General features: G+C 54.6%; 54 protein-coding genes (2 of these 54 only partly in view). 20 read left to right on the top strand and 34 right to left on the bottom strand.

Translation table 11 applies throughout. The features are described from left to right. The 5 genes from chbC to chbG form a co-directional block, all read left to right on the top strand. Nucleotides 1-1,033, top strand: partial view of a PTS N,N'-diacetylchitobiose transporter subunit IIC gene (gene chbC / locus EDF78_RS01720; protein ID WP_095925346.1) — the 3' portion only. It extends 326 nt beyond the left edge of the window; the window shows 1,033 of its 1,359 coding nt (coding positions 327-1,359); its start codon lies off the left edge, out of view; it ends in the stop codon at nucleotides 1,031-1,033. Nucleotides 1,034-1,098: 65 nt separating this feature from the next. Next, nucleotides 1,099-1,446, top strand: a complete 348-nt coding sequence (gene chbA / locus EDF78_RS01715; RefSeq protein ID WP_095925345.1) for a PTS N,N'-diacetylchitobiose transporter subunit IIA — start codon at nucleotides 1,099-1,101, stop codon at nucleotides 1,444-1,446. Nucleotides 1,447-1,457: 11 nt separating this feature from the next. Beyond that, entirely contained in the window at nucleotides 1,458-2,297 is an 840-nt protein-coding gene (chbR, locus tag EDF78_RS01710) for a transcriptional regulator ChbR (RefSeq protein ID WP_095925344.1), read from the top strand. 61 nt (nucleotides 2,298-2,358) lie between these two features. Further along, nucleotides 2,359-3,702, top strand: coding sequence for a 6-phospho-beta-glucosidase (locus tag EDF78_RS01705; protein WP_095925343.1), 1,344 nt, complete (start codon nucleotides 2,359-2,361; stop codon nucleotides 3,700-3,702). A 45-nt stretch (nucleotides 3,703-3,747) separates the two neighbouring features. Next, nucleotides 3,748-4,506, top strand: coding sequence for a chitin disaccharide deacetylase (chbG, locus tag EDF78_RS01700; protein WP_133822370.1), 759 nt, complete (start codon nucleotides 3,748-3,750; stop codon nucleotides 4,504-4,506). Nucleotides 4,507-4,596: 90 nt separating this feature from the next. Here chbG and EDF78_RS01695 read toward each other — a convergent pair whose 3' ends face one another. The 6 genes from EDF78_RS01695 to EDF78_RS01670 form a co-directional block, all read right to left on the bottom strand. Further along, nucleotides 4,597-6,261 (bottom strand): bifunctional aspartate transaminase/aspartate 4-decarboxylase, encoded by a 1,665-nt coding sequence (locus tag EDF78_RS01695; RefSeq protein WP_095925341.1) that lies wholly within the window; start codon nucleotides 6,259-6,261, stop codon nucleotides 4,597-4,599. Nucleotides 6,262-6,345: 84 nt separating this feature from the next. Further along, nucleotides 6,346-8,031, bottom strand: a complete 1,686-nt coding sequence (gene aspT, locus EDF78_RS01690) for an aspartate-alanine antiporter (protein WP_095925340.1) — start codon at nucleotides 8,029-8,031, stop codon at nucleotides 6,346-6,348. Nucleotides 8,032-8,068: 37 nt separating this feature from the next. After that, nucleotides 8,069-9,766, bottom strand: a complete 1,698-nt coding sequence (gene aspT, locus EDF78_RS01685) for an aspartate-alanine antiporter (protein WP_095925339.1) — start codon at nucleotides 9,764-9,766, stop codon at nucleotides 8,069-8,071. A 257-nt stretch (nucleotides 9,767-10,023) separates the two neighbouring features. Beyond that, entirely contained in the window at nucleotides 10,024-11,895 is a 1,872-nt protein-coding gene (locus EDF78_RS01680) for an amidohydrolase (protein ID WP_131693921.1), read from the bottom strand. 14 nt (nucleotides 11,896-11,909) lie between these two features. Continuing rightward, nucleotides 11,910-12,476 (bottom strand): antibiotic biosynthesis monooxygenase, encoded by a 567-nt coding sequence (locus EDF78_RS01675; RefSeq protein WP_095925337.1) that lies wholly within the window; start codon nucleotides 12,474-12,476, stop codon nucleotides 11,910-11,912. A gap of 117 nt (nucleotides 12,477-12,593) precedes the next feature. Next, entirely contained in the window at nucleotides 12,594-13,010 is a 417-nt protein-coding gene (locus tag EDF78_RS01670; RefSeq protein WP_095925336.1) for a helix-turn-helix domain-containing protein, read from the bottom strand. A gap of 136 nt (nucleotides 13,011-13,146) precedes the next feature. Between EDF78_RS01670 and EDF78_RS01665 the strand changes: the two genes are divergently transcribed. Continuing rightward, nucleotides 13,147-14,004 carry an SDR family oxidoreductase gene (locus EDF78_RS01665; RefSeq protein ID WP_133822369.1) on the top strand — a complete coding sequence of 286 codons (858 nt, stop codon included), beginning with the start codon at nucleotides 13,147-13,149 and terminating at the stop codon, nucleotides 14,002-14,004. Between the two features lie 58 nt (nucleotides 14,005-14,062). Here the strand turns inward: EDF78_RS01665 and EDF78_RS01660 are convergent, their stop codons facing one another. After that, on the bottom strand, nucleotides 14,063-14,320 hold the full coding sequence (locus EDF78_RS01660) for a biofilm/acid-resistance regulator YmgB/AriR (RefSeq protein WP_095925334.1): 258 nt from the start codon (nucleotides 14,318-14,320) through the stop codon (nucleotides 14,063-14,065). 494 nt (nucleotides 14,321-14,814) lie between these two features. On the opposite strand from EDF78_RS01660, the gene EDF78_RS01655 reads away from it, so the two are divergent. Next, nucleotides 14,815-15,351: an AAA family ATPase gene (locus EDF78_RS01655; RefSeq protein ID WP_095925333.1), complete on the top strand. Its 537-nt coding sequence runs from the start codon at nucleotides 14,815-14,817 to the stop codon at nucleotides 15,349-15,351. Here the strand turns inward: EDF78_RS01655 and idi are convergent. After that, nucleotides 15,304-15,837, bottom strand: coding sequence for an isopentenyl-diphosphate Delta-isomerase (gene idi / locus EDF78_RS01650; protein ID WP_131693924.1), 534 nt, complete (start codon nucleotides 15,835-15,837; stop codon nucleotides 15,304-15,306). The two genes, EDF78_RS01655 and idi, sit on opposite strands and share 48 nt — an antisense overlap. Before the next feature lie 11 nt (nucleotides 15,838-15,848). After that, complete coding sequence (locus EDF78_RS01645) at nucleotides 15,849-16,262, bottom strand: MarR family transcriptional regulator (RefSeq protein ID WP_095925829.1); 414 nt, start codon at nucleotides 16,260-16,262, stop codon at nucleotides 15,849-15,851. Nucleotides 16,263-16,413: 151 nt separating this feature from the next. Here EDF78_RS01645 and EDF78_RS01640 point away from each other — a divergent pair, with 151 nt between their 5' ends. The 6 genes from EDF78_RS01640 to msrA all read left to right on the top strand — a co-directional run bounded on the left by EDF78_RS01640 (nucleotide 16,414) and on the right by msrA (nucleotide 23,626). Then, on the top strand, nucleotides 16,414-17,844 hold the full coding sequence (locus EDF78_RS01640; protein ID WP_095925331.1) for a non-oxidative hydroxyarylic acid decarboxylases subunit C: 1,431 nt from the start codon (nucleotides 16,414-16,416) through the stop codon (nucleotides 17,842-17,844). A gap of 29 nt (nucleotides 17,845-17,873) precedes the next feature. Beyond that, nucleotides 17,874-18,104, top strand: a complete 231-nt coding sequence (locus tag EDF78_RS01635) for a non-oxidative hydroxyarylic acid decarboxylases subunit D (RefSeq protein WP_133822368.1) — start codon at nucleotides 17,874-17,876, stop codon at nucleotides 18,102-18,104. Between the two features lie 342 nt (nucleotides 18,105-18,446). Further along, entirely contained in the window at nucleotides 18,447-19,826 is a 1,380-nt protein-coding gene (locus EDF78_RS01630) for a glycoside-pentoside-hexuronide (GPH):cation symporter (protein WP_133822367.1), read from the top strand. Further along, entirely contained in the window at nucleotides 19,823-21,862 is a 2,040-nt protein-coding gene (locus EDF78_RS01625) for a glycoside hydrolase family 31 protein (RefSeq protein ID WP_095925328.1), read from the top strand. Before EDF78_RS01630 ends, EDF78_RS01625 begins: the two co-directional genes overlap by 4 nt. A gap of 510 nt (nucleotides 21,863-22,372) precedes the next feature. Further along, nucleotides 22,373-22,879, top strand: coding sequence for a peptide-methionine (R)-S-oxide reductase MsrB (gene msrB, locus EDF78_RS01620; RefSeq protein WP_133822366.1), 507 nt, complete (start codon nucleotides 22,373-22,375; stop codon nucleotides 22,877-22,879). An 18-nt stretch (nucleotides 22,880-22,897) separates the two neighbouring features. Continuing rightward, complete coding sequence (gene msrA / locus EDF78_RS01615) at nucleotides 22,898-23,626, top strand: peptide-methionine (S)-S-oxide reductase MsrA (protein ID WP_133822365.1); 729 nt, start codon at nucleotides 22,898-22,900, stop codon at nucleotides 23,624-23,626. A gap of 5 nt (nucleotides 23,627-23,631) precedes the next feature. Here msrA and EDF78_RS25515 read toward each other — a convergent pair whose 3' ends face one another. The 4 genes from EDF78_RS25515 to EDF78_RS01600 form a co-directional block, all read right to left on the bottom strand. Beyond that, the gene (locus EDF78_RS25515; protein ID WP_165497969.1) at nucleotides 23,632-23,808 is read right to left on the bottom strand and encodes a hypothetical protein; all 177 of its coding nucleotides are present in this window, start codon (nucleotides 23,806-23,808) and stop codon (nucleotides 23,632-23,634) included. 83 nt (nucleotides 23,809-23,891) lie between these two features. After that, complete coding sequence (locus tag EDF78_RS01610) at nucleotides 23,892-24,458, bottom strand: YfaZ family outer membrane protein (RefSeq protein ID WP_133822364.1); 567 nt, start codon at nucleotides 24,456-24,458, stop codon at nucleotides 23,892-23,894. A gap of 200 nt (nucleotides 24,459-24,658) precedes the next feature. Beyond that, nucleotides 24,659-25,144 (bottom strand): FidL-like protein, encoded by a 486-nt coding sequence (locus EDF78_RS01605; protein ID WP_131693929.1) that lies wholly within the window; start codon nucleotides 25,142-25,144, stop codon nucleotides 24,659-24,661. After that, nucleotides 25,141-25,911, bottom strand: coding sequence for a helix-turn-helix domain-containing protein (locus EDF78_RS01600; protein WP_131693930.1), 771 nt, complete (start codon nucleotides 25,909-25,911; stop codon nucleotides 25,141-25,143). Before EDF78_RS01600 ends, EDF78_RS01605 begins: the two co-directional genes overlap by 4 nt. A 276-nt stretch (nucleotides 25,912-26,187) precedes the next feature. On the opposite strand from EDF78_RS01600, the gene EDF78_RS01595 reads away from it, so the two are divergent. Then, nucleotides 26,188-27,318 carry an HD domain-containing phosphohydrolase gene (locus tag EDF78_RS01595; RefSeq protein WP_133822363.1) on the top strand — a complete coding sequence of 377 codons (1,131 nt, stop codon included), beginning with the start codon at nucleotides 26,188-26,190 and terminating at the stop codon, nucleotides 27,316-27,318. A gap of 212 nt (nucleotides 27,319-27,530) precedes the next feature. Here EDF78_RS01595 and EDF78_RS01590 read toward each other — a convergent pair whose 3' ends face one another. Both EDF78_RS01590 and EDF78_RS01585 read right to left on the bottom strand, forming a co-directional pair. Further along, entirely contained in the window at nucleotides 27,531-28,562 is a 1,032-nt protein-coding gene (locus tag EDF78_RS01590; RefSeq protein ID WP_133822362.1) for a methionine synthase, read from the bottom strand. Between the two features lie 31 nt (nucleotides 28,563-28,593). Then, nucleotides 28,594-29,577, bottom strand: coding sequence for a DUF1852 domain-containing protein (locus EDF78_RS01585; protein WP_133822361.1), 984 nt, complete (start codon nucleotides 29,575-29,577; stop codon nucleotides 28,594-28,596). Between the two features lie 241 nt (nucleotides 29,578-29,818). On the opposite strand from EDF78_RS01585, the gene EDF78_RS01580 reads away from it, so the two are divergent. Genes EDF78_RS01580 through EDF78_RS01570 form a run of 3 tightly spaced genes read left to right on the top strand, consistent with a single transcriptional unit; the run spans nucleotide 29,819 to nucleotide 31,246 of the window. Further along, nucleotides 29,819-30,154, top strand: a complete 336-nt coding sequence (locus tag EDF78_RS01580; RefSeq protein ID WP_095925319.1) for an antibiotic biosynthesis monooxygenase — start codon at nucleotides 29,819-29,821, stop codon at nucleotides 30,152-30,154. Beyond that, complete coding sequence (locus EDF78_RS01575; RefSeq protein ID WP_133822360.1) at nucleotides 30,147-30,539, top strand: amino acid-binding protein; 393 nt, start codon at nucleotides 30,147-30,149, stop codon at nucleotides 30,537-30,539. The genes EDF78_RS01580 and EDF78_RS01575 overlap by 8 nt, the downstream gene beginning before the upstream one ends. Then, complete coding sequence (locus EDF78_RS01570; RefSeq protein ID WP_133822359.1) at nucleotides 30,536-31,246, top strand: helix-turn-helix transcriptional regulator; 711 nt, start codon at nucleotides 30,536-30,538, stop codon at nucleotides 31,244-31,246. Before EDF78_RS01575 ends, EDF78_RS01570 begins: the two co-directional genes overlap by 4 nt. 55 nt (nucleotides 31,247-31,301) lie before the next feature. On the opposite strand, the gene fucP is transcribed toward EDF78_RS01570, so the two are convergent. From fucP to EDF78_RS01535, 7 genes are all read right to left on the bottom strand, one after another. Beyond that, nucleotides 31,302-32,540 (bottom strand): L-fucose:H+ symporter permease, encoded by a 1,239-nt coding sequence (fucP, locus tag EDF78_RS01565; RefSeq protein WP_095925316.1) that lies wholly within the window; start codon nucleotides 32,538-32,540, stop codon nucleotides 31,302-31,304. A gap of 311 nt (nucleotides 32,541-32,851) precedes the next feature. Beyond that, on the bottom strand, nucleotides 32,852-33,220 hold the full coding sequence (locus EDF78_RS01560; RefSeq protein ID WP_133822358.1) for an L-rhamnose mutarotase: 369 nt from the start codon (nucleotides 33,218-33,220) through the stop codon (nucleotides 32,852-32,854). Continuing rightward, the gene (locus EDF78_RS01555) at nucleotides 33,217-33,993 is read right to left on the bottom strand and encodes an SDR family oxidoreductase (protein ID WP_133822556.1); all 777 of its coding nucleotides are present in this window, start codon (nucleotides 33,991-33,993) and stop codon (nucleotides 33,217-33,219) included. The genes EDF78_RS01560 and EDF78_RS01555 overlap by 4 nt, the downstream gene beginning before the upstream one ends. Nucleotides 33,994-34,012: 19 nt before the next feature. Then, a complete protein-coding gene (locus EDF78_RS01550; RefSeq protein WP_095925313.1) occupies nucleotides 34,013-34,846 on the bottom strand; it encodes an amidohydrolase family protein in 834 nt (277 codons plus the stop codon). A gap of 25 nt (nucleotides 34,847-34,871) precedes the next feature. Next, nucleotides 34,872-36,155: an L-fuconate dehydratase gene (locus EDF78_RS01545; RefSeq protein WP_095925312.1), complete on the bottom strand. Its 1,284-nt coding sequence runs from the start codon at nucleotides 36,153-36,155 to the stop codon at nucleotides 34,872-34,874. 27 nt (nucleotides 36,156-36,182) lie between these two features. Continuing rightward, complete coding sequence (locus tag EDF78_RS01540) at nucleotides 36,183-37,025, bottom strand: fumarylacetoacetate hydrolase family protein (protein ID WP_133822357.1); 843 nt, start codon at nucleotides 37,023-37,025, stop codon at nucleotides 36,183-36,185. Nucleotides 37,026-37,088: 63 nt separating this feature from the next. Continuing rightward, on the bottom strand, nucleotides 37,089-37,829 hold the full coding sequence (locus tag EDF78_RS01535) for an SDR family oxidoreductase (protein ID WP_095925310.1): 741 nt from the start codon (nucleotides 37,827-37,829) through the stop codon (nucleotides 37,089-37,091). 223 nt (nucleotides 37,830-38,052) lie between these two features. Here EDF78_RS01535 and EDF78_RS01530 point away from each other — a divergent pair, with 223 nt between their 5' ends. Continuing rightward, entirely contained in the window at nucleotides 38,053-38,814 is a 762-nt protein-coding gene (locus tag EDF78_RS01530) for a FadR/GntR family transcriptional regulator (protein ID WP_133822356.1), read from the top strand. A gap of 52 nt (nucleotides 38,815-38,866) precedes the next feature. On the opposite strand, the gene EDF78_RS01525 is transcribed toward EDF78_RS01530, so the two are convergent. From EDF78_RS01525 to EDF78_RS01505, 5 genes are read right to left on the bottom strand one after another with little or no spacing between them, the layout of a single operon-like run. Further along, on the bottom strand, nucleotides 38,867-39,862 hold the full coding sequence (locus EDF78_RS01525; RefSeq protein ID WP_133822355.1) for a membrane dipeptidase: 996 nt from the start codon (nucleotides 39,860-39,862) through the stop codon (nucleotides 38,867-38,869). Next, nucleotides 39,859-41,484, bottom strand: a complete 1,626-nt coding sequence (locus tag EDF78_RS01520; RefSeq protein WP_133822354.1) for an ABC transporter ATP-binding protein — start codon at nucleotides 41,482-41,484, stop codon at nucleotides 39,859-39,861. Before EDF78_RS01520 ends, EDF78_RS01525 begins: the two co-directional genes overlap by 4 nt. Next, nucleotides 41,484-42,299, bottom strand: a complete 816-nt coding sequence (locus EDF78_RS01515; protein ID WP_133822353.1) for an ABC transporter permease — start codon at nucleotides 42,297-42,299, stop codon at nucleotides 41,484-41,486. Before EDF78_RS01515 ends, EDF78_RS01520 begins: the two co-directional genes overlap by 1 nt. Beyond that, nucleotides 42,296-43,294, bottom strand: a complete 999-nt coding sequence (locus EDF78_RS01510; RefSeq protein WP_133822352.1) for an ABC transporter permease — start codon at nucleotides 43,292-43,294, stop codon at nucleotides 42,296-42,298. Before EDF78_RS01510 ends, EDF78_RS01515 begins: the two co-directional genes overlap by 4 nt. Continuing rightward, on the bottom strand, nucleotides 43,294-44,841 hold the full coding sequence (locus tag EDF78_RS01505; RefSeq protein ID WP_133822351.1) for an ABC transporter substrate-binding protein: 1,548 nt from the start codon (nucleotides 44,839-44,841) through the stop codon (nucleotides 43,294-43,296). Before EDF78_RS01505 ends, EDF78_RS01510 begins: the two co-directional genes overlap by 1 nt. A 229-nt stretch (nucleotides 44,842-45,070) precedes the next feature. On the opposite strand from EDF78_RS01505, the gene EDF78_RS01500 reads away from it, so the two are divergent. Beyond that, nucleotides 45,071-47,395, top strand: a complete 2,325-nt coding sequence (locus EDF78_RS01500; protein WP_133822350.1) for a molybdopterin-dependent oxidoreductase — start codon at nucleotides 45,071-45,073, stop codon at nucleotides 47,393-47,395. Nucleotides 47,396-47,413: 18 nt separating this feature from the next. Here EDF78_RS01500 and EDF78_RS01495 read toward each other — a convergent pair whose 3' ends face one another. The 7 genes from EDF78_RS01495 to EDF78_RS01465 form a co-directional block, all read right to left on the bottom strand. Beyond that, nucleotides 47,414-48,250, bottom strand: coding sequence for a transcription antiterminator (locus EDF78_RS01495; RefSeq protein ID WP_095925827.1), 837 nt, complete (start codon nucleotides 48,248-48,250; stop codon nucleotides 47,414-47,416). A gap of 28 nt (nucleotides 48,251-48,278) precedes the next feature. After that, nucleotides 48,279-49,742, bottom strand: a complete 1,464-nt coding sequence (locus EDF78_RS01490) for a family 1 glycosylhydrolase (protein WP_133822349.1) — start codon at nucleotides 49,740-49,742, stop codon at nucleotides 48,279-48,281. Beyond that, entirely contained in the window at nucleotides 49,742-51,574 is a 1,833-nt protein-coding gene (locus tag EDF78_RS01485) for a beta-glucoside-specific PTS transporter subunit IIABC (RefSeq protein ID WP_133822348.1), read from the bottom strand. The genes EDF78_RS01490 and EDF78_RS01485 overlap by 1 nt, the downstream gene beginning before the upstream one ends. A 287-nt stretch (nucleotides 51,575-51,861) precedes the next feature. Further along, complete coding sequence (locus tag EDF78_RS01480) at nucleotides 51,862-53,265, bottom strand: heavy metal sensor histidine kinase (protein ID WP_133822347.1); 1,404 nt, start codon at nucleotides 53,263-53,265, stop codon at nucleotides 51,862-51,864. Beyond that, nucleotides 53,262-53,933, bottom strand: a complete 672-nt coding sequence (locus EDF78_RS01475) for a heavy metal response regulator transcription factor (protein ID WP_095925300.1) — start codon at nucleotides 53,931-53,933, stop codon at nucleotides 53,262-53,264. Before EDF78_RS01475 ends, EDF78_RS01480 begins: the two co-directional genes overlap by 4 nt. A gap of 78 nt (nucleotides 53,934-54,011) precedes the next feature. Beyond that, nucleotides 54,012-54,797, bottom strand: coding sequence for an alpha/beta hydrolase (locus tag EDF78_RS01470; protein ID WP_095925825.1), 786 nt, complete (start codon nucleotides 54,795-54,797; stop codon nucleotides 54,012-54,014). 153 nt (nucleotides 54,798-54,950) lie between these two features. Then, entirely contained in the window at nucleotides 54,951-55,520 is a 570-nt protein-coding gene (locus EDF78_RS01465) for a TetR/AcrR family transcriptional regulator (protein WP_133822346.1), read from the bottom strand. Between the two features lie 452 nt (nucleotides 55,521-55,972). Between EDF78_RS01465 and EDF78_RS01460 the strand changes: the two genes are divergently transcribed. Next, nucleotides 55,973-56,922: the 5' portion of an NADH:flavin oxidoreductase gene (locus EDF78_RS01460; protein WP_133822345.1), read on the top strand. The gene runs 157 nt beyond the window's last position; the window shows 950 of its 1,107 coding nt (coding positions 1-950); the start codon lies at nucleotides 55,973-55,975; its stop codon lies off the right edge, out of view.

Raw genomic sequence — 56,922 nt, 5'->3', positions numbered from 1 at the left:
ACGTAAAGTCGATTCGCTTTCCGCCGGTTTATTAGCCGTGGCGGCCTTTATGACCGTGACACCCTACAGCGTCGGTGAAGCTTATGCGGTTGGCGCAAACTGGCTGGGCGGAGCGAATATTATTTCCGGTATGGTCATCGGTCTGGTGGTCGCGGAGATGTTCACCTTTGTTATCCGCCGGAACTGGGTAATTACCTTGCCCGCCAGCGTGCCTTCTTCTGTTTCCCGTTCCTTCTCGGCATTAATTCCCGGCTTTATTATTCTGTTTATCTTCGGGGTTATTTCCTGGTTACTCGGATTATATGGCCACAACTTCCACCAGATTATTATGGATTCTATTTCCAAACCTCTGGCGGCCATGGGCAGCGTCGTCGGCTGGGCGTATGTGATTTTCAACTCCCTGCTGTGGTTCTTCGGTGTGCACGGTTCTCTGGCGCTGACGGCGCTCGATAACGGCATCATGACGCCGTGGGCGCTGGAAAATATCGCGCTGTATACCGAATACGGTTCAGTCAGTGCAGCGATTGATGCGGGGAAAACCTTCCACTTCTGGGCCAAACCGATGCTGGATTCCTACATCCTGCTGGGCGGTTCCGGTGCGACCCTCGGGCTTATCATCGCCATCTTTATCGCCTCACGCCGTGCCGATCACCGTCAGGTGGCGAAGCTGGCACTGCCGTCTGGCATCTTCCAGATTAACGAACCGATCCTGTTTGGTCTGCCGATTATCATGAACCCGGTGATGTTTATCCCGTTTGTGCTGGTTCAGCCGATTCTGGCGGCGATCACCCTGGCGGCTTACAGCATGGGCATCATCCCGCCGGTCACCAACCTGGCACCCTGGACCATGCCGACCGGCCTCGGTGCGTTCTTTAACAGTAACGGCAGTATTGCGGCACTGCTGGTCGCGTTGTTCAACCTCGGCATCGCCACGCTGGTCTATATGCCATTCGTCATCTTGTCTAACAAGGCGCAGGCGATTATTGAGGAAGAAGAAAGCGAAGAAGATATTGCGGCTGCACTGAAATTCTAATCTGAAATCCGCTGTGGGAAGGGCGAACCTTCCCACGCTGAGCGGCTCATCATGGAGAGATAAAGATGTTTGATTTAGAGAACATTGTTGCGACGGAAGAAGAACTGCAGGGGCTGGAAGAAGTGGTGATGGGGTTAATCATTAACTCCGGCGAAGCCCGCAGCCTGGCGTATGTCGCGCTGAAAAAAGCCAAAGAGGGCGATTTTGAGCAGGCGCGCGCGGTGATGGCGCAGTCCAAAATGGCGCTGAACGAGGCGCATCTGATCCAGACTCAGCTGATCGAAGGCGACGCAGGCGAAGGGAAAACCAAAGTCAGTCTGGTGCTGGTGCACGCGCAGGATCATCTGATGACGTCGATGCTGGCCCGTGAACTGATAGCGGAACTCATTGAGCTTCATGAAAAAATAAAATAACGTAGGAAGCCATGATGCAGCCACCGGTACTGAGTATGGAAATTAAGACAGCGCGCGAAAATCAACTCTTCGACGGTCAGAATTTCCATATGTTTATCTACAACAAGGTAGAGAGCATTTCGGGACTGCATGAACATGATTACTACGAATTTACTGTCGTACTGACGGGCCGGTATTACCAGAGCGTGAACGGTAAACGGGTATTGCTTGAACGCGGCGATTTTGTGTTTATTCCGTTAGGGTCAAACCATCAAAGTTTTTATGAGTTTGGTCCGACGCGCATATTAAATGTCGGGATCAGCAAAGCGTTTTTCGAACAGCATTATTTATCGTTACTGCCTTCACGGTTTGTGGCGTCGCAGGTTTATCAGGTCAAAACGGAATTCCTGACTTATATCGAGTCGGTGATTGCCTCGCTTAATTTCCGCAACGGGGAATTTAATGAGTTTCTGGAAGTGGTGACGTTTTATATTGTGAACCGTCTGCGTCATCACCGCGAAACAGAAGTGACCACTGATATTCCGGGCTGGCTTAAAACCACCGTGGAGAAGATGCACGATAAGGCGCAGTTTGGTGATAAAGCCTTGTCGAATATGGTGGCGCTTTCCGGTAAATCGCAGGAATATCTGACCCGCGCCACACAACGTCATTACGGCAAAACACCGATGCAAATCATCAATGAAATTCGCATTGATTTTGCCCGCAAACAGCTGGAGATCACCAATTACTCGGTCACGGATATTGCGTTTGATTCCGGATACAGCAGCCCGAGTATGTTTATTAAAAACTTTAAGAAGCTGACTTCTTTTACCCCGAATCATTACCGGAAGAAGTTGTGCAGCATTAATTAACCCGATTTATTCAATTATCTGTTTTTAATTTACAGTGCATTATTATTGCACGGGAGTTCCTATGTCTCAGAAACTGAAAGTCGTTACTATTGGTGGCGGAAGCAGCTACACCCCGGAATTACTTGAAGGCTTTATTAAGCGTTATAACGAATTACCCATCACGGAATTATGGCTGGTGGATGTTGAAGCCGGGAAAGAGAAACAGGACATCATTTTCAATCTTTGCCAGCGCATGGTGGAACGTGCGGGCGTGCCGATTGTGATGCATAAAACGCTGGATCGCCGTGAAGCACTGGCCGGTGCCGATTTTGTCACCACCCAGTTGCGTGTCGGTCAGCTGAAAGCGCGTGAACTGGACGAACGTATTCCGCTCAGCCACGGTTATCTCGGGCAGGAAACCAACGGCGCAGGCGGTCTGTTCAAGGGGCTGCGGACGATCCCGGTGATCTTTGACATCATCAAAGACGTCGAAGAAATCTGCCCGGACGCCTGGGTGATTAACTTCACCAACCCGGCAGGAATGGTGACGGAAGCAGTGTTCCGCCACACCAAATTCAAGAAATTCATCGGCGTGTGCAATATTCCTGTCGGCATGAAAATGTTTATTCAGGATGTGCTGAAACTGACGCCGCAGGACGACTTGTCCATCGACCTGTTTGGTCTGAACCACATGGTCTTCATCAAAGATGTGCTGGTCAACGGTGAATCGCGCTTTGCTGAGCTGCTCGACGGCGTTGCGTCCGGCACCCTGACCGCCGGTTCGGTGAAAAATATCTTTGATCTGCCGTTCAGCGAAGGCCTGATCCGCTCCCTGAATCTGCTGCCGTGCTCCTATCTGCTGTACTACTTTAAGCAGAAAGAGATGCTGGCGATTGAAATGGGTGAGTTCTATAAAGGCGGCGCGCGTGCCACCGTGGTACAGAAAGTCGAAAAACAGCTGTTCGATCTGTATAAAAACCCTGATCTGAACGTCAAACCGAAAGAGCTGGAACTGCGCGGCGGGGCGTATTATTCCGACGCGGCCTGCGAAGTGATCAGCGCGATTTATAACGACAAACAAACCGAGCAGTACGTCAACTTCCCGCACAACGGCCATATTGATAACATTCCGGCGGACTGGGCGGTGGAAATGACCTGTACCATCGGACGCGACGGCGCGAAACCGCATCCGCGCATCACGCATTTTGACGAAAAAGTGCTGGGCCTGATTTACACCATCAAAGGCTTCGAAGTCGCCGCCAGCGAGGCGGCACTGAGCGGCAAGCTGAATGACGTGCTGCTGGCCATGAACCTCAGCCCGCTGATCCATTCCGATAAAGATGCTGAAATTCTGGCGCGTGAAATGCTGCTGGCGCATGAAAAGTTGCTGCCGAATTTTGCAGAAACCATCGCCACACTGAAATAACCTGATGGCCTTCCCGGTGACGGGAAGGTTTTCACAGGGAGGCTTATGGATAAATTACTGATCGTGAACGCCGATGATTTCGGGCTGTGCAAGGCGCAGAACTACGGGATTATCGAGGCGTTTAACCACGGTGTCGTGACTTCCACCACCGCGATGGTCAACATGGCCGCCGTGGAGCACGCGGCGCTGCTCAGCGCGGCGGCGCCTGAACTGGCGGTGGGCATGCATTTTGTGCTGACGCTCGGTCGTCCGCTGTCGCCGATGCCGGGACTGGTCCGGGACGGTGAACTGGGCAAATGGATCTGGGAAATGGCGGAGCAGGGCACGCTGCCGCTGGATGAAATCGCCCGGGAGCTGCAATGCCAGTTTGACCGTTTCGTGGCGGTGTTTGGTCGCCCGCCGACGCATCTCGACAGCCATCATCACGTACATATGTTCCCGCAGATTTTCCCCATCGTCGAAGCGTTCGCGAAACAGAAAGGCATCCCGGTGCGTATCGATCGCGATGAAGTTCGCAGGGGCGAAATCACGCTGTGCGGCGCGAAAAGCACCGAGGGTTTTGACAGCACATTTTATGGCGAGGCGATTTCAGAGCAACTGTTTCTGCACACCCTCGACCACGCCACGCAGCGCGGTGACCGGACGCTTGAAATCATGACCCATCCGGCGTTTATCGATAACACCCTGCTGGCGAGCAAATACTGCTATCCGCGACTGGCGGAACTGGATGTCCTGACCTCGGCTTCGCTTAAAACGGCGATAGCTGAACGGGGTTTCCGGCTGGGATCGTTTCAGGATTTATAAGTGCCCTAACGTGTGACGGTCTATGCTGCCAATAAAAACAGCGCCGGAATGGCGCTGTTTTGCGTTAACTCGCGTAAACAGGGGGAGAATTTACGACGGTTTCTTTTTCGCTTTAGGCTTCGCCGCCGCCACAACCTTCACGGCTTTGGCCGCAGGGGCTGGCTCTTTGGCACTGGTGGCCTCGATGAATTTATCGTAATACTCACGGGACAACCTGCGGATCGCGCTACCGATGTTGGCATAGTCATATTCATTGAGGTTAGCCAGCGACACGCGCCATGACGGATGCGGTGTACCAAACCCTTTGCCCGGCAGCAGAATAACGCCGGTTTCCTGCGCCAGACGGAACAGCGCCTGATTCGGTTTTATTCTTGGCAGCATCCACTTCACGAAGTCGGCACCGTACATCTGGGTCGACAGTTCTTCCATGTCCAGCAGATGGTAGTAGCGTACCGAGTTGTTATCCACGGGCATCGGCAATCCGAGTTCGCGGTACAACGCCTCTTTGCGGCGCAGCACGATGCGCTTCATTTCAGCTTTGTAGGCACCCGGTTCATCCATCAGGCAGAAGAGGGAGAACAGCGTCATCTGCGCCTGCACCGGCGTGGAAAGCCCGGCGGTATGGTTCAGCGCCACGGTACGGCTGTCGGCGACCAGACGGTCAATAAACTTCAGTTTGCGCGGTTCGGTCGTAATCGATGCGTAACGATGGTCCAGCTGTTTTTTCTTGGCTGCAGGCAACGTAGAGATAATTTCATCAATAATATTGTCTTCATGCGTCGCCACCACGCCCATACGCCAGCCCGTTGCACCAAAGTATTTGGAGAACGAATACACCAGAATGGTGTTGTACGGACAGATGGCAAACAGCGACACGAAGTTGTCGGCAAACGTGGCGTAAACGTCATCGGTAAGGATGATCAGATCCGGGCGTTTTTTCACGATTTCTGCAATATAACGCAGGCTCTCGTCATCAATTTTCACCGACGGCGGGTTGCTCGGGTTCACCAGGAAGAACGCTTTCACCTTCGGATCCAGCAGCTTGTCCAGTTCGGCCTTGGTGTACTGCCATTTATTGGATTGCGGCGCATCGATGTGAATGGTCTTCAGGTTGTAATCGCTGAGCTCAGGGATTTCGATATACGGCGTGAAGATCGGCATCCCGAGGGCAATGGTGTCGCCTTCATTGATGACGTGGTTGGCTTTCAGGCTGGCGAACAGATAGGTCATGGCCGCTGTGCCGCCTTCCAGCGCATACATATCGAACTTGCCGACGAACGGATAGTTACCGACCATTTCATTGTGGATGTACTTACCGACAATGACTTCGGTCATCTTCAGCATGCGGTCCGGTACCGGATAGTTACAGCCTAAAATGGCTTCACACATCTCGTAGATGAAATCGCCCGCATCAAGCCCCATCTGGTCGCGTACGTAGGAAACGGCGGCTTCGATAAAGCGCACGCCGGGGACCGTTTCGTGCTGTTTGGCAAATAATTCGAATCTTGCCTCAATGCCTTCGCGTTTCGGGAAGCCGCCGACATGATCCATATACATGTACGAGCGTTCGGCTTCGGTCATCGCGAATAAGCCAAACTGAAAAAAGCCGTGGCGTGGGGTGGTTGCAAGGAAATTGGGATTACCGCGGCCAGCATTCAACATCAACTGATTACTTTGGGCAGCCTGATGCATCAGTGCATCTTTCAGTTCAAACGGGCTTAACAGCGCAAGCTTTTCGGGGTCGTCAAAATTCATGTCACTACTCCTTGCTGTATCATTAAGAATGCAATTTGCCCGCCCGGTTTGCCCGGGACCGGCGATTCACAGGACAGTACTTCGCTATACAAATGCCACGACCAGCGGCCCCAGCAAGGTTAAAAATACGTTGGCCAGTGCATAGGTGATGGCAAACGGAACGGTGGGAATGGTGTTCTCGGCTTTATCCAGCACTTCACCAAATGCCGGGTTGGCGCTGCGTGTCCCGCTGAGCGCACCGGCAAAAATCGCGGTGTTGTTGTAGCGCAGCACATAGCGACCAAACAGCATGGTCAGCACTAACGGCAGGATGGTGACGACGACGCCGATGATCAGGATTTTCAGCCCCTGACTTTCGACGGTTTGCACCGCCTGCAGCCCGGAGGAAATACCGACGACCACCACAAACGCCGCCAGACCTAAGTCTTTCAGGATCTGCACTGCGCCGGATGGCATGTAGCCGAAGGACTGACGACGGGAACGGAACCAGCCAAACAGCAGGCCGGATAACAACGCACCGCCGCCGCTGCCCAGAGTCAGCGGAATGGAGCCGATTTTTGCGGTAAGCATGCCGACCAGTAAGCCGACGACCAGACCCGCGCCCATATACACAAAGTCTGTTTTTGCGCTCGGGACAATGGCGTGACCGGCTTTATCCACGACGCGTTTTACATCATTTTCAGCACCAAACACCGTGACCACGTCTCCCAGCATGATCAGGGTTTCCGCTTCCAGTGGCAGCGCTTTGCCCTGACGGGAAATCTGCGACACGTAAACACCGTGACGCACATCTTTCGCCATAGCCTCACGGATATCACCAAAGGTGCGTTTGTCGAGCGCCTTATTGGTGATGACCACTTCCCGTTTCTGCATGGTGAGTTCCATGCCTTCTTCGTCCTGCAACTCTTTGCCCAGATGCCCGGAAATCGCGACGATGGCAGAGCGACGTCCCACCACCAGCACGATATCGTCGGCCTGCAACGGCATATCCGGCGTGGGTTCCATGATTTGCTTGCCGCGTTTCACACGCTCAATAGTGACCGGGATATCGGTAGATTGTTCAAGGGTTTGTATGGTGTCTGCGGTAGTGGACGGCAGTTTAAAAATACGACCCACCAGATCAGGTGCCGCCGCTTCCTGACCCACTCCATAAACGCGAACCCCGGTTTGCAGGGCATTTTCTGCCTTCAGCGCATCTTCTTTGATCGTGCGGCCCATGAATTTCGGCAGCAGGTTCACACACACCAGGATCGCGCCGAACGACCCGAATACATAAGTCACGGCATAACCAATGGCGACGTTGCCTTGCAAACGGGTGACCTCAGCAGGTGCCAGCCCGAGTTTGGCAATGGCATCACCCGCAGTACCGATGATGGCGGATTGTGTCAGCGCACCAGCGGCAACGCCTGCGGCCAGACCTTTGTCCAGATCAAACCATTTCGCTAGCACCACCACGGTGAGCAAACCGGTGATGGCCAGCACTGCCGCCAGAATGATCTCTTTGATGGATTGTTTGCCTAAAGAACGGAAGAAATCCGGTCCGCTCTCATAACCTACGGCGTAGATAAACAGGGCGAACATCACTGATTTCACCCCGTTATCGATTTCGACGCCGACCTGACTGACTAATACCGCCACCAGCAGCGAGCCCGCGACGCCACCCAGCTGAAACTTACCAAACTTGATTTTGCCAATGTAATAGCCCGCCGCGATTGAGAAGAACAACGCTATCTCGGGGGATTTTTGGAACAATTCGTGTAACCAGTTCATGTGCGTACCTCAGTTACAGGGATGAAAAAATGAACGACTAAAGAGGCTGAAGTGAACTGGCCAGCCCGACAATTAACGGCCCCATCAGGGGCAGAACAACGTTGGAAATCGCGTAAGTAATGGTGTAACCCAGCAACGGTGTAGAATTTCCACACGCATTCTGTATGGCGCTCAGTGCGGGCGTGCTGCACTGTTGTCCGGCAATCGCACCCAGTAACACCGGCGCGCGGAGCTTAAGCCAAAAATGACCGACGACCAGCGAGACAGACGCCGGAATAATCGCGATAGCCACGCCGAGCAGGGGCAGCGTGATGCCATATTGCATGATGAGGGAGAGCGCCTGCGGGCCGGATGACAGCCCGACACCGGCGATAAATCCGGCCAGCCCGAGGTCTTTGAGCAACGTCAGGGCATCGGCATTGACCGAATGCAAATCAGCGCGGCGGGCGTGATACCAGCCCATCACCAGTCCGACGATCAGCACACCGCCGCCGGTCCCTGCGGAGAAATCAATGCCGCCAATGTTCAGCTTGAAGCTGCCCAGCCAGGTGCCGAGTGCAATCACCAGACCGACGATGGCCAGATTACTGGCCAGCTTATCGGGCATCATTTTGCCGATTTTGCTCAGAGCCGGCGCCGCAATCGGGGCACGGCCAGGGTTGGCATCATAAATTTGCAGCACGTCATGAACTTGCAGCCGGGTGGCGGGGAGCGCCGGTAACATGGCGTCTCCGCGCAGAACGGCAGCCACATGTACCCCGGTGGGCAATTCCAGTTCGCGCAGTTCACGGTTGGACATCGCGGGTTCGAGCACGATGACATGGTAAGTGTCGAGTGCGGCGGCGATGTTGGTATCGGCGACTTCGGTGCCTAAAATGGCCGCCATTTCAATGACCGTTCCGCGATATCCCACCAGCAGAACCTGATCGCCTCTGCGGAGCCGTAGGGAAGGAGAGAGCGTCAGCGTGCGGCCATGACGCTGAACGCGCACGATGCTGCTTTCCTGCCCCAGCCGTTGCTGGAGTTCTGCGACAGTGTGACCCGCTCCTGCATCAAGCCGGTAGACGCGCCCCACCACGGTAGGTACGGCGGAGATGCCTTCTGTATCGACCTGTCCGCCCATTTCTACCCACAATTTTTCAGCGTCCACGCGCAGATTGGTGCGTAAAAGCAGCGGGAAAATCTGGCTGGTAACGATAACAATGGTGATCAGACCGCAGATATAGGTGATGGAGTAGGCAGTGACCACGTTGCCTTGCAGACGAATAATCTCGCTGGCAGGAAGGTCAAGGCGCGAAATCGCATCGGTTGCGGTACCGACGACCGCAGATTCCGTCGCTGCGCCGGCCATCATGCCCGCTGCCGTGCCCGGGTCCAGATGCATAACGACGGTGGCGGTTAAAACCAGACCGAGCACCACCACCACCTCAATCAGACAAAACAGGCCTAACTGGATATTTTTGGCATTCAGGTTGGCAAAGAATTGCGGACCGCCGCTGTAACCCAGCGCAAAGATGAACAGCATGAAAAATACGTTTTTGATGTCAGTATCGACGGGGATATTGAGCTGACCAATGACTAATGCGGCAATCAATGTTCCGCACACGCCGCCGAGCTGGATCGGCCCCAGACGAATTTGACCAATGGCATAACCCAATGTTAATGCCAGAAAAATCGCCAGGCCGGGCACGGTTTGTAACGTCTGTGTGATGAAACTGATCAGGTTGCCAGACATTGAAAATCCCTGGGTGATGAGTTGATCCAGACTGAAGAAGGCGGTTGAACCTTCCGGTGAAAAAATTGTTAATGAAATGTATTTTCGTTGCCTTAACGAAATATAGCAGAGGTCTGAGTAATAGAAAGAAAGTCGTTAAATCAAATCAGAAGGATGAAATAGGGTTAACTAATGAGAGGGACTTTGAGGGAATTTGCAGTAATTTTTAAAACGCCCGACGTCATATCGGGCGCTAATTTTTAGTCAGTCACTCAGGATCAGAACGAGAAACACGAACACCCTAATGCGCCCCAGAAGGCATTGTCATCGGACACCGGGACATCGGAGCCGCGGGCAATATCATGGCTGTGTTTGTGCACGCCACACGGGCCGACGCACTGATGTCCCTGACGCACTAACCCGACGCGGGCGGCACCCTGTGGCGGCGCGGAGCGGTAATGCCCCGGCACGGTGGTGACCGGCGACCAGTCCGGCAGCACCGGAATAGCAGGCGGTGCCAGCGGCGAGAAACTGCCTGCGGCGTAGACCACTTTGCCATCCACCACGGTCATTACCGATTCGATACCCTTGATCCGTTCTTCCTGCACGCTGAAGAAATCTTCGGACAACACCGCCAGATCCGCCAGTTGGCCGGCTTTGATCTGCCCCTTTTTGCCCTGCTCGCTGGAGAACCAGGAACTGCCCTGCGTCCACAACATCAGCGCCGTTTCGCGGTCGATACGGGCATCATCATCGTACATTGCCATACCGCCGACAGTACGGCCGGAAACCAGCCAGTACAGCGCGGTCCACGGGTTGTAACTGGCGACGCGGGTGGCATCCGTACCCAGACCGACCGGCACACCGGCGGACAACATTTTTGCCACCGGCGGCGTATGTTTGGTGGCTTCGATGCCGTAGCGGTCAGCAAAATATTCCCCCTGAAACGCCATGCGATGCTGCACCGCGATACCGCCGCCCAGCGCTTTCACGCGCTCGATATTGCGTTCGGTGATGGTTTCCGCATGGTCAAAGAACCAGTGCAACCCGTTGAACGGAATATCCTGATTCACTTTCTCAAAGACATCCAGCATGCGGCTGATCGACTCGTCATAGGTGGCATGCAGGCGGAACGGCCAGCGGTGTTCCACCAGATGTCGCACCACGCGCTCGAGTTCGACTTCCGTTCCCGGCGGTAAATCCGGACGCGGTTGCAGGAAGTCTTCAAAGTCAGCGGCAGAAAACACCAGCATTTCGCCTGCGCCGTTGTGACGATAAAAATCGGTGCCCTGACCGGGTTTCAGCATGTCGGTCCACAGTTCGAAATCTTCCAGTTCATGCTGCGGACGCTGGGTAAACAGGTTGTAGGCGATACGCACGGTAAGCTGATTTTTCTGATGAAGTTCATCGATGATCTGATAATCCTCAGGATAGTTCTGGAAGCCGCCGCCCGCGTCGATGGCGCTGGTCAGGCCGAGACGGTTCAGTTCGCGCATAAACTGGCGGGTGGAGTTCACCTGCTGTTCCAGCGGCAGTTTCGGGCCTTTCGCCAGCGTGGAGTAGAGAATCATCGCGTTAGGTTTGGCGATCAGCATGCCGGTCGGATTGCCGTTGCTGTCGCGCTGAATTTCACCGCCCGGCGGATTCGGCGTGTCTTTGGTGTAACCGACCACTTTCAGCGCCGCGCGGTTGAGCAGGGCACGATCGTATAAGTGCAGGATAAATACCGGCGTGTCCGGCGCGGCCTGATTAATTTCATCCAGCGTCGGCATACGGCGTTCGGCAAACTGAAACTCTGTCCAGCCCCCCACCACGCGCACCCACTGCGGGCTTGGCGTGCGCAGCGCCTGTTCTTTCAGCATCCGTAAGGCATCGGCCAGCGAAGGGACGCCTTCCCAGCGCAGTTCCAGATTGTAATTCAGACCGCCACGGATCAGGTGCAGGTGCGAGTCGTTCAGGCCGGGAATGGCCGTATGACCCTGTAAATCCACCACCTGCGTCTGCGCATCGGCAAACTGCATCACTTCATTTTCAGTACCGACTGCCAGAAATTTGCCGTCTTTGATGGCGACGGCATTGGCCAGTGGTTTTTCTCTGTCAACGGTATGAAATTTACCGTTAAGCAGGATCAGGGAAGCAAAACTTGTCATCGGAAAAGCTCCTGTTATTGCGCTGAAACGCGCGTAAGCCATGAATGGAAAACTCGTGTAACGACCGGCATCCAGAGGAAAACCACCAGCCCGACCACGGAGGCGTCATTGAGTAAATGACCGCCTTCGGTGCCTCTGAGCTGTGGCAAAATCTGCCCCCAAAACCAGGGCACAATATGGGTAGAGGGATAAATGACGCCCAATGTCAGCAGATACTGTTTCCAGCGGGCTGGCGGACGGACACTGGCATTGGGCGGGGTGAACCAGAATTCGGCACCGGGGCGCACTTCGGTGTTGTCGTTTTGCAGCAGCAGCGGGCTGACTTCCGCCACCAGCTGTTTGCGCAGGTCCGAGTTATGCCAGGCGTTAAGATTTTCCAGCGTGTCGAAACGCACCAGAATGGTATAGGGATCGCCGCTGCGGCTCGGGCGGATGACGTTGACGCCGAGATGTCCCGGAAACGTACCGGCCTGCGGCATAATTTTATTCAGCCAGGCTTCGTACTCCGCCTCGCTCGCAGGCGCAATTTTATGCGTAATCACAAGCGTGACATGTTGATTGTGGGTCTGGGACGCGGACATACATCACCTCAGCTGATTTAAAAGAAAGATTTATCGAATCAATGAAATGATGTTAGTCGGCGGGTTGAATCAATGATAGGTGAGAATTTTGGCGTTCTTGTTAAGATTTTTTGTTAATCACTCGCCGCCCACGACGCGCAGGCTGCGCTGCTTCAATACGCGGTGCAGATTCGACTCCAGCCAGTCTGCCAGCCCGGCGACCTGATCTTTCACTTCGATGCCCAGCGGCGTCAGGCAGTATTCCACATGCGGTGGCACAACCGGATAAGAACGGCGGTCAATAAACCCGTCTTCTTCCAGTGACTGTAACGTCTGCGCCAGCATCTTTTCACTGACGCCGCCGACCTTACGGCGTAACTCACTGAAACGCAGGGTATCGTCACTGAGGGCGATCAGGATCAGCAAACCCCAGCGGCTGGTGATATGGCGCAGGATCTCACGCGACGGGCAGTTGGGATCCAGCACTTCGCCGCGACGGATTTGCTCGGAAAGCGGTAAACGTCCGGTGGAGGATTCAGCGGGAATTATTTTCATACTAACCTTTTGGTGCGTACTTACGAAAAGTAAGTATATCGCATAGGATGTGTTCACGGCGACGCATTTTGCGCCATTCTGAACATAAACTTTGTATGACAATAAACGTTGTGTTGAACACTTTTGGAGAAATCATATGATCGCCATTACCGGTGCTACCGGCCAGTTAGGCCGCCTTGTTATTGCCGCACTTCTGAAAAAAGTGCCTGCTCATCAGATTATTGCGGCGGTGCGTAATCCGCAAAAAGCGCAGGATTTGGCCGATCTGGGGGTGGATGTGCGTCAGGCCGATTACAGCCAGCCTGCGACGCTGGAAGCCGCCTTCAACGGCGTGGAGAAACTGCTGCTGATTTCTTCCAGTGAAGTGGGGCAGCGTGAAGCGCAGCACAACGCGGTCATTGCGGCGGCGAAACGTGCAGGCGTAACACTTCTGGCGTACACCAGCCTGCTGCATGCAGATAAAAGTCCGCTGGGTCTGGGTGTTGAACACCGCGCGACGGAAAAAGCGTTAAGTGAATCCGGCATTCCTTTTGTGCTGCTGCGTAACGGCTGGTACACCGAAAACTATGCGGCGAGCATCGCGCCTGCCCTGGCGCATAACGCCTTTATCGGTGCGGTCGGCGAAGGGAAAATCTCTTCCGCCGCGCGTCAGGATTACGCTGAGGCAGCCGCGGCGGTGCTGACACAACAAAATCAGGCCGGGAAAATTTACGAGCTGGCGGGTGACGAGGCTTATACGCTGACGGAGTTCACGGCGGAAATCGCACGTCAGTCAGGTAAGAAAGTGGATTACATCAATCTGCCGGAAGCGGAGTTCGCTAAAGCGTTGCTCGGTGCCGGTTTACCGGAAGGGCTGGCGACTATGCTGGCGGATTCTGATGCGGGTGCAGAGAAGGGCGGTCTGTTTGATGATGCTCATACATTGAGCAAACTGATTGGTCGCCCGACCACGCCGTTCAAAGACGTGATTGCCGCGACGCTGAAATCGCTTTAACCGCAAGGGGATTGCGCTCCGGCCTGTTAACAACGTGTTTAACAGGCCGGTAACCTATTTAAATCACATCATCCTGCGTGGAAAGCAACACCAGTTCCAGCAAGTTACGGCAACCCTGCTGATTACTGACATTGGTGTCCTGTTCAAGCTGTCTTACCAGACCTTCAATAATGGCCTTATTGCTCACCGGATAACGGCTGTGTAAAAGCCCTGAGACAAGGGTCCCGAGGATTTCAACTTCACTTAGCGTGGGCGTCTCACGGACTTTGAGATAATCACTGATTTCTGTAACTGTTTGTTCTGCTTCGAGTTGCATGTAGACCTCCTTAAACTGTTCAGCGGTTTTTTTTACCGGCTGAAAAGTGCCTATTGCCAGTCAGAAAAGAGAGTATTGTGAAGTTTTTCTTCACAATGTCCGCCCCGGACTCATCAGATCGTTTCGCGATAAAACCTGAAAACGCCAGCCATGAAAAAAACCTTTGGAAGAAGGGAAATCTACTTTCCTTCCAAAGGTCAGGCTGAATATGCCCGTAAAAGACGGACTAATGATGAAGCAGGGGTCACAGAAAGTTATACAAAGATTGCGAGTATGTACAGGTATGGCAACGAAAAATCTGCATTTCTGTTGCTAGCAATAAGGTGTATAGCACAAAATGTTCATTCTGCGAGCTTCTGATACATTCACGTCATGATTTAGTTCCGCCGGTAATGGTTGCGGAAAGGGCGTTAACGTTCTGTACAAGACCGATCCTGTACGGCAGAATAAGCGCCCTTTTTTTGCGTAAACCGGTGCGGATAAGGAGTCTGGCAGTGAAAATCAATGTCATAGGAACCAGCGGGAGCGGGAAATCGACGCTGGCGCGGGCGATTTCTCAGCAGCTGAACATTCCTTATATCGAACTGGACGCGTTGTTCTGGCAACCGGACTGGCAGGGGACGCCGGATGATCAATTTTTTGCCCGTCTGGAAGCGCGGCTGGCGGGCAGTGACGGCTGGGTGATTGACGGCAATTACAAACGCACGCAGGCCGTGAAATGGCGCGACATCGACATGATCGTGTGGGTGGATTATTCCTTCGGACGCACGCTGTATCAGGCGGTGAAACGTGCCGCGACGCGGGCGTGGGGGAAACAAGAGATCTGGGCGGGCACCGGAAACCGGGAGACGTTTCGGAAAAGTTTTTTCAGCCGGGAGTCGATCATCCTGTGGACGCTGAAGACATATACGAAGAACCGCTGCCAGTATCAGGCATTGCTTAACGATCCCGCCTGGCAGCATGTGCGTTTTATCCGTCTGCGATCACCCCAGCAGACTCAACTTTTTCTCCGTGACCTGACCCAGCTGTAACACCATCCACGGGCTGAAGGCCCACGGCGTAGCGCGAACGCTGCTCAGCAGGTCATCCGGTTTTACCCACTGATAATCCATCACTTCTGTGTCGCGTGGCGCAGGCGTCTGGCGGCTGAAAGCGGCAAAAATCGGGCAAAACTCATTCTCGACAATCCCCGACGCATCGGTCGCGCGGTACTGGAATTCGCCAATAAGCGACGTGATCTTTTCTACCGACAGGCCGATTTCATACTGACAGCGGCGGTAGACGGCAGATTGCAGGGATTCGCCGGGCAGCGGATGACCGCACACGGAGTTGGTCCACACGCCCGGCCAGGCGACTTTGCTCAGGGCGCGGCGTGTGAGCAGGATCTCGCCGCGATCGTTATGGATATAGCAGGAAAATGCCAGATGCAAGGGCGTTTGTGCAGTGTGCACCAGCGCTTTGTCCATGGTACCCGCCGGTTGATTTTTAACATCAAGCAACACGACTTCTTCAATCATAAAAACTCCCGTTAGTCCTCCGTCATTGATTTCAACAGACGCACCAGATGCTGTTGATCGTCAGGAGAAAGTCTTGCCAAAAACTCAGTATCCACCTGCTGCCCGACCGGCTGGGTTTTCGCCACCACGGCTTTACCCTCCGGCGTCAGCGTAATAAAACGGCGGCGTTTATCCGCCGGGTCCGCCTCACGGTTCAACAGCCCGCGCGCTTCCAGACGCGACAGCATTTCTGCCAGCGTCGCTTTGCTGCTGACGGCGACATCCGTGAGTTGTACCTGTTCAATGCCCGGGTTTTCAGCAATTGAGCGCAACACCGCATATTGCGGCTTCGTCAGATCCGGGATGCATTGCTGCCATCGCGCGGTGTGTTGCTGGAATACCTTACGCATTAAGTGAAAGGCTTCCTGTCTCAATTGTGTGCTCATCATCATTTCCCGATTTTCTTATTGGTCTGCCTCTATCTTAGCAATCTCTGAAGCGCGAAGGCGACAAGCCATTGCGGGGTTTTCAAAAGGAGTATAAGGTAAAAGTCATTCGTATACGAACAAACTAAATGAACTGGGAAGGAGAATCGAGATGGCTTTTGATGATCTGCGCAGCTTTATGCGCGCACTGGATGAAAACGGACAACTGCTGAAAATTACCGAACAGGTGAAGGCAGAGCCGGATCTGGCCGCGGCGGCGAACGCCACCGGCCGTATCGGCGAGGGCGCCCCCGCGCTGTATTTCGATAATGTGGAAGGATTTACTGATGCCCGCATTGCGCTTAATACACTGGGTTCGTGGCCCAACCACGCCATTGCAATGGGGCTGCCGCCTTCCACATCGACCAACGAACAGATTGCCGAATATATCCGCCGCTGGGATACCTTTCCGGTGAAACCGGAGCGTCGCGAAAATCCGGGTTGGGCGGAAAATACGGTCGATGGCGAAGACATCAACCTGTTCGACATCCTGCCATTGTTCCGGCTGAACGACGGTGACGGCGGTTTTTATCTCGATAAAGCCTGCGTGGTGTCGCGCGATCCGACCGATCCTGACAGTTTCGATAAGCAGAACGTCGGCATTTACCGCATGGAAGTGAAGGGTAAACGTAAGCTCGGGCTGCAACCGGTGCCAATGCACGACATTGCGCTGCACTTACATAAAGCGGAAGAACGCGGCGAAGATTTGCCGATTGTCATTACGCTCGGCAACGATCCGATCATTACGCTGATGGGCGCAACGCCGCTGAAATATGACCAGTCGGAATATGAAATGGCGGGCGCGCTGCGTCAGGCACCATACCCGATTGCCACTGCGCCGCTGACCGGATTCGACGTGCCGTGGGGCTCAGAAGTGATCCTCGAAGGGGTGATTGAAGGGCGTAAACGTGAAATCGAAGGGCCGTTCGGCGAATTCACCGGACACTATTCCGGTGGCCGTAACATGACGGTGGTGCGCATCGATAAAGTCTCGTACCGCACGAAACCCATCTTTGAATCCCTGTATCTCGGGATGCCGTGGACAGAAATCGATTATCTGATGGGACCGGCCACCTGCGTGCCGCTGTATCAGCAACTGAAGGCGGAATTCCCGGAAGTGCAAGCGGTGAACGCGATGTATACCCACGGCCTGCTGGCGATCATTTCCACTAAAAAACGTTACGGTGGCTTTGCCCGCGCTGTCGGCTTACGGGCCATGACCACGCCGCACGGTCTGGGCTACGTGAAGATGGTGATTATGGTGGATGAGGACGTGGATCCGTTCAATCTGCCGCAGGTGATGTGGGCGCTTTCCGCCAAGGTCAATCCGGCGGGCGACCTGGTCCAGCTGCCGAATATGTCCGTGCTGGAACTGGATCCCGGTTCATCCCCGGCGGGCATCACCGATAAACTGATCATTGACGCCACCACGCCGGTCGCGCCGGATAACCGCGGTCACTACAGCCAGCCGGTACGCGATCTACCGGAAACCAAAGACTGGATCGTGAAACTGAATACCCTGCTGGCAGATCGCAAGATCTGAGCATTCACCGATTGCATTAAGGAGTGATTATGATTTGTCCACGTTGTGCCGATGAGCATATCGAACTGATGGCCGTGTCCCCGGTAAAAGGCGTCTGGACTGTGCATCAGTGCCAGCGTTGTTTATACACCTGGCGTTCCACTGAACCTTTGCGACGCACCAGGCGGGAACATTACCCGGAAGCATTCCGCATGACCCAGGCCGATATTGATAATGCGCCGATGGTACCGTCGATTCCGCTATTACTTAATGATTTATAAGATTTTCTCCTCCCCGCGTGACGTGAAGGGAGATGATCTGGCGGTTTTGTCCTGGACCTCCCCTGCGAAGGAGGCGGGGAGGAGGTTTAACAGACCACACCCACCCTGCGTACACGCTGACTTTTGTTTTTCACCTTAATACCCCACCCCAACCCTCCCCTTCGCAGGGGAGGGCGCGTTTAATTCCCCTCCCCATGTTACCGGTATCACATTAATCAAAAATCATAAGAAATTTATAACATCTCGCAATTGTGACTGCCTTTTAACCATTCTATAACAAGTCCTCGGGCCACGGACGGACTGACTTTTTTGTGTTTAACCCTACAAAAGGCAGGACGAAAAATGACTGCGAAATTATCCGTAAAAGAAAAAATCAGTTACGGTCTGGGTGATATGGCGAGCCATATTGGCCTGGACAATGTGATTATATTTTTGACGTTTTATTACACCGATGTTGTGGGATTACCGGCAGTTTTTGTCGGGACAATGTTTCTTGTTGCACGTGTCGCGGACGCGATTGTTGACCCGGCGATGGGGCTGATCGCTGACCGCACGCAAACGCGGTTTGGTAAATTCCGGCCGTATATTCTCTGGCTTGCATTGCCATTCGGCGCAAGCTGTCTGCTGGTTTACGCGGTGCCGGAATCCCTGACGCCCGGCGGGAAAATGGTGTACGCCAGCGTCACGTATTGCGTGATGATGCTGATGTATACCGCCATCAACATTCCTTATTGCTCGATGGGCGCGATCATCACGCCGGATAATTCACAGCGTATTTCCCTGCAATCCTATCGCTTTTTCCTCGCGACATTGGGCGGCGCGATGTCCACGTTCCTGATGATGCCGCTGGCGGAAATGATGGGCGGCGGAAATAAGCTCGACGGCTATTTTGGCGCGATGGCGATCATGGCGTCGATTGCGGTGGTGATGTTCCTGCTGTGTTTCTTCAACACCAAAGAACGTATCAGCGCGCCGCCGACGCACGAGAATTTCCTCTCCGATCTGCGCGATTTAGTGCGCAACGATCAGTGGCGCGTCGTCGCGGCTCTGATCTTCTTCAACATCTCGTTTGGTGTCGTGCGCCTCGGCGCGATGATGTATTACGTCACCTATTATCTTGGTAACGCCAGTTACTTTATGTGGCTGCTGGCGGCGCACATTATCGGTAAAAGCCTCGGCAGTTTGCTGGTCAAACCGCTGACCCGCAACCGCAGCAAGCTGGCGGCGTTCACGCTTTGCGCCATCTTAACCGGTGCGCTGAGCGCAGCGATCTTCTTTGTCCCGGCATGGATTTCCCTGCTGGTCGGCATGACATTGCTGGTCTCTACTTTCTATCAGGTCACCACCACGCTGATGTGGGTGATGATGTCCGACGTGGTGGATTACGGCGAATACAAACAGGGCAAGCGTATGGACGGCACGGTGTTCTCGACCTTGCTGGCGATCCTCAAAATGGGGATGGCGGTGAGCGGGGCGGTGGTCGGCTGGACGCTGGGCATGAGCGGTTATGTGCCGCATGCCGCACAGCAAAATACTGCCGCGATGATGTCAATTATCGCGCTGTTCTCGCTGGTGCCGGGTGTGTTGTCGATGTGCAGCGCGCTGTCGATGCGCTGGTACAAACTGAACGATGCCACCATGGAACAGATCAACCAGTCCAAAATTTCTCAGGATCATGAGCCTGTCCCTCAGGCCACTTTGCATACACAGGAGTCCGCATGAGCGAATTAATCGCCGAAAAAAACCGTATCCTCTGGCATTTCGATCAGCAAACGCTGGTGATCGAACCCTGGGGTGAGCACAGCCTGCGCGTGCGTGCTACCTGCCGACCTGAGCTCAATGATCATCTGTGGGCGCTGCTGCCTGCGGGCGATCAACCGCAGAGCGACATCAGCCGCGGCACCGAAACGCTGAGTATCCGCAACGGCAACATTACGGCGACGGTGAATATCAAAGGGCAGCTGGCGTTTTATAACCAGCGCGGTGAGCTGATCCTCGAGGAGTTCTGGCGTCAGCGTTCGACGGTCGGTATCGGCGCGACCGAGAAGAGTCAGGATAAATACATCAGTGCGCTGAAAATGGATGCCCGCGAATTTAAAGCCATTCCCGGCGGTAAACATCAGCTGACGGTGCGGTTTGAATCGCGGCCGGATGAGAAAATCTATGGCATGGGGCAGTACCAGCAAAGCTGTCTGGATCTGAAAGGCTGCACGCTGGAACTGGCGCAGCGTAACTCACAGGCCAGCGTGCCCTTTATGCTTTCAAGCCTCGGTTACGGCATGTTGTGGAACAATCCGGCCATTGGCGAGGCGACCTTCGGCAAGAACATCACCCGCTGGGAAGCGCAGGTCACGGAGCAGATGGATTACTGGATCACCGCCGGAGACACCCCAGCAGACATCATGCATCAGTATGGCCGTGCGACCGGCACCGCGCCGCAAATGCCGGAATACGCCACCGGTTTCTGGCAATGCAAACTCCGTTACCGCACGCAGCAGGAAGTGCTCGAGGTCGCGCGCGAATATAAACGCCGCAATCTGCCGATATCGGTCATTGTCATTGACTTCTTCCACTGGCCGAATCAGGGGACATGGTGTTTTGATCCGGTGGACTGGCCGGATCCGAAAGCCATGGTGGCAGAGCTGAAATCCCTCGGCATCGAAACCATGGTGTCGGTCTGGCCGACGGTAGACAGCCGCACTGACAATTATAAAGAGATGAAATCCAAAGGTTATCTGGTGAATACCGACCGTGGTGTGTCGGTGAATCTGGATTTCCTTGGCAACTGCACCTTCTTTGATGCCACACATCCCGGCGCGCGTCAGTTTGTCTGGGAGAAAGTGAAGCAAAATTATTACGATCTGGGTATCCGTACCTTCTGGCTTGACGAAGCGGAACCGGAATACCGCGCCTATGATTTTGATAATTATCGCTATCACCTCGGGCCGGTGCTGGAAGTCGGCAACATTTATCCGCAGAAATTTGCGCAAGGTTTTTACGACGGTTTACAGCAGGAAGGCGAAAACGAGATCGTGAATCTGGTGCGCTGCGCCTGGGCGGGAAGCCAGCGATATGGTGTGCTGGCCTGGTCGGGCGACATTCACTCTTCCTTCCACGCCCTGCGCAATCAGATTGCTGCGGGTCTGAACATGGGACTGGCGGGCATTCCGTGGTGGACGACGGACATCGGCGGGTTCCAGGGCGGCAATGTTAACGATCCGGCGTTTCAGGAGTTGCTGATCCGCTGGTTCCAGTGGGGCGTATTCTGTCCGGTCATGCGGTTACACGGCTACCGTGAGCCACAGATCCAGCCGCCGGAACCGTGGCGCGATGGCATCGCCCAGTGCAACAGCGGCGCACCGAATGAAGTCTGGAGTTATGGCGAAGAAAATTACCAACTGATGAAAAGCGGATTATTCCTGCGCGAAAAACTGCGTCCGTACATCAGCCGCGTCATGCAGGAAGCCCACGAAAAGGGCGATCCGGCCATGCGCACCCTGTTCTATCAATACCCGCAACAGCCGGAAAGCTGGCAGGTGGAAGATCAGTACCTGCTCGGCGCAGATATTCTGGTCGCGCCGGTGCTGCATGCGGGTCAGCGCGAGCGGAAAGTGTGGCTACCGGCAGGAGAAACCTGGGTGGCACTGAATGGCGAACGGTATGAAGGCGGAAGGGCGATTACAGTCGCCGCGCCGATGAGTGAAATCCCGGTGTTTGTGCGGGAAGGGGCAGACGTGAAAGGAGAACTTGGTATTTGACTCCCTTCTGAGGTTTCGCTTTTAGCTCCTCCCCTGCGAAGGGGGCTAATCGGGTAGGTTGGTTCTGCTCCTCCCCCTGCGAAGGGGGAGGCGGGGAGGGGGTTTAGCAGACAACACCCATACCCAAGCCCGCGCACACTTCAGCACTCACTTTTGACCTTAATACCCCACCCCAACCCTCCCCTTCGCAGGGGAGGGAGTTAACCCAATCTCCCAGTTTCCAGCCTGTCACTGTGGTTGCTGGAACATAGCCTGCGAGCGGAGCGCGCAGTTTAAGACGTGGAGATTCCAAAGAGGGCTCGTCATAGCCCTCTTTGGTCGGTTTCGGCGGCAATTGCTGAGCAGTCACCGCACGTGAGAAACCGAAACTTCCTCATTCCAGCCTTTACTCCAGCCCCTCCGTGCAACCGCAAATCCAGTTATCACAAAACCGTTATCTCTCCGCGAGGATTCCGTAATCCTTCCCCTTGTAATCTGATGCCATCGACAGCAACCGGAACGGTGGCAATCATGATTAACAGACGTAATTTCCTGCTGGGCAGCGGAGCGGTATCCGCCGTAGCCGTAATGGGGCTGGTTCCGTCACTGTTTTCCCGCCGGGCGGGCGCACAGACGACATCCGAAAAATTTGAAATCACGCTGACTGATGCTCAGTGGCATCAGCGCCTGAGCGAGGATCAGTACCGTATTTTGCGTGAAGCGGGAACGGAGCGGCCTTATTCCAGCCCGCTGAATGCGGAACATCGCCAAGGGGAGTTCGCCTGCGCGGGCTGCAACCTTGCCCTTTTTTCCTCGGCGACCAAATTCGACAGCCATACCGGCTGGCCGAGTTTCTGGCAGCCCTTGCCGGATGCGGCGCTGACCAGCCGGGACACCACGCTTGGGATGGTGCGGGACGAAGTGCATTGCCGTCGTTGCGGGGGGCATCTCGGGCATGTGTTTGATGACGGGCCGAAACCGACCGGTCTGCGCTATTGCATGAACGGGCTGGCGATGACGTTCACTCCGAAAGCTTAATCAGTCAGGACATTTATAATGAAAAATGCATCCAAACAAGTGCGCAGCTTGCGTAATTACAGCCTGATCGCCGGACTGGTACTGGCTTCGGCCTTTGCCTTTCAAAATAACGCCTGGTCGTGGGGCGGTGGCGCAGAACCCGCGGTGGTGATCGCCGCACCGGCAAAAGATGAACCGGCAGGCACGTCACACAGCGAAACGGCGCTGTTTGCAGGAGGCTGTTTCTGGGGAATTCAGGGCGTGTTCCAGCATGTGAAAGGCGTGACCAGCGCGGTGTCGGGTTATGCAGGCGGGGACGCGCAAACAGCCCGCTACGAGCAGGTCAGCACCGGCGAGACCGGTCATGCAGAATCAGTGAAAGTGACGTTTGACCCGACGCAGGTGACTTACGGCGAGCTGTTGCATATTTTCTTCTCGGTGGGACACAATCCGACGGAGCTGAACCGGCAGGGGCCGGACAGCGGCACGCAATACCGTTCCGCCGTTTTCCCGCTCAGCAGCGCGCAGGCGGAAGTGGCGAAAGCGTACATTGCCCAGCTCAATGCCAGCCACAGCTTCAGTGAGCCGATGGTGACGAAGGTGGAAAACAATGCACACTTTTATCCGGCGGAAGCCTATCACCAGAACTTTTTAAACGATAACCCGGACTATCCGTACATTGTGGTGAACGATCTGCCGAAAATTAACGATCTGAAGCAGCACTTTCCGGCGAATTACCGCGAACAGCCTGTGCTGGTGAAGGAATAACGCACTCAGGATTTCATGCCGTGATGGTGTTCATGATGGCTGTCATTGTGCGGCATCGGGTGATGAGGGTGCGGTTGTTCATGACGGGAAGCGTGATGATGATCGTGCGGGCCTGCGATCACACAACCGGTCAGGGAAAATAATAAAGTCGCAGAAAGCATCAGACGTAATAAAGATTTCATGGGTGCAATCCTGAAAAAAGAATAAGGGAGTGCGCATTTCGGGAAGTGAAATGTGCACTCTTGGCAGAACGGAAAAGAATAAATCAGAAGTCCATCTCAGCGCCTAAATAGGCCCCATCGATAATACGTTCGTCAGGATTGCCCGCTGTGCCGTCAAGACCGACATAACGATAACCCGCTTTAAGTTTTAAAGGCTGAACCGGCACCCAGCTAAATCCGGCATCGGCTTCGGTATAAGATTTCACCCGATTGCTTGATGCGTCAGGGGCGGAATAACCTTCTGCATAAAATGCCAGGCTGTCCGTAAATGACACGGTAATACCGCCACCTATCGGGAACGCCACGCCTTCGTTATCAGAGATGGAGCCTTGCATATACAGCGCTTTTGCGCCGAGATTAATCATCGCCGGTCCCAGCGGAATATTAAAACCGCTGCTGATGCCGCCGATCTGACGACCATTTTGGGTATTCTTCGCCCAGTTGCCCTCAATATATAAACCGGATGTCTGACGGCCCATTCCGACATTCAGTTCGGTGAAATCCGTCCCCGCTTTTGCACCGAGTTCCATGGCCTGAGACGGGGCAGAAAACGCCATGAATACCGCGATTGCGCTGCCAGCGACAGCAAGTTTGATTGTGTTTGTCCGCATTGGATTACCTGTTTATGTGTTTAGCCGGGGGCAACCATTGCCAAAATTTTCACCAGACCGGCGACCCCTTTTGTCCGGCGTTATAAAACACCCGGACGGCCTTACGCATCAATTTATATGTCAGATGACGCCATAAATAGGTTTTAATTCTGCCATTTAGAATAATAACTGCATGAATGTTTTGATGGCGGCGAAACCATTCAGTACGCCACGCAGACGAATTGCGGCGAATAGGTACTGCTGATCACATAAGTCTGGTCGCGGATCGACTTCACGCCGATGTTTAATGACGCATTATCCCCGGTGGTTTCCAGCCACATCTGATCGAAGTCAGCGTCAGGCGTGGTATCAAGAGGTGACGGTGTCACTTTATCAATGTCGAAATGGAACGTTTTATTATCGACTTTGACGCCATGACTGAGATAAACCGTACGTTCCAGATAGGTGTTTCCTTTATCGGACTTCACATAGCCTTCGTACTGAATAATCCCTTTGTCTTTATCGTAAAATTGCAGGCTTTCGATGATGGAAAATACCAGTTGTCCGTTTTCAACGTCCATTTTGACGTTGGCGAAGGCTTTGCATTTCAGCGTAGGAATGGCTTTACCTGACGGCAGGAAAATAAAGGCGGCAACAATGACGCCAGCAACAATGACAGCGAGAGCGAGGTGTTTATTCATCTTCATGGCTTAACCCACTTATAGTGGTAAAAATTATCACAGGAAAGAACCTCTTTCTTTTTGCCGACAGAACACAGAGACAATAAGGTTCTGGCATTGTTTTTTGAGGAATAAGACCCTTCATTGTTATAAATAATCATGTTGTTTTTTTTACACTGCAGGTTATTCGCTTTAAGGATAAGACCGACCCGCTCCAGCACGGCGGGTTTGTCCTCATCCGGAATATCTTTCAGGTATATCACCTCACACCCGGTATCCGGTTGCTGAATTTCAGTGATGCCGTTATTAGCGTCATAAAATCTCCAGATACCCCAGACCATTCCTGCCAGGATTGCCACGCTCAGTAACAGGAAGGCAATGTGCCGGAAGTAAGAGGCAGCCTGCACGGGGTGATCCGTGACCCCAGGCGTGACCGGTGGCGGTATTTTCTCCGGCGGCGTGTCCGCCAGCGGTTCCACACTGACGGCGGTGTTCAGCTTAAAGCCGACTTTGGGCAAGGTGACGATCAGTTCGTGACATTCGAGGAGTGCCAGATTACGCCGCAAAATGCTGACGTACTGGTTAAGGTTGTTGCCGGACGCCTGCAAACCATGCTTATCCCAGACCGTTTCCAGCAGGTATTCCCGCGTCAGGTCACGGCCGCCGGAGGCCAGAAACTCTTCCAGCAGACGTGCCGCCGGAAGGGTCAGTTTTATGACGTCCTGACTGGCGGGATAATGCAGCGTGCCATCATCGGTATTAAATTCTATCGCTTTATCAATAAGATATTTCATCGTGCCCTGATTGAAATGAGTAAAGCCAACCAAAATCCCGTCGGATTTAAAAAAACGCCTCGGATTAATAGTATACAGGCTAAATTCTGCCAACCGAGTCCGCGCCGGGGATAAGTAAAACTCTTAGCCGCACCGGGCAAAAAGCAAATTATTATGTTGTCGAAACGCACTATTGATAAATAAAAACCTATATATACCCCCATCGGGTAATTAAATTGTCTGCCACGCCAAAACGCGGTTTCCTGCATGCCTTACTGACTGAGCGGGAGCGGCTTCGTGGACATCACCTTTACTGACTTTCTCATCGGATTTTCCTCTGCCCTGGACTTGTTAAGCCCTGAAAACGGACACCGTGGCGTGCGGCGTGCCTACATCGTGATGAGCATTGCCCGTCAGCGTGGCTTCAGCCAGCCTGCGCAACAGCGCCTGTTTATTGCGGCGTTATTGCGCGACCTGGGCCGGGGTGCGCATGCGCCCGCGGATTGCGCGCAACGGCTGGCCGGGATCCCGCTGCTGGCTGACAGCGCCGGGCTGATCGCCGGGAGAGGGCAGCAGCATCCGGAAAGCCGCTTGCTGGATCTGGCGGATAATCTGGATTTGCTCGCCCTGCATGAATTTCCGCGCGGACATTATCCGTCGCAGGCGATCGAAACCCTGTGTGATTCCATCGGCTCACGCTATCTGCTCGACGATGTGCTGGCGCTACGCGAAATCGGGCTGGATCGCGAGTTCTGGACTGAACTGGCCTCCGCCACGCTGATCGACAATCCCTGCGCCTTTGCGCCGTTTCCTCCACGCGTACTCAGCGATGATGAACTGACACAACTCTCCGCGCTGCTGGCCTGTGTGATTGACCGGCATTGCCGCTCCGCTGAGCAACATTCCGTCATGGTGTCGGCAATCAGCGCCCGGCTGGCGCAACTGTACGGATTTTCCAAAAAAGGCATCGCGCATGTCCGTGTCGCAGGGCTGCTGCATGACTTAGGCAAGCTGGTGGTGCCCGCCGCGCTACTCACCAAAGCCGAACCGCTGAGCGATTTTGAACGGCGGCAGATCCATATTCACCCGCAGTTCACCTGGAAAATCCTGTCCCGCATCGCCGGTCTGCATGACATCGCGCGGATGGCCAGTTTTCATCATGAACGGCCGGACGGTAAGGGCTATCCTTTCCGTCTGCGCGGAACGCAGCTGGATCTGGGGCCGCGCATTATCTCGGTCGCCGATTGTTACGCGGCGCTGCGGGAATCCCGTTCTTACAAACCGGCCTTCCCGCCGGAAAAATGCCTGAGCATGATGCAGGAGACTGCCGACAAGGGAGGGCTGGATCCAGCCATCGTGGGAGCGTTGCATACCCATCTGATGTCATCCGAAATGCAGGCACTCAGTGCAGATCCATTTCAGTTATGACGATTATAATTTTGGGTATTAAACAAAACATAAATGGCAGAAAGTGATATTTAGCGGTGTTAAAGGGATGAAGGAAACCGGCAGAGGATGTAAAACGGAGAGGGGTATTTTGCAGTCCGGAGGTAAATAATGATGCCGGAGGGTGAAAGGCTGGCGATCGATCCGATCGCCAGCTCAGCGTGCATTTTCAGGTCAACGCAGAGGCGGCGATGTTATTTCGCCAGAAGTTCTTTGCGGACGATTTCTGCGCCAGCACTTAACGCGTCCAGTTTGCCTCTTGCGACGCCACGCGGTAACGGGATCATGCCGCAGTTGGTGCAGGGATAAAGTTTGTCGGCATCGACAAACTGCAGCGCTTTACGCAAGGTCGCGGCCACTTCTTCCGGGGTTTCAATGGTGTTGGTGGCCACGTCAATCGCGCCCACCATCACTTTTTTACCGCGGATCAGTTCCATCAGTTCCATCGGAACATGCGAGTGGTGGCATTCCAGTGAGATGATATCGATATTGGATTTTTGCAGTTTCGGGAAAATCTCTTCGTATTGCCGCCACTCCGTCCCCAGCGTTTTTTTCCAGTCTGTGTTGGCTTTGATGCCATAGCCGTAGCAGATGTGGACAGCCGTTTCACATTTCAGCCCTTCGATGGCGCGTTCTAAGGTGGCAATGCCCCAGTCGTTCACTTCATCGAAGAACACGTTAAAGGCCGGCTCATCAAACTGGATAATATCGACGCCCACCGCCTCTAATTCTCTGGCTTCTTCATTGAGAATTTTAGCGAATTCCCATGCCAGCTTTTCGCGACTTTTATAGTGGTTATCATAAAGCGTATCGATCATGGTCATCGGCCCCGGCAGAGCCCATTTGATCGGTTGTGTGGTTTGCTGGCGTAAAAATTTAGCATCTTCCACAAACACGGACTTTTTACGACTGACCGGGCCGACGACGGTCGGCACACTGGCGTCGTAGCGATTACGGATCTTCACCGTCTCACGTTTCTCGAAATCAACGCCTTCAAGATGTTCAATAAAGGTGGTGACAAAATGCTGACGCGTTTGCTCGCCGTCACTGACAATATCGATCCCCGCCTGCTGCTGATCTTCCAGACACAAACGCAGGGCGTCCTTTTTACCGTCGATTAATTCCTGACCCTGCAATTTCCACGGCGACCACAGCACCTCTGGTTGTGCCAGCCACGACGGTTTAGGCAGACTGCCCGCCGTTGATGTCGGTAATAACTTTTTCATACACAGGTGACCTTATCTTTTTTATGGTTAATCAGAGAACGGAATGAGCAGACCACTGTTCAAGCACAGTCTGGTAGGGTTTGATGAAGTTTTCTTCCGTAAATTTCCCCTGCTCAATCGCCAGATGACTGCGTTCTTCCCGGTCATAAACAATGCGGGTTAACGAATAATCCTGATAATTCAGGCTCGGCTGATACTGTATTCCGGCGGCGGAATTCGCATTATAAATTTCAGGCCGGTAAATCTTCTGAAACGTCTCCATCGTGCTGATGGTGCTGATTAACTCGAGATTAGTGTAATCGCCGAGTAAATCGCCGGAAAAATAAAACGCCAGAGGCGCAACGCTATTTTCAGGCATGAAATAGCGCGCGCGTAATCCCATTTTCGCGAAATATTCATCCGTCAGGGAGAGTTCATCCTGCTGATATTCAACGCCCAGTACGGGATGTTTATTGCCTGTGCGGTAATAGGTGCTTTTGCTGGAAACACTCAGGCAGATAACGGGAGCCTTCGTAAACTGCTCTTTGTAAATGTCTGATTTAACGAAGCATTTGAAGATGTTGCCATGCAGTTCGCCAAAGTTATCCGGCAGGCTGAATTCGGGTTGTTGTTTATTGTGCGCTGGCAGTAAAACGCTGAAGTCATAATCACGCACATAAGAGGAAAAGTTATTTCCCAAAATCCCTTCAAAGCGTTCGTTGGTTTTTTTATCCACGACGGTGGTTTTCAGTATTTCAATCACCGGGAAGCTGTCGGCCTGACCTTCAACATCAATATTGAGCTGAGCAGTAATAATGTCGAGTTCGACAGAATACCGGTCTTTTTTAGGGTTATCCCAATGGGCCAGAGAATTGAAGCGATTGTCAATCATCACTAAGGTGTTGCGCAGGTTGTCCTGACGTTTTTCACCCCTTGCCAGATTGGCAAAGTTAGTCGTAATACGCGTATTTTCCGAAGGGTTATAATTTTCGTCAAAACGAATGCTCTTAATAGTGAATGTAATTTCTTTTTTCATTTTTATCAGGTGTCCCGGCTGCTGAAAAACCTACATTATTTCAGTCGTCTTCATATTTAAGAGTGAATCGCGATGACTCTTTTATGCCTGAGTCATTGAGTGAAAAAAAGTGATATAAATTCACTGAACATGAACAAAGTTCATGATCCTGTCTGCACGTCACCGACATACTTCGGCGCTGACCGAAGCATCCGTTTTTTACCGGTAATAAGCTGAGTGAAATTCATGACGGAGCAGAAAAATGATTGCAGTCCTTTTTGAGGCAGATGCGGTACCCGAAGCGCGTGAGCGGTATCTTGAACTGGCGGCCGAACTGAAGCCGTTGCTGGCGGACACGCCGGGGTTTATTGATATAGAGCGTTTCCAGAGCCTGAGCACGCCCGGAAAAATCCTGTCTTTATCCTGGTGGCAGGATGAGGAGTCGGTGGCTGGCTGGAAACAGAATCTGAAGCATCTGTCAGCCCAGAAAGAGGGAAAACAGTCGATTTTTTCCTTCTACAGAATCCGCGTTGCCCGGGTATTTCGGGAATATTCCTCCGACACGTCTTCAGCGAAAGGAGCGCATCAGCATGTATGACATTCACGTTATCCTCGGCAATTGTCCGGGTGCGCTTGGCTCACTGGGACGCGTTCTCGGCCTCAACGGCGTGGGTCTGGAAGGCGGTGGCGTATTTTCCACACCGGAAGCGGCGCACGCACATTTTCTGGTGGAAGAGGGCGAGACAGCCCGTCAGGTTCTGACGGAGGCTGGCTTTGACGTCAGAAAGGTGGCCCGCCCGCTGATAAGAAAATTGCCGCAGAAACGTCCGGGAGAACTGGGTGAAATCGCCCAGACACTCGCCCGGCATGGCATTAATATTCTGGTACAGTACAGCGATCACAGTAACCGTCTCATCCTGCTGACGGATGATGATCTCCGGGCGGCGGAAGTCACTCAACAATGGGCCATACACTCTGAATGAATTTTCTTCATACCGAATACAACAGTGAGCCGGATGATTCCCTCGAAAAATCCATGTCACTGGTGGCTTCCGCAATATCTGACCCGTCAAGGGTCAGTATTTTGTGTGCTTTGATGGACGGACGTGCGTGGACGGCGACTGAACTCAGCGCGGTGGCAGGCATTGCTGCCTCCACCACCAGCGGTCATCTTACCCGGCTGCTCAGCAACGGGCTGGTGATTTGCCTGACGCAGGGACGCCACCGGTATTACAGCCTGGCTGGCCATCATATCGCCGGACTGCTGGAAAACCTGATGGGGGTTTCCATGCATCATCACACGCCCTTTGCATCCCGGACGCCGGTGATTCTGCGATATGCGCGGACCTGTTATGACCATCTGGCCGGAGAACTGGCGGTAAAAATCTACGATTTCCTGCTGCATGAAAACTGGCTTGAAGCTGACGGGAATGCGCTGACACCGGCCGGGAAAGAACATTTTCAGCGTCTAGGTGCCGTGCTTGATCCGCGTCCGCGTCGCAAGGCGTGTTGTCCTTGCCTCGACTGGAGCGAAAGGCGTTTCCATTTGGGAGGGGATGCGGGGCAGGCATTAATGACGCTTTTGCTGCAAAAAGAGTGGATATCCCGCACGCCGGGCTTTCGCGAAGTCAGCGTCACCGACAGCGGCAGAGTAGCCATGCGGCGGTTGTTCGGCCTCGATCTGGCCTGATCCCCCTCCTTAACACCCTGTCAGGGATGGGGGATTGTGACGAACTCTACCTTCCTTAAATCGCGGTTTTGGCCCGCTGTTTCACGGCATAAACCAGTACCACCGCGAAACACACCATCGGCAGGGCGTAGGACACGGCGGTGTTGTAGTGATCGGCGATGGCACCCATCAGGTACGGCATCACCGCGCCGCCGACGATCGCCATGATCATCACCGAGCTGGCGCGTTTGGTTTGTTTGCCCATGTTCTTGACGCCCATCGCGAAAATGGTCGGGAACATGATCGACATAAAGAAGAAAATCGCCACCAGCGCAATCACCGACACATTGTCGATCCCGGCCACCACCACGCCGCATAGCACGATATTGATGATGGCATAAGCCACCAGCAGCGTCGCGGGGCGGACAAAGCCCATCAGCCAGGTGCTGAAGAAGCGCCCGACCATGAAGCTGATCATGCCGACAGACAGCAGGTACGACGCGTTCTGGTTCGACAGCGTATGCCAGTGTTCCGTGGTGTAGTTAATGAAGAATGCGCCGACACCCACCTGCGCCGCCACATAGAAGAACTGCGCGATCACGCCGCCGGTGAAATGACCGTGCTGCCACAATCCTTTCTCCACGCCGCGATCTTCTGCGGTGCTTTGCTCACGAATGTCCGGCAGTTTGGTGCGTCCGAACAGGAACGCGATCAGCAACACCAGTACCGCGATGGCGATATAGGTGGTTTTGACCGATGACAGGCCGTCCGCCGTGGTGCCTTGCGTGGCGCTGAAAAACAGCGAACCGCCGATGATCGGACCGACAAACTGGCCTAATCCGTTGAAAGACTGAGAAAGATTCAGACGGCGTTCTGCACCAGCCGGATCGCCCAGTACGGTGGCGAACGGGTTGGCGGCGGTTTCCAGACAACCCAGACCGAGGGCGATCACGAACAGCGCAAACAGGAACATGGCGAAACTGCCCGCGGACGCAGCGGGAACGAATAACAACGCGCCCAGTGCATACAGGCATAACCCGACCAGGATCCCGGCTTTATAGCCGAACCTGTCCATAAAAAACCCGGCTGGCAGGGCGATGATGAAATAAGCCCCGAAATAGGCGGCCTGTAGCAGACCCGACTGGGCTTTGTTGACGTGTAACACTTCCTGGAAATGCTTATTCAGGACATCCAGCAGCCCGTAGGATAAACCCCACAGGAAAAACAGCGTGGTGACCAGAATGAACGCCAGTCGGAAACCGGACGTCGTTTTGCGCTGCGCATACGCGGGCGCGGCAGTTTTGTCGGCGAGCATAATGTATTCCTCAGTATCTGGTAACGCATGTAGGGGTTCAGCTCAGGTGGCTGATTTTTTATGTCAGATAACGTGAAAAACGTGATGAACTCCCTGATATTAGGGTTTTTTTGCTCCTCCCCATTCTCAGGGGTGAGGCAGGTTTTGCTTTGCTCCTCCCCCTGCGAAGGGGGAGGTTGGGAGGGGGTTTAGCAGGCAACGCCAGATCCGGAGTTGCCCTTAATACCCCACCCCAACCCTCCCCTTCGCAGGGGAGGGAGCCGATCGAGCTTTACTCAGATCCTTCCCCAGGAGAGGGAGCCGATCGAGTTTTACTCAACGCCTTCCGTATGCGGGGGAGCCTGACCGGTCAGCGAAAAAATCTTCTCCATTTCCATCCACTTTTCACCGGCGGGCGTCCAGGGCGTGGGGCGCTGATATTTCCACATCAGGGCTTCCCATTCGCAGACTTTCGGATCCTCCAGACTGCGGCGTTCGAACAGCCCGCTGTCAAAATCTTCCGTGGTTTCCATCACCATCATCAGCCGGTTGCCCAGCCGGTAAATTTCCATCTCTGTGATGCCGTAACGGCGCAGATGTGCGGTAATTTCCGGCCAGATGTTGCGGTGATAACGCTGATATTCTTCGATAAGCGCCGGATCGTCCGCCAGATCCAGCGCCTGACAATAGCGGCGCGTCATGTCAGCGCCCGGTCGAGATGCATATAGCCGCCGTCCACGGTCAGCCACTGGCCGGTGGTGTGCGACGCGCGGGAAGAGAGCAGGAACACCACGGTATTGGCGATTTCCTGCGGCGTGGTCATGCGCTGTCCCAGCGGAATATGCGAAGTGATCTGTTGCAGCTTTTCGTCGGGATGGTCGAAGCTTTTGATCCAGCGTTCGTACAGCGGCGTCATCACTTCTGCCGGGATCACCGCATTCACGCGGATGCCGTCGCCAAGCAGCGCCGCCGCCCATTCGCGGGTCAGCGCCAGAATGCCGCCTTTGGCCGAGGCGTAACCGCTGGTGTTGCCCTGTCCGGTTAACGCGGTTTTCGAACTGATATTGACGATCGCTCCCCGGCTGGCGCGCAGGGCGTTAAGGCTCAGGTGCGCCATCAGGTAATAGTGGATCAGGTTTTGCTCGAGGGATTGCACAAAGGCTTCCCGCCCGGCGTCCAGCCCGACGCTGTCGTTGGCACCGGCATTGTTCACCAGCCCGTCGATGCTGCCGTAGCGACTGAGAACGTCGTCCACGGCGGCTTTGCAACTGGCTTCGTCGCGCAGTTCGGTCAGCACAAAACTGGCCTGAGGCGAAAGCTGTCGCAGTTTATGCATCAGTTCATTGGCCGGTTCGGTATTGCTGATGATCACCGGGATCGCGCCTTCTTCCGCCAGCGTCAGCGAAATGGCCGCGCCAATGCCGGACCCGCCGCCGGTCACCATCACCACTTTATTTTGCAGATGCAGATTCATTGCTCGTTCCTGTCGCCGGTTAAGGCTGTAGTCGGTAAACCGTGCAGGCGTTGCCGCCATAAATGGCCGCCTGCTCGTCAGTACTCAGTGCCGCCGTGGCCTGCTGGCATAAATCCCACGGATCTTCATGTTCTCCGGCCAGTAAACACACCGGCCAGTCGGAACCAAACATCAGCCGTCCGGCACCGAAAATCTCCAGCGCGGCGTCGAAATACGGCAGCAGATCATTCAGCGTCATGCCCGCCGGACGTGGTTCGGTCAGCAACCCGGAGAGTTTGCAAACGACGTGTTGCATTCCCGCCAGCGGCGCAATTTGTTTCGCCCAGTGCGCCGCGCCCCGGCTCAGATCCGGTTTGCCGAAATGGTCCAGCACCAGAAAATGCGCATCATGGCGTGCGGCAAACTGCACGGCCTCGCTCAGGTGCCGGTGCGTCACCAGAATCTCGTAGACAGTTTCCTGCCGCTGAACCTGACGGATGCCCGCGTTGATGGCCGGATCGGCCAGCCATTGCGCGGGCGCAGGTTCGTCTTGTATCTGATGACGAAAACCGCGCAGCAGGGGATGCGCAAGCGCCTCCAGCTCAGCGGCCAGAGCGGGGGAAGACAAATCCACCCAACCGGTGACCGCGCGGACAAAGTCCGTTTTCTCCGCAAGTTCCAGCAGCCAGCGCGTTTCACTGGCTGACGAACAGGCTTGCACCAACACCGTTCCTTGTGTGTCGTGACGTTGTAACGTTGGCCGCAGCGTTTCCGGCAATAAATTCTGTTTCAGCACCGCCATCTCATCGCTGATCCAGCGGTAATCCTGCGGCGTGTAACGCCAGAAATGCTGGTGGCTGTCGATTCGCATCATCGGCATTCTCCCTGCGGCGTTCTCATTAAGCACCGGCGTGATAACGGTATTGCTCAATCGAGGACGGATGCATTTCGATGGAGAATCCCGGTGCCTGCGGCGGCATATAGGCCGCGCCGCGAATGTCACACGGATGCACAAAATGCTCGTGAAGATGGTCAACGTATTCGATGACGCGGCCTTCGTGGGTTCCGGCGATGCACAGATAATCAATCATCGACAGGTGCTGTACGTATTCGCACAACCCGACGCCGCCCGCGTGCGGACACACCGGCAGATGGTATTTGGCGGCCATCAGCATCACGGCCAGCACTTCGTTGACGCCGCCCATGCGGCAGGCATCGATCTGCACCACGTCGATGGCTTCGCGCATAATGAACTGCTTGAACATGATGCGGTTCTGGCACATTTCGCCGGTGGCGACTTTGACCGGCGCAACAGCCTGACGGATTTTGCGGTGGCCTTCGATATCGTCCGGGCTGGTCGGTTCTTCGATAAACCACGGACTGGCGAAGGCGAGGGCATTCACCCACGGGATAGCGTCGTTGGTTTCCCATACCTGATTGGCGTCAATCATCAGTTTGCGATCCGGACCGATAACTTCACGCGCGATGCGTACGCGGCGGATATCGTCTTGCAGATCACGCCCGACTTTCAGTTTCAGGTAGTCAAAACCGGCGTCGACGGCCTCCTGACACAAACGACGCAATTTATCGTCGGGATAACCCAGCCAGCCCGCCGAAGTGGTGTAGCAGGGATAACCTTCCGCCAGCAGTTTCTCCGTGCGCTGCGCCTTGTTATCCGCCCGCTGCTGCAATAAGGTCAGCGCTTCCTGCGGCGTAATGCAGTCGGTGATGTAGCGAAAATCAATGCAGCGCACCAGTTCTTCCGGCGACATGTCGGCGACCAGTTTCCACAGCGGTTTACCGGCGGCTTTACTCCATAAATCCCACACGGCATTGACTACCGCACCGGTCGCCAGATGGATCGCGCCTTTGTCCGGGCCGATCCAGCGCAGCTGACTGTCACTGGTGAAATCGCGCCAGAACTGCCCCATATCGGCGGTGATGTCCGCCAGATCGCGTCCGACAATCAAATGTTCCAGCGCTTTAATGGCTGCACAGCAGATTTCATTGCCGCGCCCGATAGTGAACGTCAGGCCGTGACCTTTAAGCGCCGGATTGTCAGTTTCGAGGATCACATAGGCGGCGGAATAATCCGGATCCGGGTTCATGGCATCCGAGCCATCCAGCGCCAGCGAGGTCGGGAAGCGCACATCTTCCACACGTAAAGCTGTAATCGTTGTCATCGCAAAATTCCTTACGCTGTCACAGGGTTATGCCTGCACCGTCTTCTGACGCTGTTCGCCCAAACCTTCAATTCCGAGGTGCATGACCTGCCCGGCTTTCAGATACACCGGCGGTTTTTGCCCCAGTCCGACACCCGGCGGGGTCCCGGTTGAAATAATGTCGCCCGGTTGCAGGCTCATAAAGCGGCTCAGATAACTGATAATTTCGGGGATCTGGAAAATCATGGTGCGCGTATTGCCGTTCTGATAACGCTTGCCGTCCACTTCCAGCCACAGATTCAGCTGATGCGGATCGGGGATTTCATCAGCCGTCACCAGCCACGGGCCGGTCGGGCCAAAGGTGTCGCAGCCTTTGCCTTTGTCCCAGGTGCCGCCGCGTTCAATCTGAAATTCACGCTCGGACACATCGTTGATCACGCAGTAACCGGCGACGTGCGACAGCGCATCGGCCTCGCTGATATAGCGCCCGCCGGTGCCGATCACCACGCCGAGTTCCACTTCCCAGTCGGTTTTGACCGAATCACGCGGGATTTCCACATCGTCGTTTGGCCCGACAATCGCACTGGTCCATTTGCTGAAAATCACCGGTTCTTTTGGGATCTCCGCGCCGGTTTCGGCGGCGTGATCGGCATAGTTCAGACCGATACAGATAAATTTTCCGACCTTGCCGACGCAGGCACCGAGACGCGGTTCACCGCTGACCAGCGGCAAACTTTGCGGATCGAGCTGGCGCAATTTATCCAGCGTTTCAGGCTGTAAAAACTCGCCGCTGATGTCTTTGACGTACGCGCTGAGGTCGCGCAATTTGCCATTGCTGTCGAGCAGGCCGGGGCGTTCAGAACCGGGGTTGCCGTAACGTAATAATTTCATCGGTCAGTGTCCTTCTGTAAAAGTCAGGTCTGTGAATATCAAAGGGTTAACGCTGCTGGCGCGTCAGTTGCTCCAGCCGCCGTCAATAATCTGAACCGTGCCGGTGGTGTATGAACTGGCATCCGAGGCCAGATACAGCGCCAGCTGGGCGATTTCTTCGGTTTTACCGATACGTCCGATCGGCTGGCGGGCGACAAATGCCGCATAAACTTCGGCTTCACTGCGGCCTTCTGCCTGCGCCTGTGCGGCAATGCGCTGGCGCAGGGACGGCGATTCCACCGTGCCGGGGCAAATGGCGTTGCAGCGGATCCCGCGGGTGACGTAATCCGCCGCGACCGAGCGGGTCAGGCCGATCACCGCCGCTTTTGAGGCGCTGTAAGCAAAGCGGTTCGGCACACCCTTGATGCTGGAAGCGACCGACGACATGTTGATCACCGAGCCGCTGTTGCGCTCGAGCATGGCGGGCAGAAACGCGCGGATCATGCGGAACATCGCGGTGACGTTAAGGTCGAGGGCAAACTGCCATTCGCGTTCGGTGCAGGTCAGAATGTCGCCGCTGTGCACCACGCCCGCACAGTTAAACAGCACATCAATCGCGCCGGTTTCTTCCGCCAGTGCGGCGATGGCCTGCGGATCCGTTACGTCCAGCAGGCGAGGGGTAATGCCCGGAATATCACGCAACGCGTCGATATTGATGTCGGTGGCAATCACCTCTGCGCCTTCACGGGCAAACAGCGTCGCGGTAGTAAAACCGATGCCTTGTCCGGCGGCGGTGATCAGCACTTTTTTCCCTGTCAGGTTCATTGTCTTTCCCCGTAAAACGTCACTTTAAAGGACTAATGGTCAGGCCATTGGAGGCGAAAAAAACGCGTTAAAAGCGGTGCAGTTTGCTAAGATGTCCGGCAAGCTGTTTCTTAAAACGCTATTTCGGTTAACCAATTTTTTACATGCATAAAACAAATCAGCAAGATTTTTGTCCGGAAAATGCTAGCTGAATCACTTATTGAGAATTGACCTCAGGTGTCCGATGCCGATAAAGAAATTAGAAAATCCCAGAATATACAGGCAGATAGCTGACCAGCTAAAAACGTTAATTGATAACAAAGAATTTCCGCCCGGCAGCCGTCTTCCTGCCGAACGTGAACTGGCGAGTCAGTTGCAGGTCAGCCGGGCTTCGGTGCGTGAGGCGCTGATTGCGATGGAAGTGATCGGGCTGGTGGATGTGCGTGTGGGAAATGGTGTGATCGTGCGCCATCCTCCGGCGGTACCGGTCACGCCTTCGCAGGAACCGGTGATGTCGCAGGCAGGGCGTAATCAGTGGGCGGATGTGGACGACGAGCTGAATATCGAGCTGGATTTCACTGCCGAGTTGCCGCCGTTTTCGCTGCTGCAAACCCGGCGTCTGATTGAACCTGAAACCGCCGCGCTGGCAGCAAGAAACGCCACCGACGACGAACTTGCGGCGATCAGGTTGGCATATGAGCAGAATTGTCGCGATAACCGCAACGGCTCAGCCACCCATCCCGGCGACCGGTTATTCCATATCCGCATCGCCCAGGCCAGCGGAAATCCGGCCTATGCTTTTATCATCGCGCACCTGCTCGGCCACCGTTACGGCACCATGTTCCGCAGCCTGCAATTACACTACACGCCGCAGGACATGCCGCACCGTTCTGAGATTGAACATCTGGAAATCCTGACGGCGCTGGAAGCGCGGGACAGCCGCGCGGCGAAGAAAGCCATGAAGGAACATCTGGATGCGGTGATTAAGATTTTCGGCCAGGGGTGAAAAAGGCGCGGCATCTGAACCCGTACTCTATTTCAGTGCCTGCCATGAGCGTTTACCAGACTTCTCTCGCCAGCCGTAAGAAGTTTTCCCCCAGCACATTGCGGATCACTTTTTCGCTGTGTCCTGACTGTAACAAATGGCCGACAACCTCTTCCAGCGCGGAGGGATGCACGTAGCCACCTTCGCCTGAATATTCCTCTGCGGGCCAGTATTCAGGATGTGCCGCCAGAATGTCGCCGGTACTGACATTGCCCACCGGGAAGGCATAATCCAGTGCTATTCCCACGTGGCGGGGACCGGCGAGATGAATCAGATAATCAACATGCCGGGCGAACAGCGCGGCGTCGGGGGCGCTGTCACCCAGGAACTCACCAATCCCGTTCACGCCAATCAGCCCGCCATGGTTCACACACGCCCTGATTTGTTCATCACTGATGTTTCTGCCGTGCGCATGTATGGCTTTTGGATTGGAATGGGAAAATATGACCGGCTTACTGGAGTATTCAATGGCTTCGATGCTGGTCTGAAGACTGCAATGAGAGACATCAACGAACATGCCAACGCGGTTCATTTCATCAATCACTTCTTTGCCGAATGACGTCAAACCTGTGTTTTCATCATGGCAGCCGCCACCCGCCAGATTATTGCGGTTATAGGCAAACAGCATCTGTCGTACACCCAGGTGATGATAAAACTCCACCATTTCAACGCGGCCATCCAGCGCGTTCATCCCTTCGATATCAAAAGTGATCGCCAGCTTACCAGAGGCACGGGCGGTGAGAATATCCTCCGGCTGATTCACCAGCAGGTAATCATCAGCATGATCGAGGATCCAGTGCCGGAATGCCGCCAGATTGCGTACTGTCTGCTCCCACGGCAGGACATCAAAGCCGACATCCACCGACAGGTAATGCACGCCCGCATCCCGCCAGAGTTGAAGATTATTCAGGTCTGCCGCCGGATCGGGCATGAAGCCGGAGTGGCCATCCCAGACCAGCGAGTCGGAAAAAATTGCGCGGGCGCGTCGGGCTATATCGGTCTGGATCATGTGAGTATTTCCTGCAATGACAAGGGGTGTTCGGAAGACGGAACCTTCAGGGCTGATGCCAGCCAGCCGGGTTCGAGCGTCGGTTCCGCCTGCAACAGACGCGCGGTGTAATCATCGAAAGGCGGCGTCAGCACCGTCTCCCGCAAGCCCTTACGCACCAGTTTGCCGCGATGCATGACGGCCACGGAATGGGCAATACTGCGCACCGTCGCGATGTCGTGAGTGATAAAAAGCAAAGTCAGGCCGGCAGACTGCTGAAGTTGTCTGAACAAGGCCAGTACGCCCTGCGCGACCAGCGGATCCAGCGCAGAGGTAGGTTCATCGCAAATGAGAATGTCCGGTTCCGCTGCCAGCGCCCGCGCAATTGCCACTCTCTGTTTTTGTCCGCCTGAAAGCTGCGAAGGAAAACGGTCGGCCAGCTCCGGTGCCAGTTCCACCTGCTCAAGCAACTGGCTGAGGCGTGCTTTAAGCGCAGCACCGCGCAAACCGCTGCGGCGCATGATATTCCGCCCGATCAGCTCACGTACCCGGTGGCGCGGATTCAGCGCGGTATCCGCGTTCTGATAAATGTACTGGATTTGCCAGCGCTGCTGCGCAGTTCGCCGCTGACAATCAAACGACAGTGCCTTGCCTTCCAGCGTCAGCTCGCCGGATTGCGGCTTTTGCAGCCCGGCCAGCGTACGGGCCAGGGTGGATTTACCGGAGCCAGACTCGCCGACCAGCACGAAGGTTTGCCCCCGGGGCAGTGTCAGCGAAAGCTGCGAGATAACCGGCTCCCCGTGACCGTATCCGACGGTCAGGTCACGCAGTTCAAGCACCGGCGCATGTTGTTCAGCGACCGGCAGCGGTGCCGGATGTCGGGTATTGAGTAATGCCCGGGTGTAAGGATGTGCGGCTGACCTAAGGATATCGGCAGTGCGGCCATATTCGATCTGTTTACCGTGGCGCAACACCAGCAGGTTGTCGGCAATTTGCGAGACCACGGCAATATCGTGCGAAATATACAGCGCCGCCGTCCGGGTTTGTTTCACCGCGTGGCGGATAGCCGCCAGAACGTCGAGCTGCGTAGTGGCATCCAGCGCGGTGGTCGGCTCATCAAAAACAATCAAATCAGGCGAGGAGCACAGCGCCATGGCGGTCATTGCCCGCTGCAACTGACCACCGGAAACCTGATGAGGATAGCGTCTGGCGAACTGTGCCGGATCTGGCAAACCGAGCAGGGCGAACAGCTGTAACATCTTTTCCTGTGCGGCTTCAGGCGTCAGGACGCCGTGATAACACGCGGCTTCAATTACCTGCGAACCCAGCGGAAATGCCGGATTAAAACCAGCACTGGCCGATTGCGCGACATAACAAACGCGTTTGCCCTGATGTGTCGCCAAACGACAGGCATCCCGGGGATGATAAGTGTGCCCCTGAAAAGTAATGCTGCCGCTAAGCGGTCGCAGCGCGCCGCGATAATGCCCCATCACCGCGAGTCCCAGGGTGGATTTCCCGGCGCCAGATTCGCCGATTACGCCCAGCACGTCGCCTTTGCGTAATTCAAAAGACACCTTGTCAATCAATACAGTTTGCTGATGTCCCACGCACAGCTGTGCGACTTGTAAGAGTGCCTCTGACATCACTGATCCTCCTGTTGTTGCAGCGTTCTGCTCAGGGCATCGACCAGCAAATTGACGGCAATGACCAGCAACGAAATGGCGATGGCAGGGTAAAAGGCGGCACTGACACCAAACAGAATGCCGTCTTTATTTTCCCGCACGATGGCGCCCCAGTCGGCTGCGGGGGGCTGGATCCCCAGCCCGATGAAAGAGAGTGTCGAGATAAACAGAATGCTGGCGCTGAACTGCATTCCCCATTCCGCCAGCAGCGGAAAGCGGGCGTTGGGCAGCATTTCGCGGATGACCCGGTACGCGTGAGATTCGCCGGCGAGCTTTGCGGCTTCCATGTAATCCGTGGCCAGAATATGCGAGGCAAGACTGTAACCGAGACGATAAACGCGCGTCGCACCGATGGCGGCCAGCACAACGACCAGCGTGCTGTTAGTTTGTGGTAACACCGCCAGCGCCACCAGCGCGATAATCAGCGACGGCAGTGACATAAACAAATCGTTGAGGCGTGACAATACCCCCTCCACCACGCCTCCCACGCTGACCGCCAGAAAGCTCAGCAGCGTGCCCGCAAGCATAGCCATTACCGAAATCACAAAAGCAAACGACAAGGTAAGACGCGCGCCAGACAGCAGACGGGAGAACAAATCCCTGCCGAGATTATCGGTGCCCAGCCAGTGGGCGGCACTCATGGGTTGCCAGATTTCACCGCTTATCTGACGGGCATCGTAAGGCGCGATCCACGGTGCGGCCAGCGAGGCGAAGACAAACAGGAGCAGCAGAAACGCACCGGTCACGGCGCTCGCTGAGGAGAAAAGTGATTTCATCGCGGGAACCTCAGTCGTGGGTTTGCCGCCATCGCCAGCATATCGACCAGTAAATTAAGCAGAATATACACGGCGGCAAACACCAGCCCGCAGGCCTGCACGACCGGGATGTCGCGTACGGTGACGGCATCCACCATGTATTGCCCGACACCCGGATAGACAAAAATCACTTCGATGATCATCGCACCGACAATCAGCCCGGCCAGATTCATGGCGATCACGGTCAGGACAGGGGAAATGGCATTTGGTGCGGCGTGTCGCCATAAAATACGCAGCGGCGGTAATCCCTTCAGCCGCGCTGTTTCCATCCACGGCGTACTGGTGACCGACATCAGCGCACTGCGTGCCGATCGCAACATGTTTGCCAGCACGGCAATCGCCAGTGTCAGCACCGGCAGCAACAGGGCGGAAAGACGATCCGGCAGGCTCATCCCGTCATAAATCGTCGAGGGAAACGTCGAGACGCCCACGTGTAACACCAGCACCTGAATCAGCAGATAGCCGATTAAAAATTCCGGCAGTGAGAGAATAATCAGGGATACCAGCGTAATCACCCGGTCGGGCAGTCGGTGCAGATAGCGCACGGCGAACAGTCCGCCCAGTAACGCGACCGGGATCGCCAGTAACGCGGCGGCACCCGCAAGCCACAGTGAATTGAGTAACCGGTGCCCGAGCTGTGCGCTGACCGGTTGCTGACTGGCCCATGAGAGCCCGAAATCGGCTTTGAAAATCTGTAGCATCCACAGCAGATAACGGGTGACCAGCGGCTTATCCAGCCCGAGACTTTGTCTGATACTGGCAATCGCCTCAGGTGTCGCTGCGCGTCCCAGTGACGCGGCAGCAAAATCACCGGGCAGGGCGTTGACGGCGGCGAAGATCAGCAGCGATACACCCCAGAGTAAAATCACCGCCAGCAGCAGGCGGTGACTTATGGCGCGGGCGAGCGGATGACGGGGCGCCGTGCCGCGCACCCCACGGGCAATAAAACTTTTCATCAGTTGTTCAGCCAGACGCGTGAGATGACGTGACCGTTAGATAAATCGTTGCCGACATCTTCGATATAGCCCTGAAGTTTGTTGCTGCTGGCATTGAGGTAATTATTAAACACCGGCAGCAGGGTGCCGCCTTCATCACGCACAATCAGCGCAATGTCGTGATACAGCGTGCGGCGTTTGGCCTCATCCTCTTCTGCCCGGGCGAGTTTGAGCAGGCTGGCAAATTGCGGATTAGCGAAATGGGTTTCATTGCTGGCTGAAGACGGACCCAGTTCAAGCGAATAGATCAGATCCTGGGTTAAACGCGTTCCCCATGACGACACGCAGAACGGTTTATTACGCCAGACATTATTCCAGTAGCCGTCATCGGGCTGGCGGCGGATATCAATTTTGATCCCGGCTTTCTGCGCGCTGAGCTGGAACAGCGTGGCGGCATCGACGGCACCGGGGAAAACCCCTTCGGCGACATCCAGCACAATGGGCCCGCTGTAGCCGGATTTTTTAAAGTGGAATGCGGCCTGATCGGCGTCGTACTGGCGTTGCGGGATTTCGGCCGGGAACAGCGGATACGCACTGTTGACCGGGAAATCATTGCCCAGCGAGCCATAACCGCCCAGCACGCGATCCAGAATTTGCTGGCGATCAATGGCCAGTTTCAGCGCCAGACGCAGGTCGTTATTGTCGAACGGCGGGGTGTTGACCATCATCGGCAATGTGTAATGTCCGCGTCCCGGTGTGTTGTAAATCGTGACCGGACCGCTTTTCAGCAGTGCCACGATTTTCGGGCTCAGCCCGCTGATGAAATGTACTTTTCCGGTAGACAGTGCTGCAACCCGGCTCGATGCGTCGTTAATCGCGATCACTTCTGCACTCGCCACATTGCCCCGGCTGCTGTCCCAGTCATGCGGGTTTTTCTCCAGCTGGGTATAGACGCCAGCCTCGAATTTGACCATGCGGTAAGGCCCGGTGCCGATCCCGGCGTTAGGATTTTCATAGCCGCCACCGGGCTGGATTTGCAGGTTCCACAGCGAAAGTACCAGCGGAAAATCGACATTGCTTTCATTGAGAGTAATGGTGATTTTATCGCTATCACTGGTGACGGTACTGATGGATGACAGATAGGCAATTACGCCGGAACGGAATTTCGGATCACGGTGACGGGAAAGGGTTTTGACGACATCTTCTGCCGTCAGCGCCTGGCCGTTATGGAACTGAACGCCCTTACGCAGGGTAAATATCCAGCGCGATGATTTGTCGGCGCTTTCCCAACTTTCTGCCAGCCCCGGTATCGCTTTGCCGCTGACCGGATCGGTGCGCACCAGCGTATCGCCCCAGGCACAACCTACCACCATCATGTATGAACTGATCCAGCTTGCCGGATCCAACACGTCGGTGGTCGCCGCACCATCAATGCCCAGTTTGAGATGTCCGCCTTTCTTCGGTGTGTTGTCGGCAGCGGCGGCGGGCAGGGTAAAACTGAGCCCGGAAGCGGCGCCGGCGGCCAGAGAATACTTGAGGAAATCGCGACGATTCCAGGAATTTGGCATTTTTATTATCCTTATTTTATAGGCTGATACGGTGTGAATACCCTGCTGCACAGGCGAACCTGATGGTCAGAAATTGCCCCAAAGGGGCGTAATCCTAAGAAATAGGGAAGGGGGTGTCTAATACGTAAATAAGATAAGCGTATGATAAAATTAGAAATAACACAGACAGCGTAGCCGCGGGTGCTACGGCATGCTAGGGTATTTTTTTGCCTGAATTTACCTGCTTATAATGAAAAAAAACCATGATCTGGCTGTTATGCACTGGGGAACGTACCGCGTTGCCACGGCTGACGGTGTTTTAAAATCTGTTGAACCCGTGGAATGGGATCGTAATCCGTCTGAAATCGGACAATCCCTGATGGGTTCAGTCGACGGACCCAGCCGCGTGCGTCGCCCTGCGGTCCGGCTGGGCTATTTGCAAAACGGCGCGGCCTCGCGTGAAGGACGCGGCAAAGAGCCTTTTGTCGAAGTCAGCTGGGAGACGGCGCTGTCGCTGGTTGCGGCTGAACTCGCACGCGTAAAGGACACCCACGGTAATTCTGCGTTCTATGCCGGGTCTTACGGCTGGTCGAGCGCCGGTCGTTTTCACCATGCGCAAAGCCAGATGCACCGGTTCTTCAATCAGTTTGGCGGCTATACCGGCAGCACAAACACCTACAGTCTGGCGGCGGCGGAGCGTTTATTGCCGCACATTATCGGTGATCTGGATGTGCTGCAAAAACAGCATACTCACTGGTCCGTGCTGGCCGGAAAGTGCGAACTGTTCGTTGCCTTCGGCGGACTGCCGTGGCGCAATGCGCAGGTCAACGGTGGCGGTGCCAACGATCACTCGCTGAAATACTGGTTACAGGAAATGGAGCGAACCGGCACCCGTTTCATCAATGTCAGCCCGGTGAAGAATGATCTCTCGTCGGTGAAAACGGCCGAATGGCTGTCCCTCAAACCGGGCAGCGATACCGCACTGTTGCTGGCGCTCAGTCATGTGCTCGTCGAGGAATCCCGCTATGACGCGGGTTTTGTCGCCAGCCATACCGTCGGCTTCAGTACGTTCAGCGATTATCTGACGGGTGCTCGTGACGGGCAGGCCAAAACACCGGAATGGGCAGAACCGTTGACCGGCATCAGCGCGCAGGCCATCCGCACGCTGGCGCGTGAGATGTCCGAAAAGCACACCATGATTAATATCGCCTGGTCTTTGCAACGCGCACGACAGGGCGAACAAACTTTCTGGGCGACGGTGGCGCTGGCGTCTTTACTCGGACAGATCGGCACGCCGGGCGGCGGGCTGGGCTTTGCCTACGCGTCTACCAATCTTGCAGGCGCCGATCGCCGCACCTTCTCCGGCCCGCGTTTGCCGATGGGTAAAAATGCGGTGAACGATCACATCCCCGTGGCGCGGCTTTCCGACATGTTGCTCAATCCCGGCGGCGCGTATCAGTTCGATGGCAAAAACTGTCAGTATCCCGATATCCGGCTGGTTTACTGGGCGGGCGGTAACGCGTTTCACCATCATCAGGATATCAACCGGCTGGTGAAAGCCTGGCGTCAGCCCGATACCGTGGTGGTGCATGAACAGTATTGGACGGCGCAGGCGAAGTTCGCCGATATCGTGCTGCCGGTGACAACGTCACTTGAGCGTGAGGATATCGGCAGCGCCAGCAACGATGGTTACATGATTGCCATGCGTCAGCATATTGCACCGGTCGGTGAGGCGCGCAGCGATTACGCGATATTTGCCGCGCTCGCGCAGCAGATGGGCTTTGGCGAGGTCTTCAGCGAAGGGCGCGATGCGACGGACTGGCTGCGGCATATCTACCAGCTTTCAGTTCCCCGTGCGCAGGCCGATGGCATTGAGCTGCCGGAATTCGATGATTTCTGGCAACAGGGCAAACTGGAATATGCGCGTCCGGATACGCCGCAGATCCTGTTCGAAGACTTTCGCCGTGACCCTGAGGGGTCGCCGCTGGCGACGCCGTCAGGCAAGATCGAACTGTTTTCACAGACGGTGGCAAATTTCGATTACGAGGAATGTCCGGGTTTCCCGTTCTGGTATGAACAGGATTATCGCGAACAGCAGGAAACCCGCGCGCGCTGGCCGCTGCATTTGCTTTCCAGCCAGCCACGCACGCGGCTGCACAGCCAGTACGATCATGGCAGCGTCAGCCGCAAGACTAAAATCAGTGACCGTGAACCGCTGTGGTTACACCCACAGGATGCCGCCGCTCGCGGTATCACTGAGGGCAGTATCGTGCGGGTGTTTAACGATCGTGGCGCAATCCTGGCGGGTGTTCATCTGACCGAAGATCTGCGCCCCGGCGTGGTGCAGATGTCTACCGGTGCCTGGTACGACCCGCAGGACCCGTCGCAACCCGACCCGCTGGATAAACACGGCAACCCGAACGTACTGACGGAAGATCGTGGCAGTTCGCGACTCGGGCAGGGGTGCAGCGCACAAAGCTGCTGGATTGATATCGAACGCTGGAACGCGGCTTTACCCGAGGTTACCGCCTTCCTGCCGCCGGCGTTTGTTGCTGCTGATGACTCAGGCAACTGATGCGGGTGAAGGGAAAATTTAGGCCCCGCCATCCTCCAGCCTGCTGATGTGCAGGCTGAGCCAGGTCAGTTCGTCTTTGGGTAAGGCGATGGCGTATTTTTCCTGCACATAATCGCGTATGGACAGGGAAACCGCCATCGCGCCCGGACGATGGCGCAGCAGTTCCTGATAAAAATCCTCCGTGTCACTGGCCGCGATTTTTCCGCTGAGGATCCTTTCAGCGAAATAACGCACGTGGGTGATGAAACGGTTGTAGTTCACTGAGTCAATATCGAGGATTTTGTTCAGCTTATAGCGGACAATTTCAGCGATGCGGTTTACCAGTTCTACCTGCTGATGGGCGGTGGTGGTGTCGTTGTCACCTGACGCATTAATCAGATGAAAGGCAATATTCACCGCTTCGTCGGCAGGCAGGGAAATATCGAAACGCGCACTGACCATCGCGCTGGCCTGACGAGCAATTTCGTATTCTTTCTGATAATAGCGTTTTATCTCCCAGCCCAGTTTGTTGACAAAACTCTGTTCTTTTTTGCAACGTTCTGCGGCAAAAAACAGGTGTTCCGTGAGGGTGAAAAACAGCGAGGAATGGAGTTTTTTGACATAACTTTGCTGCGCCAGCTGAATAATGTCGTGGGTGACATCAAAAAAGGCCGCAGGAATGGTGGCCGTCAGTGACAGAAAATGTCGCGATTTCAAATCCTGTATCGGTATAAAAACCTTCTCGACGTGCGCAATATCAATCTGCATGCCGGGCTTTGCGTTGAACCCCAGCCCTTTGCCAAACAGCACCATTTCCTCCTGCTCATTTTCAACCAGAAGCATGCTGTTATTGAGCGATTTCTTCACTGTAATCACGGTCTGTTCCTGCGGCTGATTGTCACGATTACGCCATGTCCGCGCCATTTGTCGCGATGACTTTCTGGTACCAGAAAAACGAGTCTTTGCGCAGACGTGCCAGAGAACCCGCACCTTCATCATCCTGATCGACATAGATAAAACCATAACGCTTGGACATTTGCGAGGTTCCGGCGCTGATGATGTCGATTGACCCCCAGGTCGTAAAGCCCATGACCTCAACACCTTCATCGATGGCGTTTTTTACCTGTTCGAAGTGGGCGCGGAAATAGTCGATACGGTAATCGTCATGAATTTTTCCAGCGACGACCTCGTCTTTCGCCCCGAGGCCACATTCCACGATAAACAGCGGTTTCTGGTAGCGGTCATACAGTTCAAGCAACGAGATTTTCAATCCGACCGGGTCAATCTGCCAGCCCCATTCTGATGCCGGAAGGTAAGGGTTTTTGACGCCAAGAATGGTATTGCCGGGAATACGTTCTGCATCCGGCTGAGTGGATTCGGTCAGCGACATGTAATAGCTGAAAGAAACAAAATCGACGGTGTAAGCGCGCAGTATTTCAGTATCACCGGGTTGCATTTCAATGTGGATCCCGCGGCGTTCGAGGTCACGCGTGATCAGTGGCGGGTAGGCACCAAACACCTGCACGTCCGCGTAGAACATGTTTTCCAGATTCTTTTTCAGCGTGGCTTCTACGTCTTCGGGTTTACAGGTGCGCGGGTAGGTGGTCAGTTTGGTCAGCATGCATCCGACCTGGCTGCAGGGAATGATCGCATGGCAGTCGCGGGTGACCAAAGCCGATGCCACAAACTGATGATGCAAACCCTGATAGATATCCTGTTCCGCGCGGCCTTCCGCACTTTTTTCTTCCCTGATCCCGGCGGTGGTAAAGGGATGACGGCGGATGCTGTCGATTTCGTTAAACGTCAGCCAGTAAACCACCAGGTCTTTGTAACGTTCGAAACACACGCGACAGAAACGCACAAAGGCATCCACCACGTTACGATGTACCCAGCCATTGTATTTTTCGCTCAGCGCCAGTGGCATTTCGTAATGCGACAGTGTGACCAGTGGTTCGATGTTGAGCCTTCTCATCTCGCTGAATAATTCGTGATAAAACGCCAGTCCGGCCTCATTCGGTTCCCTGTCTTCTCCGGTCGGGAAAATTCGCGACCAGGCGATGGACACGCGCAAAACCTTACAGCCCATTTCGGCGAATAAAGCCAGATCCTCTTTATAACGATGGTAGAAATCTATCCCGCGGCGTTTTGGGTACAGCTCGTCGTTTTTCCCCTGAAGTGCATCCGCGATATTTTCATCGGTCAGCGCCATGTGCGCGCTGTAATCTTTGAGCGAGACATTGGGTTTCCAGGTGATGGCATCCGCCACGGAAGGGCCTTTGCCGTCGATATTCCATGCGCCCTCCGCCTGATTGGCGGCGATAGCGCCTCCCCATAAAAAGTCTTTCGGAAACGTTGGTTTACTGGTCATTACACGGACTCCTTTAAAGTCATAACAACGGGGCGATGATTAATCTGTAAGGCGGCGGGTTCCGGTTCTAACGTGAACCGCTCGCTGTTGGTGATCACCATAATGACCACCGGATCAAACCCGGCGCGGGTCAGGGCATCCACATCAAATTCCACCAGGATGTCGCCGACGGACACCCTTTGTCCGGTTTCAACGCGGGGGGTAAATCCCTCGCCGTTCAGTTTGATGGTGTCGATACCGATGTGGAAAATCAGCTCAATGCCACTGTCGCTGAGCATACTGACCGCGTGGCCGGTCTCGAAAACATTCACGATCACGCCGCTGGCAGGCGCGCTGAGCACACCTGCCTGGGGAATGATGGCAATACCCTCACCCATGATGCGTTTGGAAAATACATCGTCATTCACCTGCTCAAGCGGGATGACTTTCCCCTCTACCGGCTGCACCAGATCCAGTGAACTGACCACGGCCTCAGCAGGAAGCGGCATACTTTTCTCTTTCCACAGCATCAGCGCACTGACAAAAGAGACGCCAAAAGCAATCACCACGCCGGCGAGGGCATAGACGATATTCATGCTGTTTTCAGGGGAGACAAATATTGAGATGGTGGCTAAACCCGGCCCGACCAGCGCGAAAGCCTGAATGCCCATCCAGCCGACAAAAGCACCGCCGACAAAACTGCCCGCCAGAACGCTGTACAGCGCCTGCTTGTGCAACAGCGTGACGCCATAAATCGCGGGCTCGGTAATGCCGAACAAGGCGGAAATACCGGCAGAAAACGCAGTGGACTTCATGGCTTTATCTTTACTTTTCATGGCGATGGCGAAGCAAGTGCCTGATTCGGCAATGTTGTGCGCCAGTGACGCCGGTAAGTAGATGAACTCGCGCCCGAGCTGGCTCATGGAAGAGATGGCATACGGCAGCATCGGTTTATGCATTCCTGCGGCCACCATGAAGGGCAAACCTGCTGCCAGCAACGCCGTCGCGATGAAGCCTAAGTGGCCGTATAACCACAGGATGACTTTGGCCAGACCGGCACCGAGTTCATATCCTAACGGACCGAGCACCAGTAAGGTCAGGGGTACGGTGATCATCAGGGAAAGCATTGGCGAAAGGAAAACGCGCACGGATGACGGCGTATACCGGTTGAAAAGTTTCTCTGTCTGCGCATAAAAAAGGACGCACAAAATGGCCGGAAAAACCTGCGAGGCATAGGGGACGTTCTTCAGATCCAGCGAAAGAAACTGCGCGCCGTCAGCCAGATGTTTTGCCATGCCCGGCAACACCATGACCGATACAGCGGAAACCGCCACAAGAATGTTCACCTTAAGTTTGGTCGCCGTGGTGATCGCCACCAGTATCGGCAGAAAATAGATCGGCGCTGAACCAATATTATCCAGTACTTTCCAGGTCGAACTGCTGCGGCTCAGCCAGCCGAGCGCATCCAGCAGCAATAACAAGGATTTCAGGACGCCGCCTCCGGCAATGGCCGGAACCAGCGGCTGGAAGACGCTGATAATGAAATCCACCACGACGGAGAGCACGCGGGTGTTCTTTGGCTTCGGCTGAGTCTGAACCGGCGACGTCTGGCCGCTGACCAGTTCTTTGACTGCGTCATATACCCGGATCACTTCGCTGCCAATCACCACCTGGCACTGAACATTGAGCCTGACGCCCAGCACGCCGGAAATTTTTTCCAGCGCGGTCTGGTCGGCCTTTTCGTTGTTATAGAGGCTGAGCCGCAGCCGCGTTGAACAATGCTCAACGTGTTCAATATTCTCCACGCCGCCGACCCGCGCCACAATTTCCTGAGCAACTTGCAGATGATTCATAGCCACCATTCCCGGAGCCGAAACAAAAAAAAAGACCTGAAGCCCCATCACCTTACAAAGAAGAGGATGGGGCTTCAGGTCTTGCCTACGCTGGGTAGTAACACGCCTGTGGTCTATTTCTGATTAATTAGGTCCTGAAGTCAATGTAATCATCGGGAAGAAGGCGGTAAGTGTGAGCTCGTTGGCAAAATTTCTGAATGGCCCCTGACTTTTTTAAAGACAAAACCCCAATCAATGAAGTTGCGCGGCGGGCTAAGCGAACAAAACCGAAACTTTCACGAATCCTGTCAACCCATTGACTCCTCAGCATTCGGGAAGAACAGTCCGAAAGTCGTGGTGCCTTGCCCGCTTTCAACCCAGCAGCGGCCCTGGTGCAATTGCATGATGGAGGTGACAATCGACAACCCCAACCCGCTCGAGTGGGAGGAGTTTTGGCGGGAAGGATCCGCACGATAGAAACGGTCGAAAATCCTTTCCTGATCGTGTTTAGGAATCGTTTCGCCCTGGTTGACCACCAGAATATTCATGCCTGCGGCGGCGGGGGAGGCAATGATTTCAATCACGCTGTCTGCTGCGGCATGGCGTACGGCGTTGGAAAGCAGATTAGCCAGCGCTCTGCGTAAGAGCATGGCGTCGGCAAACAGGGTGCCCTGGCCGCTGACCTGGATCCGGATATCGCGTTCGGCAGCTAAGTCTTCGAAATAATCACAAATCCGCTTCATATCCTGCGTGGCGTCCAGAACGATGCGCTGAATTTCCTGGTCAGGCTGCTCGGCCTGCGCCAAAAAAAGCATGTTATCAATCATGCGCGACATGCGCTGGAGTTCTTCAAAATTAGACCCCAGCAACCGCCGGTAGTACTCATTTTCCCGTGGCGCCCCCAGACCTACCTCAGTTTGCCCGAGAAGTATGGTGATCGGCGTACGCAGATCGTGGGCCATGTCGCCACTCACTTGTTTAATTTGTTTAAACCCGCGTTCGAGTCTGCCCAGCATGGCATTTATCTGATCAATCAGGGGATCCAGCTCAGTGGGTGCATCGTCTTTGGCCAGACGCGAGGACAAGGTTCTGGTGCCAATCTTCGCGGTTCTTTCCGCCAGCCTTCGCAAAGGAGAAACCCCCCGGCGGGCAAAAATAAAGGCCAAAACGACCGAAATGGCGGCCATCATCGATGCAAACAGAATGATGTTATCGCGATACACATCCAAAATATGCGTCCGGTCGGTTAACACACGGCTTGAGATAATTTCCAGCGGGGGTAAATCATTGGAAGACTGACTGGTCGCCGCCATAGAAATCATGGGTGTCCCGTCAGACGTTTGCGAATGGTGCACGACATTCAGCGACAGTTTCTGGTTGGCGGAGATCGGCGCGACATCAGGGATCTGGCGTTTGAGAGGATTGACCTCCAGTAAGGTCGGGCCTTGTGTATAACGGATAACCAGCAGGGATTCCGTGTTTCCCAGCATATTCGCGAACAGGTGCGGCTTTTCATGAATAAGCTGACGGGCATCCATATCCCGTAATAAGGTGCTGATCTGGTCCACCCGTGAGACAAGCGCCGCGTCATCACGCAGTGTCAACTGGTGCCGTAACGCATAATAAAGTGCTCCGCCCATGACAGTAAACGCCACAAACGAAAAGGCGGCGAGCAAAACGGCGAGGCGAAACGTGAGGGAAATACGTCTCATGGCTCTTCCTCACAGCGATAACCCACGCCATGTATTGTATGTATTAATTGATTCTGAAACGGCTCATCGATTTTTTGCCTTAATCTTCTGACGGCCACATCCACCACATTGGTGTCGCTGTCAAAATTCATATCCCATACGCGGGAAGCCAAAAAGGTGCGCGACAATACCTGACCGGGATGCTGGAGAAAACACACCAGCAATTTAAATTCTTTGTTGGTCAGGGTGATACGTTTCCCGGCGCGTTCACACCGAAATTTTTCGATATCCACGACCAGATCTGCCAGCGATAAAACATTACCTGATTGCGGCTGGCCCCGGCGAAGGATGATGCGAATGCGGGCCAGCAGTTCAGCATAGGAAAAGGGTTTCACCAGATACTCATCAGCCCCCAACCCCAGGCCACGCAAGCGATCTTCCAGCGCCCCGAGTGCACTGAGAAACAGCACGGGTGTCTGGAGATGAATACGCAGTCGCTCCATCACCGTCCAGCCGTCCATCTCGGGCAGCATCACATCCAGCAGGATCAGGTCGTAAGCATTCTCCCGGGCCATATGAAGGCCATCGATACCGTTAGCGGCCCAGTCGGCGGTGTAACCCGCTTCATTAAGGCCATTTCTCAGGTATTCGGCGGTTTTCTCTTCGTCTTCAATAATGAGGATTTTCAAACAGGATAGAACCTCGGCGTGCAGGAGAAAAGGGCGCACGCGGCGCCCATTTCTTCTCATCATGATGATGCGAAATGTTTAATAACCCGGCACGTGCGCGGCTTTCATAATCAGATTTGCCACGGCTTCCGGCTGGGAAATTAACGATACATGACTAGATTTTAGCTCGATCGTCTGCGCATGCATACGTTTAGCCATGAAGCGCTCGAGATCAGGATTGATGGTGCGGTCTTCCGTCGAGACGGCGTAATACGTCGGCTTAAATTCCCAGGCAGCGACGCTGGTTTTGGCCATCGTGATGGCTTTGCCCATGGGTTGCTGAACGGCGTAGTAAGCTTTGGCTTCTTTCTCAGGCAAATCACCTGCAAAATCATGAACAAAGGCTGATTCCGTTAACGCACCAAAATTGTCATTCCATTTTATGCCCGCAGAAGCGGGCGATGCCGGGAATTTCTTTGTCAGCGCCGGATAGTCTTCACCCGCTGCCGGTGCACGCGCAGCGATATATACCAGGCCTTTCACTTCCGGCTCATTCCCTGCCTGGCTAATCACCATTCCCCCATAAGAGTGTGCGACCAGAATGACCGGGCCGTTTTGCAGAGCCAGCGCCCGTTTCACCGCCGCAACATCGTTATCCAGTGACGTCGTCGGGTTCTGCACCGCAGTCACATGCAGGCCTTTGGCTTGCAGCAGCGGGATAACCTTAGACCAGCTCGACGCATCCGCAAACAAGCCATGAACCAGCACGATGTTAGTGACTTCCGGTGCATTTGCGACTGGCTTGCTGGTATCAGCCTGAACCGTTGAGATAGTCATCCCGGCAAGGACGAGAGAAGTGATGAGTGGCAGATTGCGTAATTTCATAATAAATCCTCAGTGCAGTGTGTGAAGGCAATATATCAATCAGAGGCCAACAAAAGACTGACGAGGAAATGACAAAAAAATGACATACATGCCGGGGAACACGTAGCCACAGAAACCGACTCCCATGCGGTACCCAATGTCGCGCGATGAAATTTATGACATCTTTTTCAGATGCTCCCGTACGGCATTCAGAAATCTTTCAGAAAACTCATCCCCCATGGTGGCCCGTGAAAGTATCAATGCACCCGTCATCGTTGCCAGTTGTACAAGATGAATATCAGAGGGCTCGCAGTCTGGGTCATTTTTTTGAATTGCAGCCAACTGCGTAGCCATTTTCTTTAAACCGTCTATATACGTTTGGCGTACCGGCTTTTCCAGCGGTTTACGCTGCACATCCGATGCCAATGCGGTCACGGTACACCCGTGGCCTGCATTATCTCTGTGCTCAACAGAAAGATAGGAATCCAGGAGTCCGTTGAAAGTGGTTATACCGCTTAATGAGAAAGCATCACTTACATCATCAAACGCACGTTGGCAGGCGAGAGCCTCAAGCTCGTCTTTGGAACTAAACTGACCGTAAAATCCACCGTGTGTCAGGCCGACGGTCGTCATCACATCGTTGACGCTCACGCCGTCCAGACCTCGTTCCCGGAACAGTTCCGCGGAGGCTTTAATAATATTATCGCGGTTGCGTTCCATTTGTTCTTTGGATACCCGACCCATTTATCCTCCATTACCCGTTAAACAATCCGGGGTGTGAGCGCCCGTATATTCGTCTCGCCCCTTATGCACGGGGAAGCCGGATGCAGACATGTTCTGCGCCAGCCCCCTGCGCTCTGGCAAGAATGCCAGCTATCGTTGCGAAGTGCATTATTACCTGCCTCGTCCATAGTTAAATGACGGTTGACATTTATTATACATGTCACGCATCATTTAAAAAGTCTTTGCGCGTAAATTCCACTCTGATCCAGGGGAAAAAATGCCTGAGAACACTTCAGTACTGATTACCGGCGACTCACCGGCGATGAGTATCTTTGGAACCTTTATCAACAGCCTTGCAAGGCCATGCTTGCGGAGTTCAGACAGGAATATGCGGCTCCAGGAACCCTGGGGAATGATGAATAAAACTTGCCCGTTACAGTGATCTTTTACCCCCCTTTAGAAGGAATTTATCGATGTCCGATAACATACTCTTTTCTCCGTTCACCCTGAAAGGCCTGACGCTGCCTAACCGCATCGTCATGGCTCCTATGACCCGTAGCATGACCCCGGAAGGCATTCCAGGCCAGCCTAATGCCGGTTATTACCGTCGCCGCGCCGAGGGTGAAGCAGGTCTTATTCTGACAGAAGGAACCGTGGTTAATCGCCCGGCCTCCCGCAATATGCCAGGCATTCCCTTCTTCCATGGCGAGCTGGCACTGGCTGGCTGGAAGCAGGTCGTAGATGCTGTTCATGCAGCCCGCGGTCGTATCGGTCCGCAAATCTGGCATACCGGTTCGACCCGAAGCGGTGAATGGGAGCCTGATGCGCCGGTTGAAAGCCCTTCAGGGTTAGTCGGCCCCGGTGACGCAAGAGGAATGACTATGTCAGAAGAAGACATAGCCGATACGGTCGACGCTTTTGCCCGGGCAGCCGCAGAGGCAAAACGCCTTGGTTTTGATGTCGTAGAACTGCACGGTGCGCATGGATACCTTATCGATCAGTTCTTCTGGCAGGGCACAAACCTTCGTACTGACGCCTTCGGTGGCAAAACCATTTCAGAACGCTCTCGCTTTGCGGCAGATATTGTGCGCGCAGTGCGCGCGTCGGTCGGGCCTGAATTCCCGCTTATTCTTCGTGTCAGCCAGTGGAAGCAGCAGGACTATGCAGCCCGCCTGGCGGAAACCCCTCAGGAGATGACAGAGTGGCTGGTTCCGCTGGTTGAAGCAGGCGTGGACATTCTCCACTGCTCACAGCGTCGGTTCTGGGAGCCAGAGTTCCCGGATGTTGACGGTAATGATGGCCTTAACTTTGCCGGCTGGGCAAAAAAACTTACCGGTGCCGCCACCATCAGCGTCGGGTCGGTGGGGCTTGCAGATGATTTCTTTGGTGCCTTTGGCGGCCAGGGCTCTGGCACAGCTGCGCT

Origin of the sequence: Rahnella sp. BIGb0236, assembly GCF_004364755.1 — a bacterium.
Lineage (GTDB): Bacteria > Pseudomonadota > Gammaproteobacteria > Enterobacterales > Enterobacteriaceae > Rahnella > Rahnella victoriana.
The sequence above is the reverse complement of the archived record's forward strand: the minus strand, read 5'-3'. Positions and strand labels throughout refer to the sequence as shown.

Excerpts from the sequence above, each read along its gene's own strand:
- EDF78_RS01500 (WP_133822350.1), top strand. The coding sequence starts at position 45,071 with ATGAAAAAAAACCATGATCTGGCTGTTATGCACTGGGGAACGTACCGC.
- msrA (WP_133822365.1), top strand. The coding sequence starts at position 22,898 with ATGAAAAATGCATCCAAACAAGTGCGCAGCTTGCGTAATTACAGCCTG.
- EDF78_RS01545 (WP_095925312.1), bottom strand. The coding sequence starts at position 36,155 with ATGACAACGATTACAGCTTTACGTGTGGAAGATGTGCGCTTCCCGACC.
- EDF78_RS01695 (WP_095925341.1), bottom strand. The coding sequence starts at position 6,261 with ATGAATTTTGACGACCCCGAAAAGCTTGCGCTGTTAAGCCCGTTTGAA.
- EDF78_RS01675 (WP_095925337.1), bottom strand. The coding sequence starts at position 12,476 with ATGTCCGCGTCCCAGACCCACAATCAACATGTCACGCTTGTGATTACG.
- EDF78_RS01600 (WP_131693930.1), bottom strand. The coding sequence starts at position 25,911 with ATGAAATATCTTATTGATAAAGCGATAGAATTTAATACCGATGATGGC.
- EDF78_RS01520 (WP_133822354.1), bottom strand. The coding sequence starts at position 41,484 with ATGTCAGAGGCACTCTTACAAGTCGCACAGCTGTGCGTGGGACATCAG.
- EDF78_RS01630 (WP_133822367.1), top strand. The coding sequence starts at position 18,447 with ATGACTGCGAAATTATCCGTAAAAGAAAAAATCAGTTACGGTCTGGGT.
- EDF78_RS01610 (WP_133822364.1), bottom strand. The coding sequence starts at position 24,458 with ATGCGGACAAACACAATCAAACTTGCTGTCGCTGGCAGCGCAATCGCG.
- aspT (WP_095925340.1), bottom strand. The coding sequence starts at position 8,031 with ATGAACTGGTTACACGAATTGTTCCAAAAATCCCCCGAGATAGCGTTG.
- EDF78_RS01505 (WP_133822351.1), bottom strand. The coding sequence starts at position 44,841 with ATGCCAAATTCCTGGAATCGTCGCGATTTCCTCAAGTATTCTCTGGCC.
- EDF78_RS01570 (WP_133822359.1), top strand. The coding sequence starts at position 30,536 with ATGAATTTTCTTCATACCGAATACAACAGTGAGCCGGATGATTCCCTC.
- EDF78_RS01555 (WP_133822556.1), bottom strand. The coding sequence starts at position 33,993 with ATGAATCTGCATCTGCAAAATAAAGTGGTGATGGTGACCGGCGGCGGG.
- EDF78_RS01640 (WP_095925331.1), top strand. The coding sequence starts at position 16,414 with ATGGCTTTTGATGATCTGCGCAGCTTTATGCGCGCACTGGATGAAAAC.
- EDF78_RS01705 (WP_095925343.1), top strand. The coding sequence starts at position 2,359 with ATGTCTCAGAAACTGAAAGTCGTTACTATTGGTGGCGGAAGCAGCTAC.
- EDF78_RS01605 (WP_131693929.1), bottom strand. The coding sequence starts at position 25,144 with ATGAAGATGAATAAACACCTCGCTCTCGCTGTCATTGTTGCTGGCGTC.
- EDF78_RS01470 (WP_095925825.1), bottom strand. The coding sequence starts at position 54,797 with ATGAAATTACGCAATCTGCCACTCATCACTTCTCTCGTCCTTGCCGGG.
- aspT (WP_095925339.1), bottom strand. The coding sequence starts at position 9,766 with ATGTCTGGCAACCTGATCAGTTTCATCACACAGACGTTACAAACCGTG.
- msrB (WP_133822366.1), top strand. The coding sequence starts at position 22,373 with ATGATTAACAGACGTAATTTCCTGCTGGGCAGCGGAGCGGTATCCGCC.
- EDF78_RS01665 (WP_133822369.1), top strand. The coding sequence starts at position 13,147 with ATGATCGCCATTACCGGTGCTACCGGCCAGTTAGGCCGCCTTGTTATT.
- EDF78_RS01510 (WP_133822352.1), bottom strand. The coding sequence starts at position 43,294 with ATGAAAAGTTTTATTGCCCGTGGGGTGCGCGGCACGGCGCCCCGTCAT.
- chbA (WP_095925345.1), top strand. The coding sequence starts at position 1,099 with ATGTTTGATTTAGAGAACATTGTTGCGACGGAAGAAGAACTGCAGGGG.
- EDF78_RS01645 (WP_095925829.1), bottom strand. The coding sequence starts at position 16,262 with ATGAGCACACAATTGAGACAGGAAGCCTTTCACTTAATGCGTAAGGTA.
- EDF78_RS01575 (WP_133822360.1), top strand. The coding sequence starts at position 30,147 with ATGTATGACATTCACGTTATCCTCGGCAATTGTCCGGGTGCGCTTGGC.
- EDF78_RS01560 (WP_133822358.1), bottom strand. The coding sequence starts at position 33,220 with ATGACGCGCCGCTATTGTCAGGCGCTGGATCTGGCGGACGATCCGGCG.
- chbR (WP_095925344.1), top strand. The coding sequence starts at position 1,458 with ATGATGCAGCCACCGGTACTGAGTATGGAAATTAAGACAGCGCGCGAA.
- EDF78_RS01580 (WP_095925319.1), top strand. The coding sequence starts at position 29,819 with ATGATTGCAGTCCTTTTTGAGGCAGATGCGGTACCCGAAGCGCGTGAG.
- EDF78_RS01585 (WP_133822361.1), bottom strand. The coding sequence starts at position 29,577 with ATGAAAAAAGAAATTACATTCACTATTAAGAGCATTCGTTTTGACGAA.
- EDF78_RS01680 (WP_131693921.1), bottom strand. The coding sequence starts at position 11,895 with ATGACAAGTTTTGCTTCCCTGATCCTGCTTAACGGTAAATTTCATACC.
- chbG (WP_133822370.1), top strand. The coding sequence starts at position 3,748 with ATGGATAAATTACTGATCGTGAACGCCGATGATTTCGGGCTGTGCAAG.
- EDF78_RS01550 (WP_095925313.1), bottom strand. The coding sequence starts at position 34,846 with ATGATGCGAATCGACAGCCACCAGCATTTCTGGCGTTACACGCCGCAG.
- EDF78_RS01515 (WP_133822353.1), bottom strand. The coding sequence starts at position 42,299 with ATGAAATCACTTTTCTCCTCAGCGAGCGCCGTGACCGGTGCGTTTCTG.
- EDF78_RS01480 (WP_133822347.1), bottom strand. The coding sequence starts at position 53,265 with ATGAGACGTATTTCCCTCACGTTTCGCCTCGCCGTTTTGCTCGCCGCC.
- EDF78_RS25515 (WP_165497969.1), bottom strand. The coding sequence starts at position 23,808 with ATGAAATCTTTATTACGTCTGATGCTTTCTGCGACTTTATTATTTTCC.
- EDF78_RS01635 (WP_133822368.1), top strand. The coding sequence starts at position 17,874 with ATGATTTGTCCACGTTGTGCCGATGAGCATATCGAACTGATGGCCGTG.
- EDF78_RS01590 (WP_133822362.1), bottom strand. The coding sequence starts at position 28,562 with ATGAAAAAGTTATTACCGACATCAACGGCGGGCAGTCTGCCTAAACCG.
- EDF78_RS01490 (WP_133822349.1), bottom strand. The coding sequence starts at position 49,742 with ATGACCAGTAAACCAACGTTTCCGAAAGACTTTTTATGGGGAGGCGCT.
- idi (WP_131693924.1), bottom strand. The coding sequence starts at position 15,837 with ATGATTGAAGAAGTCGTGTTGCTTGATGTTAAAAATCAACCGGCGGGT.
- EDF78_RS01530 (WP_133822356.1), top strand. The coding sequence starts at position 38,053 with ATGCCGATAAAGAAATTAGAAAATCCCAGAATATACAGGCAGATAGCT.
- EDF78_RS01670 (WP_095925336.1), bottom strand. The coding sequence starts at position 13,010 with ATGAAAATAATTCCCGCTGAATCCTCCACCGGACGTTTACCGCTTTCC.
- EDF78_RS01540 (WP_133822357.1), bottom strand. The coding sequence starts at position 37,025 with ATGAAATTATTACGTTACGGCAACCCCGGTTCTGAACGCCCCGGCCTG.
- EDF78_RS01625 (WP_095925328.1), top strand. The coding sequence starts at position 19,823 with ATGAGCGAATTAATCGCCGAAAAAAACCGTATCCTCTGGCATTTCGAT.
- fucP (WP_095925316.1), bottom strand. The coding sequence starts at position 32,540 with ATGCTCGCCGACAAAACTGCCGCGCCCGCGTATGCGCAGCGCAAAACG.
- EDF78_RS01525 (WP_133822355.1), bottom strand. The coding sequence starts at position 39,862 with ATGATCCAGACCGATATAGCCCGACGCGCCCGCGCAATTTTTTCCGAC.
- EDF78_RS01485 (WP_133822348.1), bottom strand. The coding sequence starts at position 51,574 with ATGAATCATCTGCAAGTTGCTCAGGAAATTGTGGCGCGGGTCGGCGGC.
- EDF78_RS01535 (WP_095925310.1), bottom strand. The coding sequence starts at position 37,829 with ATGAACCTGACAGGGAAAAAAGTGCTGATCACCGCCGCCGGACAAGGC.
- EDF78_RS01465 (WP_133822346.1), bottom strand. The coding sequence starts at position 55,520 with ATGGGTCGGGTATCCAAAGAACAAATGGAACGCAACCGCGATAATATT.
- EDF78_RS01660 (WP_095925334.1), bottom strand. The coding sequence starts at position 14,320 with ATGCAACTCGAAGCAGAACAAACAGTTACAGAAATCAGTGATTATCTC.